Origin of the sequence: Aeromonas sp. SCS5, assembly GCF_001887375.1 — a bacterium.
GTDB lineage: Bacteria > Pseudomonadota > Gammaproteobacteria > Enterobacterales > Aeromonadaceae > Aeromonas > Aeromonas jandaei.
This window is the reverse complement of record NZ_LFCS01000017.1, coordinates 1-54,291: the sequence shown is the minus strand read 5'-3', so window position 1 is coordinate 54,291 and position 54,291 is coordinate 1. Positions and strand designations below refer to the sequence as shown.

61 protein-coding genes (1 of these 61 only partly in view) are annotated in these 54,291 nt (G+C 59.6%); 21 read left to right on the top strand and 40 right to left on the bottom strand.

Annotated features, from left to right (window positions below):
- The 9 genes in view from BS300_RS19155 to BS300_RS19115 are tightly spaced (at most 5 nt apart) and all read right to left on the bottom strand, a layout consistent with a single transcriptional unit that may run on beyond the window.
- A protein-coding gene (locus BS300_RS19155; protein ID WP_071914670.1) for an aromatic amino acid ammonia-lyase crosses the window boundary here: on the bottom strand, positions 1 to 868 show its 5' portion. Its footprint begins 704 nt before the window's first position; only the first 868 of its 1,572 coding nucleotides appear in the window; the start codon lies at positions 866 to 868; its stop codon lies off the left edge, out of view.
- Positions 855 to 2,531 carry a glycosyltransferase family 2 protein gene (locus tag BS300_RS19150; protein ID WP_071914668.1) on the bottom strand — a complete coding sequence of 559 codons (1,677 nt, stop codon included), beginning with the start codon at positions 2,529 to 2,531 and terminating at the stop codon, positions 855 to 857. The genes BS300_RS19155 and BS300_RS19150 overlap by 14 nt, the downstream gene beginning before the upstream one ends.
- A complete protein-coding gene (locus BS300_RS19145; RefSeq protein ID WP_071914666.1) occupies positions 2,528 to 2,893 on the bottom strand; it encodes a hypothetical protein in 366 nt (121 codons plus the stop codon). The genes BS300_RS19150 and BS300_RS19145 overlap by 4 nt, the downstream gene beginning before the upstream one ends.
- Positions 2,893 to 4,284 carry an AMP-binding protein gene (locus BS300_RS19140; protein ID WP_071914664.1) on the bottom strand — a complete coding sequence of 464 codons (1,392 nt, stop codon included), beginning with the start codon at positions 4,282 to 4,284 and terminating at the stop codon, positions 2,893 to 2,895. The genes BS300_RS19145 and BS300_RS19140 overlap by 1 nt, the downstream gene beginning before the upstream one ends.
- Positions 4,281 to 4,844, bottom strand: coding sequence for a hypothetical protein (locus tag BS300_RS19135; RefSeq protein ID WP_071914662.1), 564 nt, complete (start codon positions 4,842 to 4,844; stop codon positions 4,281 to 4,283). Before BS300_RS19135 ends, BS300_RS19140 begins: the two co-directional genes overlap by 4 nt.
- Positions 4,844 to 5,089 (bottom strand): acyl carrier protein, encoded by a 246-nt coding sequence (locus tag BS300_RS19130; RefSeq protein WP_071914660.1) that lies wholly within the window; start codon positions 5,087 to 5,089, stop codon positions 4,844 to 4,846. Before BS300_RS19130 ends, BS300_RS19135 begins: the two co-directional genes overlap by 1 nt.
- Positions 5,090 to 5,094: 5 nt before the next feature.
- On the bottom strand, positions 5,095 to 5,355 hold the full coding sequence (locus BS300_RS19125; RefSeq protein ID WP_033114590.1) for a phosphopantetheine-binding protein: 261 nt from the start codon (positions 5,353 to 5,355) through the stop codon (positions 5,095 to 5,097).
- Positions 5,336 to 6,130, bottom strand: coding sequence for a lysophospholipid acyltransferase family protein (locus BS300_RS19120; protein WP_071914658.1), 795 nt, complete (start codon positions 6,128 to 6,130; stop codon positions 5,336 to 5,338). The genes BS300_RS19125 and BS300_RS19120 overlap by 20 nt, the downstream gene beginning before the upstream one ends.
- Entirely contained in the window at positions 6,115 to 6,828 is a 714-nt protein-coding gene (locus BS300_RS19115; protein WP_071914656.1) for a beta-ketoacyl synthase chain length factor, read from the bottom strand. The genes BS300_RS19120 and BS300_RS19115 overlap by 16 nt, the downstream gene beginning before the upstream one ends.
- Before the next feature lie 252 nt (positions 6,829 to 7,080).
- Between BS300_RS19115 and BS300_RS19110 the strand changes: the two genes are divergently transcribed.
- The 3 genes from BS300_RS19110 to BS300_RS19100 are packed head-to-tail and all read left to right on the top strand — an operon-like array spanning position 7,081 to position 8,782.
- Positions 7,081 to 7,476: a hypothetical protein gene (locus tag BS300_RS19110; protein WP_041210563.1), complete on the top strand. Its 396-nt coding sequence runs from the start codon at positions 7,081 to 7,083 to the stop codon at positions 7,474 to 7,476.
- A 12-nt stretch (positions 7,477 to 7,488) separates the two neighbouring features.
- A complete protein-coding gene (locus tag BS300_RS19105; protein WP_043850317.1) occupies positions 7,489 to 8,550 on the top strand; it encodes a methyltransferase in 1,062 nt (353 codons plus the stop codon).
- A gap of 19 nt (positions 8,551 to 8,569) precedes the next feature.
- On the top strand, positions 8,570 to 8,782 hold the full coding sequence (locus BS300_RS19100) for a hypothetical protein (RefSeq protein WP_143241854.1): 213 nt from the start codon (positions 8,570 to 8,572) through the stop codon (positions 8,780 to 8,782).
- Positions 8,783 to 8,823: 41 nt separating this feature from the next.
- Here the strand turns inward: BS300_RS19100 and BS300_RS19095 are convergent, their stop codons facing one another.
- On the bottom strand, positions 8,824 to 9,732 hold the full coding sequence (locus BS300_RS19095) for a pseudouridine-5'-phosphate glycosidase (protein WP_005335313.1): 909 nt from the start codon (positions 9,730 to 9,732) through the stop codon (positions 8,824 to 8,826).
- Positions 9,726 to 10,817, bottom strand: coding sequence for a PfkB family carbohydrate kinase (locus tag BS300_RS19090; RefSeq protein ID WP_043850319.1), 1,092 nt, complete (start codon positions 10,815 to 10,817; stop codon positions 9,726 to 9,728). The genes BS300_RS19095 and BS300_RS19090 overlap by 7 nt, the downstream gene beginning before the upstream one ends.
- Positions 10,818 to 11,021: 204 nt before the next feature.
- Here BS300_RS19090 and BS300_RS19085 point away from each other — a divergent pair, with 204 nt between their 5' ends.
- Positions 11,022 to 11,474, top strand: a complete 453-nt coding sequence (locus BS300_RS19085; RefSeq protein WP_071914654.1) for an RNA methyltransferase — start codon at positions 11,022 to 11,024, stop codon at positions 11,472 to 11,474.
- Positions 11,475 to 11,491: 17 nt separating this feature from the next.
- Here the strand turns inward: BS300_RS19085 and BS300_RS19080 are convergent, their stop codons facing one another.
- Positions 11,492 to 11,827, bottom strand: coding sequence for a FlxA-like family protein (locus tag BS300_RS19080; RefSeq protein ID WP_275655001.1), 336 nt, complete (start codon positions 11,825 to 11,827; stop codon positions 11,492 to 11,494).
- A 115-nt stretch (positions 11,828 to 11,942) separates the two neighbouring features.
- Entirely contained in the window at positions 11,943 to 12,683 is a 741-nt protein-coding gene (locus tag BS300_RS19075) for a hypothetical protein (RefSeq protein WP_071914696.1), read from the bottom strand.
- A gap of 194 nt (positions 12,684 to 12,877) precedes the next feature.
- Between BS300_RS19075 and BS300_RS19070 the strand changes: the two genes are divergently transcribed.
- Entirely contained in the window at positions 12,878 to 13,309 is a 432-nt protein-coding gene (locus tag BS300_RS19070) for a universal stress protein (protein WP_033114597.1), read from the top strand.
- Between the two features lie 67 nt (positions 13,310 to 13,376).
- Here BS300_RS19070 and BS300_RS19065 read toward each other — a convergent pair whose 3' ends face one another.
- The 4 genes from BS300_RS19065 to crp form a co-directional block, all read right to left on the bottom strand.
- Entirely contained in the window at positions 13,377 to 14,012 is a 636-nt protein-coding gene (locus tag BS300_RS19065; protein ID WP_033114598.1) for a murein L,D-transpeptidase catalytic domain family protein, read from the bottom strand.
- 176 nt (positions 14,013 to 14,188) lie between these two features.
- Positions 14,189 to 15,301 (bottom strand): porin, encoded by a 1,113-nt coding sequence (locus BS300_RS19060; RefSeq protein WP_041210524.1) that lies wholly within the window; start codon positions 15,299 to 15,301, stop codon positions 14,189 to 14,191.
- A 327-nt stretch (positions 15,302 to 15,628) separates the two neighbouring features.
- Positions 15,629 to 16,429, bottom strand: coding sequence for a putative RNA methyltransferase (locus BS300_RS19055; protein WP_071914650.1), 801 nt, complete (start codon positions 16,427 to 16,429; stop codon positions 15,629 to 15,631).
- Between the two features lie 108 nt (positions 16,430 to 16,537).
- Positions 16,538 to 17,176: a cAMP-activated global transcriptional regulator CRP gene (gene crp / locus BS300_RS19050; protein WP_005335304.1), complete on the bottom strand. Its 639-nt coding sequence runs from the start codon at positions 17,174 to 17,176 to the stop codon at positions 16,538 to 16,540.
- Between the two features lie 333 nt (positions 17,177 to 17,509).
- On the opposite strand from crp, the gene BS300_RS19045 reads away from it, so the two are divergent.
- Together BS300_RS19045 and BS300_RS19040 are read left to right on the top strand one after the other, a co-directional pair.
- A complete protein-coding gene (locus tag BS300_RS19045) occupies positions 17,510 to 17,914 on the top strand; it encodes an OsmC family protein (protein WP_033114601.1) in 405 nt (134 codons plus the stop codon).
- Between the two features lie 49 nt (positions 17,915 to 17,963).
- Positions 17,964 to 18,260 (top strand): MliC family protein, encoded by a 297-nt coding sequence (locus BS300_RS19040; RefSeq protein ID WP_033114602.1) that lies wholly within the window; start codon positions 17,964 to 17,966, stop codon positions 18,258 to 18,260.
- A gap of 88 nt (positions 18,261 to 18,348) precedes the next feature.
- Here the strand turns inward: BS300_RS19040 and BS300_RS19035 are convergent, their stop codons facing one another.
- From BS300_RS19035 to BS300_RS19025, 3 genes are read right to left on the bottom strand one after another with little or no spacing between them, the layout of a single operon-like run.
- Positions 18,349 to 18,882: a DUF4136 domain-containing protein gene (locus BS300_RS19035; protein ID WP_071914647.1), complete on the bottom strand. Its 534-nt coding sequence runs from the start codon at positions 18,880 to 18,882 to the stop codon at positions 18,349 to 18,351.
- Positions 18,883 to 18,898: 16 nt separating this feature from the next.
- Positions 18,899 to 19,768: a phosphoribulokinase gene (locus BS300_RS19030; protein ID WP_041210528.1), complete on the bottom strand. Its 870-nt coding sequence runs from the start codon at positions 19,766 to 19,768 to the stop codon at positions 18,899 to 18,901.
- Positions 19,769 to 19,820: 52 nt separating this feature from the next.
- Entirely contained in the window at positions 19,821 to 20,045 is a 225-nt protein-coding gene (locus tag BS300_RS19025; protein WP_041210529.1) for a YheU family protein, read from the bottom strand.
- A 97-nt stretch (positions 20,046 to 20,142) separates the two neighbouring features.
- Here BS300_RS19025 and BS300_RS19020 point away from each other — a divergent pair, with 97 nt between their 5' ends.
- On the top strand, positions 20,143 to 21,294 hold the full coding sequence (locus BS300_RS19020; RefSeq protein WP_071914645.1) for a GGDEF domain-containing protein: 1,152 nt from the start codon (positions 20,143 to 20,145) through the stop codon (positions 21,292 to 21,294).
- On the opposite strand, the gene BS300_RS19015 is transcribed toward BS300_RS19020, so the two are convergent.
- The 3 genes from BS300_RS19015 to BS300_RS19005 form a co-directional block, all read right to left on the bottom strand.
- Positions 21,273 to 22,259, bottom strand: a complete 987-nt coding sequence (locus tag BS300_RS19015) for a hydrolase (RefSeq protein ID WP_071914643.1) — start codon at positions 22,257 to 22,259, stop codon at positions 21,273 to 21,275. The two genes, BS300_RS19020 and BS300_RS19015, sit on opposite strands and share 22 nt — an antisense overlap.
- A gap of 67 nt (positions 22,260 to 22,326) precedes the next feature.
- A complete protein-coding gene (locus BS300_RS19010) occupies positions 22,327 to 23,226 on the bottom strand; it encodes a chemotaxis protein (RefSeq protein WP_041210532.1) in 900 nt (299 codons plus the stop codon).
- Positions 23,227 to 23,384: 158 nt separating this feature from the next.
- The gene (locus BS300_RS19005; protein WP_071914641.1) at positions 23,385 to 24,035 is read right to left on the bottom strand and encodes a hypothetical protein; all 651 of its coding nucleotides are present in this window, start codon (positions 24,033 to 24,035) and stop codon (positions 23,385 to 23,387) included.
- A 39-nt stretch (positions 24,036 to 24,074) separates the two neighbouring features.
- Between BS300_RS19005 and BS300_RS19000 the strand changes: the two genes are divergently transcribed.
- Positions 24,075 to 24,278, top strand: coding sequence for a YheV family putative zinc ribbon protein (locus tag BS300_RS19000; protein ID WP_033114610.1), 204 nt, complete (start codon positions 24,075 to 24,077; stop codon positions 24,276 to 24,278).
- 143 nt (positions 24,279 to 24,421) lie between these two features.
- Complete coding sequence (gene slyD, locus BS300_RS18995) at positions 24,422 to 25,093, top strand: peptidylprolyl isomerase (protein WP_019446474.1); 672 nt, start codon at positions 24,422 to 24,424, stop codon at positions 25,091 to 25,093.
- 82 nt (positions 25,094 to 25,175) lie between these two features.
- Here slyD and BS300_RS18990 read toward each other — a convergent pair whose 3' ends face one another.
- The gene (locus tag BS300_RS18990; protein WP_071914639.1) at positions 25,176 to 25,391 is read right to left on the bottom strand and encodes a SlyX family protein; all 216 of its coding nucleotides are present in this window, start codon (positions 25,389 to 25,391) and stop codon (positions 25,176 to 25,178) included.
- 14 nt (positions 25,392 to 25,405) lie between these two features.
- Entirely contained in the window at positions 25,406 to 26,374 is a 969-nt protein-coding gene (locus BS300_RS18985) for a vegetatible incompatibility protein HET-E-1 (RefSeq protein WP_042030822.1), read from the bottom strand.
- A 118-nt stretch (positions 26,375 to 26,492) separates the two neighbouring features.
- Between BS300_RS18985 and fkpA the strand changes: the two genes are divergently transcribed.
- Both fkpA and BS300_RS18975 read left to right on the top strand, forming a co-directional pair.
- Entirely contained in the window at positions 26,493 to 27,287 is a 795-nt protein-coding gene (gene fkpA / locus BS300_RS18980; protein WP_033114614.1) for an FKBP-type peptidyl-prolyl cis-trans isomerase, read from the top strand.
- Between the two features lie 150 nt (positions 27,288 to 27,437).
- Entirely contained in the window at positions 27,438 to 28,844 is a 1,407-nt protein-coding gene (locus tag BS300_RS18975) for a sigma-54 dependent transcriptional regulator (protein WP_071914637.1), read from the top strand.
- Positions 28,845 to 28,900: 56 nt separating this feature from the next.
- On the opposite strand, the gene BS300_RS18970 is transcribed toward BS300_RS18975, so the two are convergent.
- From BS300_RS18970 to BS300_RS18960, 3 genes are all read right to left on the bottom strand, one after another.
- A complete protein-coding gene (locus BS300_RS18970) occupies positions 28,901 to 29,770 on the bottom strand; it encodes a tetratricopeptide repeat protein (protein WP_071914635.1) in 870 nt (289 codons plus the stop codon).
- Between the two features lie 113 nt (positions 29,771 to 29,883).
- On the bottom strand, positions 29,884 to 30,219 hold the full coding sequence (locus BS300_RS18965) for a hypothetical protein (protein WP_042030818.1): 336 nt from the start codon (positions 30,217 to 30,219) through the stop codon (positions 29,884 to 29,886).
- Positions 30,220 to 30,374: 155 nt separating this feature from the next.
- Positions 30,375 to 30,719 (bottom strand): DUF2956 domain-containing protein, encoded by a 345-nt coding sequence (locus tag BS300_RS18960; RefSeq protein ID WP_071914633.1) that lies wholly within the window; start codon positions 30,717 to 30,719, stop codon positions 30,375 to 30,377.
- Positions 30,720 to 30,978: 259 nt separating this feature from the next.
- Here BS300_RS18960 and ushA point away from each other — a divergent pair, with 259 nt between their 5' ends.
- Positions 30,979 to 32,703 (top strand): bifunctional UDP-sugar hydrolase/5'-nucleotidase UshA, encoded by a 1,725-nt coding sequence (gene ushA / locus BS300_RS18955; RefSeq protein ID WP_071914631.1) that lies wholly within the window; start codon positions 30,979 to 30,981, stop codon positions 32,701 to 32,703.
- Positions 32,704 to 33,172: 469 nt separating this feature from the next.
- On the opposite strand, the gene BS300_RS18950 is transcribed toward ushA, so the two are convergent.
- The gene (locus tag BS300_RS18950; protein ID WP_041210542.1) at positions 33,173 to 34,033 is read right to left on the bottom strand and encodes a Tim44-like domain-containing protein; all 861 of its coding nucleotides are present in this window, start codon (positions 34,031 to 34,033) and stop codon (positions 33,173 to 33,175) included.
- A 135-nt stretch (positions 34,034 to 34,168) separates the two neighbouring features.
- On the opposite strand from BS300_RS18950, the gene BS300_RS21305 reads away from it, so the two are divergent.
- The 4 genes from BS300_RS21305 (at position 34,169) to BS300_RS18935 (ending at position 37,474) form a co-directional block, all read left to right on the top strand.
- On the top strand, positions 34,169 to 34,318 hold the full coding sequence (locus tag BS300_RS21305) for a hypothetical protein (protein ID WP_158025286.1): 150 nt from the start codon (positions 34,169 to 34,171) through the stop codon (positions 34,316 to 34,318).
- Positions 34,319 to 34,395: 77 nt separating this feature from the next.
- A complete protein-coding gene (dnaB, locus tag BS300_RS18945) occupies positions 34,396 to 35,790 on the top strand; it encodes a replicative DNA helicase (RefSeq protein WP_041210543.1) in 1,395 nt (464 codons plus the stop codon).
- Between the two features lie 191 nt (positions 35,791 to 35,981).
- The gene (gene alr / locus BS300_RS18940) at positions 35,982 to 37,055 is read left to right on the top strand and encodes an alanine racemase (RefSeq protein WP_043850337.1); all 1,074 of its coding nucleotides are present in this window, start codon (positions 35,982 to 35,984) and stop codon (positions 37,053 to 37,055) included.
- Positions 37,055 to 37,474 carry a secondary thiamine-phosphate synthase enzyme YjbQ gene (locus tag BS300_RS18935; RefSeq protein ID WP_058058222.1) on the top strand — a complete coding sequence of 140 codons (420 nt, stop codon included), beginning with the start codon at positions 37,055 to 37,057 and terminating at the stop codon, positions 37,472 to 37,474. Before alr ends, BS300_RS18935 begins: the two co-directional genes overlap by 1 nt.
- A 120-nt stretch (positions 37,475 to 37,594) precedes the next feature.
- Here the strand turns inward: BS300_RS18935 and pepE are convergent, their stop codons facing one another.
- From pepE to BS300_RS18895, 8 genes are all read right to left on the bottom strand, one after another.
- Positions 37,595 to 38,332, bottom strand: a complete 738-nt coding sequence (gene pepE, locus BS300_RS18930) for a dipeptidase PepE (protein ID WP_071914629.1) — start codon at positions 38,330 to 38,332, stop codon at positions 37,595 to 37,597.
- Positions 38,333 to 38,545: 213 nt separating this feature from the next.
- Positions 38,546 to 40,354, bottom strand: a complete 1,809-nt coding sequence (locus BS300_RS18925) for a carbon starvation protein A (RefSeq protein ID WP_071914626.1) — start codon at positions 40,352 to 40,354, stop codon at positions 38,546 to 38,548.
- Positions 40,355 to 40,567: 213 nt separating this feature from the next.
- Positions 40,568 to 41,305 (bottom strand): two-component system response regulator BtsR, encoded by a 738-nt coding sequence (gene btsR, locus BS300_RS18920; RefSeq protein ID WP_071914624.1) that lies wholly within the window; start codon positions 41,303 to 41,305, stop codon positions 40,568 to 40,570.
- Positions 41,299 to 42,993: a sensor histidine kinase gene (locus BS300_RS18915; RefSeq protein WP_071914622.1), complete on the bottom strand. Its 1,695-nt coding sequence runs from the start codon at positions 42,991 to 42,993 to the stop codon at positions 41,299 to 41,301. Before BS300_RS18915 ends, btsR begins: the two co-directional genes overlap by 7 nt.
- A gap of 246 nt (positions 42,994 to 43,239) precedes the next feature.
- Complete coding sequence (locus BS300_RS18910) at positions 43,240 to 44,619, bottom strand: endonuclease/exonuclease/phosphatase family protein (RefSeq protein ID WP_071914620.1); 1,380 nt, start codon at positions 44,617 to 44,619, stop codon at positions 43,240 to 43,242.
- A 214-nt stretch (positions 44,620 to 44,833) separates the two neighbouring features.
- On the bottom strand, positions 44,834 to 45,634 hold the full coding sequence (locus tag BS300_RS18905; protein ID WP_071914619.1) for a heme ABC transporter ATP-binding protein: 801 nt from the start codon (positions 45,632 to 45,634) through the stop codon (positions 44,834 to 44,836).
- An 11-nt stretch (positions 45,635 to 45,645) separates the two neighbouring features.
- Positions 45,646 to 46,677, bottom strand: coding sequence for an iron ABC transporter permease (locus BS300_RS18900; RefSeq protein ID WP_071914618.1), 1,032 nt, complete (start codon positions 46,675 to 46,677; stop codon positions 45,646 to 45,648).
- Complete coding sequence (locus BS300_RS18895; RefSeq protein ID WP_071914617.1) at positions 46,674 to 47,525, bottom strand: helical backbone metal receptor; 852 nt, start codon at positions 47,523 to 47,525, stop codon at positions 46,674 to 46,676. Before BS300_RS18895 ends, BS300_RS18900 begins: the two co-directional genes overlap by 4 nt.
- A 167-nt stretch (positions 47,526 to 47,692) precedes the next feature.
- On the opposite strand from BS300_RS18895, the gene hutX reads away from it, so the two are divergent.
- Both hutX and hutZ read left to right on the top strand, forming a co-directional pair.
- The gene (gene hutX, locus BS300_RS18890) at positions 47,693 to 48,205 is read left to right on the top strand and encodes a heme utilization cystosolic carrier protein HutX (RefSeq protein WP_071914616.1); all 513 of its coding nucleotides are present in this window, start codon (positions 47,693 to 47,695) and stop codon (positions 48,203 to 48,205) included.
- Positions 48,202 to 48,759, top strand: a complete 558-nt coding sequence (gene hutZ / locus BS300_RS18885) for a heme utilization protein HutZ (protein WP_041210555.1) — start codon at positions 48,202 to 48,204, stop codon at positions 48,757 to 48,759. The genes hutX and hutZ overlap by 4 nt, the downstream gene beginning before the upstream one ends.
- A gap of 77 nt (positions 48,760 to 48,836) precedes the next feature.
- Here hutZ and BS300_RS18880 read toward each other — a convergent pair whose 3' ends face one another.
- The 3 genes from BS300_RS18880 to BS300_RS18870 are packed head-to-tail and all read right to left on the bottom strand — an operon-like array spanning position 48,837 to position 50,807.
- Positions 48,837 to 49,220: a hypothetical protein gene (locus BS300_RS18880; RefSeq protein ID WP_071914615.1), complete on the bottom strand. Its 384-nt coding sequence runs from the start codon at positions 49,218 to 49,220 to the stop codon at positions 48,837 to 48,839.
- A gap of 38 nt (positions 49,221 to 49,258) precedes the next feature.
- Complete coding sequence (locus BS300_RS18875; protein WP_071914614.1) at positions 49,259 to 49,813, bottom strand: cysteine hydrolase family protein; 555 nt, start codon at positions 49,811 to 49,813, stop codon at positions 49,259 to 49,261.
- 25 nt (positions 49,814 to 49,838) lie between these two features.
- Positions 49,839 to 50,807 (bottom strand): ChaN family lipoprotein, encoded by a 969-nt coding sequence (locus BS300_RS18870; RefSeq protein WP_071914694.1) that lies wholly within the window; start codon positions 50,805 to 50,807, stop codon positions 49,839 to 49,841.
- 181 nt (positions 50,808 to 50,988) lie between these two features.
- On the opposite strand from BS300_RS18870, the gene BS300_RS18865 reads away from it, so the two are divergent.
- Together BS300_RS18865 and BS300_RS18860 are read left to right on the top strand one after the other, a co-directional pair.
- Positions 50,989 to 53,094, top strand: coding sequence for a TonB-dependent hemoglobin/transferrin/lactoferrin family receptor (locus BS300_RS18865; RefSeq protein WP_071914613.1), 2,106 nt, complete (start codon positions 50,989 to 50,991; stop codon positions 53,092 to 53,094).
- 116 nt (positions 53,095 to 53,210) lie between these two features.
- Complete coding sequence (locus tag BS300_RS18860; protein ID WP_083593539.1) at positions 53,211 to 54,107, top strand: LuxR family transcriptional regulator; 897 nt, start codon at positions 53,211 to 53,213, stop codon at positions 54,105 to 54,107.
- The last annotated feature ends 184 nt before the right edge of the window (positions 54,108 to 54,291 follow it).

Below are 54,291 nucleotides of genomic sequence, written 5' to 3'. Positions count from 1 at the left end.
AGCGCAGGGAGTAGCGATCCTGCAGCCGGTTGCTGTGGTGCGGCAGCTCGCCGCTCTGCAGATCGGCGCGCAGCCAGGCGGCGATCTGCTGCTGGCCCGGGTGGGGCTTGGCGGCAAACAGGCGCTCGTCAAAGTGGAAGGCGTTGCCCTCCATCGCCACGCTCACCAGCGCGGTGATTCGGGTGCAGAGCCGCATCAGGTATTCACAGCGGGCATAGGCGAGGCAGGCGAGCGCCGTCATCACCGAGGTGCCGTTCATCAGTGCCAGTCCCTCTTTCGGACGCAGCTGGAGCGGTGTGATGCCGAGCTCGCGATAGAGCTCGGCCGCGCTGGTCAGCTCCCCGTTGCGGTAGAGTTCTCGCTCGCCGATCAGCGCTGCCGCCACGTAGGAGAGCGGAGTGAGATCGCCGCTGGCACCGACCGAACCCTCTTCGGGAATGCGCGGCAACAGGTCTTGCTCCAGTAGCCAGGTAAGCCGCTCGAGCAGGGGCAGGCTGACGCCGGAGACCCCCTGTGCCAGCGAGTTGAGGCGGGTAGCCAGCACGGCGCGGGTCGCGGCCAGACTCAGGTTCTCGCCCATACCGCAGCCGTGAAAGCGGGTCAGATGCAGGGGCAGGGTATCGACCAGATCGAGCGGCACTGCCCGGGTGACCGAGTCGCCATAGCCCGTGGTGACCCCGTAGATCACCCCTTCCTCGGCGAGCAGCCGGTCAAGATAGTCGGCGCCGCGTTGGATACGGGCCCGGAACTCGGGGGCCGGGTTGAGGTGTGGCGTGGCGCGACGCTCGGCCAGCGCGACGACCTCTTCGATGGTGAGGGGGCGGGCCCCGAAATGGATCTCGTGCATGCCTTGATCAGTCCTGCTCATCGGTCAGATGCCAAAAGTCGAAAAAGTTGAACCACTCCAGCGGCGCACGCAGGCAGTGGTGTTCCAGCCGGTTGGCGTAGTGCTGTACCCGGGCCTCGAGTTGCTGCTGGCGCCCGGCCCGCGGCAGGGGCGAGCCGTCGGCGAACGGCTCGAAGTGCACCCGAAAGCGCCCCTGCTCCCGCAGCCCGAACATCAGGTAGGTGGGGCAGCCGAGGATGGCCGACAGCGCAAACGGGCCGAGCGGGAAGGGGGCCTTGGCACCGAGAAAATCGGCCCAGACTACCCGTTTCTCTTTGGTGACAGAGGTGCGATCGCCGACGATCACCACCCACTCCCCTTCCTCGATGCGCGATTTGAGCATGATGGCGGTATCGGCCCCCAGCTCCTGCACCTGCACCAGATTGAGGCCGGAGTCGGGGTTCACCTCCTGCAACAGGGCGTTGAAGCGGGCTGCGTGGCGGGTAAAGACCAGCGCCGTGATGCGAACCCCTTGCGCCTTGCTGCCAAGGGCGCGGCACAGCTCCAGATTGCCCAGATGGGAGCCGATGATGAGGGCTCCCTTGCCGCGAGCCGCCTCGTAATGGTGCGGGTTCACCAGCTCGATGTCGTCGAGGCCTATGTCGCCGCGCCAGGCGGCCAGTTTGTCGAGCGCCGCCTCGCCAAAGCGCAGGAAGTGGCGCAGGCTGCCCACCGGTTCGGGCAACGGTTGGTTGAGCTCGGCGGCGCGGGCGGTGAGGCGGGTCAGATAGTCACGGGAGGCCTCGCGCTGGCTGCGACCGGTCAGCCAGAAGTAGCTGATGACCGGCAGCAGCAGGGCCTTGAAGCCGGGACGGCCAAGCAGCCGGTAGCTCCAGAGCATGGTGCGAATGCCGAGCAGGGTGCCGCGCTCCGGGGTGCGTGACCAGTGTTCCCGTCCGCGCTTCAACAGTTGGCCGGGGGCGCGCAACAGGCTGGCTGCACCATCGCGCAGCAGGGTCAGCACCAGACGGGTGTGCATCCAGGAGATGCGCAGGTTATCGTGCAGCGGGTTGAAATGGGAGAGGCCGTTCTCGGGGTAGTGCACCTTGACCGGAACAAAGTGCACCGCCACACCGCGCCAGTGCAGGCGCACCATGATCTCGATGTCGAAATCCATCCGTTCGCCGAGAGTGCACTGCTCAAGCAGCGCGCAGCTCGCCTCGACCGGATAGACGCGAAGGCCGCACATGCTGTCCTTGATCTCGAAGGAGAGTGTCTCGATCCAGACCCAGGCGTGAGTCAGGTAGCGGCCGTAGAGGCGCCCCTTGGGCACAGATTCATCGTATTCGGGGGCGCCGGAGATGAGCGCCTGCGGGAATCGCTCTGATTCGGCCAGCAGCTCTGGCAGGCGGGAGAGATCGTGCTGGCCATCCGCATCGACCTGCAGGGCGTGGCTGAAGCCGCGCGCTCTGGCTGCCAGCAGCGCCGTCTTGACTGCGCCACCCTTGCCCCGGTTGTGCGGATGGCGAAGCAACGTGACCCAGCCGGCGTGTTCGGCTGCCAGCTGATCGAGCAGGGTGGCCGCGGCCGGCTCGCTGCCATCATCGACCAGCAGGCAGGGGAGGTTGAGCTGCGCGAGTTCACGCAGCACCGCCGCGAGAGGGGCTGCGTGGTTATAGCAGGGGATGATGATGCAGGGCGTCACGATAGCTTGACCCGTCCGCTGCTGGCGAGCGGCAGTGTATCGACATCCTCTGCGCTGCCGAGACGATATTCAAAGCGCAGCTGGCCGTCGCCATGAGCGCGCAAGATCAGCCAGCAGTGATCATCCGGGCGCAGCGGGCGTTGGAACTTGAGTTGGTCCATCCCCTGAAACTCGCCGGTGAGCAGCTTCTCTGCGCGGGCGAAGTGAATGGCCAGTTGCAGCTGGGTGACCCCGGGCAGCAGGGGCGCCTCGGGAAAATGGCCTGCAAACCAGGGCAGGTCGGCACTCAGGTGCAGCAGCAGCTGCACGCTATCGGAGGTTGCCTGACGTGCCAGCAGGGCGGGCAGCAGTGAACTATCCATCAGGTGGGTACTCCGGGTTGTTGCAGTGGCGTCTGGTCAAACGCCTGACGCAGCGCCACACCGTCGCGTTTGCCCGCGCCGGTCAGGGGCAGCGCCGGAAAAAGTCTGATGCTGCGCGGCAGCGCCACCGGCTCGAGCCAGGGGCGCAGCTGGCGGCGCAACTGTTGCAAGAAGGCGCCGTGGCCAAGGCGGGTGAAGCTCTGCATCCCCTGCTGGCTGAGCACCAGTGCGACGCCAAGCACCTGACGTCCGCCCTGCTCAAGGGGCAAGACTGCGGCATCGAGTATCCCCTCCAGCCCCTTGATGCGCAGCTCGACATCGTCGAGCGAGATGCGTTTCTCCTCGATCTTGACGATGCGATCGCGCCTGCCAAGCAGGTGAAAGCGGCCTGCCGCGCCTTTGTCGCCATCATCACACAGAGTGATGCGATCGCTGCCGACCCAGGGCTCAGGCTCATCCATAAAGGGTGAGCGCAACAGCAGAGTCTGCTCTTCGTCACAGCTGACAGTGACACCGGCAAAAGGGGTCCAGGGGATATCGGGCGCAGCGCTCTGGCGCCAGCCGATGCCGCCGGTCTCGCTGCTGCCGTAGATCTCCACCGGCAAGGTGCCGAGCAGCGCCGCGCATTGGCGTGCATCTTCATAGGCGAGCGGGCCGCCGGAGGAGAAGATCTGCCGGCAGCCGCTCCCCGCAAGGGCGGGATCGAGCCGCGACAGGAAGGCGGGCGAGCTGACCAGTACCCATGGCTCTTTCTGGCTGGCCAATTGCTCCGGATAGTCGGTCTGGCTGCGGGCAAACGGAATGCCGAGCGCCAGCGGCAGCAGGATGCGAAAGAGCAGGCCGTAGATGTGCTGATGGCTGACGCTGGAGAAGAGCCTCGCTCCCCCAAGGTGCTGATGCCACAGGGCGATCTGGGTACGTACCTCTGCTTCAAGCAGCGCCCAGGGTTTGGTGATCCCCTTGGGCTGGCCGGTTGAACCCGAGGTGTAGAGGGTGATCTCGGGGGCCAGCGTCGCTATTGCTTCCGTGGCTGGCAATGGCTCGCAGGCTGTAACGGCATCGATGCGCAGCACGGCGCAGGGGAGCGGCAGCGGTTCATCGCAAAGCAGTCCATCGAAGGCATCTTGATCCAGCAGCTCCTGCAAGCCGGCGAGGCGCTGGTGGCCGGGCAGCACCACGGCTCGCCCAGCCATGGCGCAGGCGAGCAGCGCCTGACAAAAGTGGTAGCTGTCACCGGTGCAAATAGCCCAGCGCTGCACCGGCAGTGCGGTGAGCTGGCGGGCGAGCAGCCCGGCGCTCTGGCGCAGCTGTGTCAGCGTCCACGCTCGCTGGCCATCGAAGCTGACGACGCGGTTGCCATCTGCCTGCAGCAGTTCATCGAGCAGGGTCATGCGCTATCCCGTTTCATCACGCGCTGGCGCACCAGCCATTCACCGCCCATCAGCACGCCCATCAGCAGATAGCTGACAAGGCCGTTGTAGAGACTCCAGAGCGTCAGATCGCCGTGCCAGACAGTCCAGCCAGAAAAGAGGCCGTTACCGATAAAAAAGAGGCACCACACCCGGGTCACCTTGCGGGTGTAGCGGACTCCCCGCTCCGGCAGATCCGGCGTGGTGAGGCGGGCCAGCCGCTCAACCAGCGTCATAGGTTGAGTGAGGCTCCAGCCAAACACTCCCAGCAGGGTCGCGTTGACGGCAATGGGGTAGTAAAGCAGCCAGTCGTGCTCGCGAAACCAGAGGTTGAGGCCGATCAGCAACAGGCCGACGGCCCCGAGCCAGCGGGTCGCCCAGCGCCAAGCTCCCGGCAGGGCTGCGCCGGCAAACAGGCGAATGGCAAACAGCGGCAACAGCAGCAGAGCCAGCAGGCCTCTCTCCCCATGCGACAGGCCAAGATAGACCAGCAGGGGATAGAGCAGTAGCAAGGCGCCCGCCAGCAGGTTGATGCGACGCATTACTCGGCGAGCAGGCGTTCGACGGCGTCGACCACGTCGGCGACGGTGCGCACCGACTTGAACTCTTCCGGCTTGATCTTCTTGCCGGTCAGTTTTTGCAGGTGCACCACCAGATCGATGGCATCGATGCTGTCGAGTTCAAGCTGTTGATAGAGCTTGGCATCCATGGTGACGTCTTCGGGGTCGATGTCGAACAGCTCGACCAGGGCGCGGCGAATTTCGTTGAAGATCTCATCTCTGGTCATGGCGATTATCCCCGCTGCTGGTTGACGAGAGCAGCCAGGGCTGCAACAGAGGCAAAGTGACGACGGGTATTCTCGTCATCAGCCGAGAGCACGATGCCGTAGCGTCCCTTGATCGCCAGTCCCAGCTCCAGCGCATCGATGGAGTCGAGGCCGAGACCGTCATTGAAGAGCGGGGCGTCGGTGTCGATATCGGCAGTCGTCATGCCTTCGAGGTTGAGGCTGTCGATGATCAGTTGTTTGATTTCTTCAGTTAGTGTTTGTTGCATCTTGAGTCCATACAGAGGCGGATTGGGCCGGGCTCAATACCCGTTTGAAATAGTGAGTGAGATGCCGCGCGGCCAGCGAAGGTGCCTCTTCGTGCGGCATCAGATCCCGAGCCTGACACTGGGGCAGAAACTCTACCGTAAAGAGTGGCTTGTGCGCGGGCACATGGAACCATTTGTGCTGTTTGGTCAGAAACGGGGCCGAGCAGTGAATGCGAACCGGTTGTAGCCTGGCCTGACAACGGACGGCCAGATGGGCTGCGCCGCGTTGCAGTTGCAGCGGCTCGCCAGGGGTCGTGCGGGTGCCTTCCGGAAAGACCAACAGTACCGCACCTTGTTGCAGGCGTTCACAACATACCGGTAATAATGTTTCGGCCGCGGCATTGGGAATATAACCGGCGGCCCGCACGATGCCGGCGACAAACGGATTATGCCAGAGCGCCTCTTTGACAATACAGTCGCACTCCGGCATGTAAGCTGCCAGCAATACATAATCGAGCAGGCTGGGGTGGTTGGCCAATACCAATACGCCGCTCAATTGCTGGGGCATATTGTCAAAGCGATAATCCAGTACCCTTAATTGCCTGAGCACATTGAGGAAAAAACGAAAACTTATTCTGATGGTGCTTTGGGCAAGGTGGCGACGCGTTTCCCCGCGTACAAATAACCAGAGCAGTGGAAACCAGACCAGCGTCAGCAGCAGGCAGCCAATGCCGAACAGGGTAAATCCCAGCATGGTACCAATCAGGCGCCAGAGCCGGTTCAATTGCGCTGCCATAGCCACTCCCTGCGCCCGTCGGTGATGCTAAATTGTGGCATGCCGTCCAGCAAGGCGCGCCAGCACGCGAGTGCATCGCCCTTGCCGGTTGCGCCAGTGTCCGTCGCCAGCGCACTCCCCTGCCACTCATCGCCCCGGCTCAGCAACAGCGCCACCGCATGGGGTGGCGGTTCATCACCGAGCCAGGGTTGGCTAAATGCCGGCAGCGTCCCCTCAAAGGCCACCACCAGTACCCGTTCCATACCGTCGGCGAGCATGCCGATGGCTTCCTGCAGGGCCGCGGCAAAGGTACCGCTCCCCGCGGCCAGCGAGCTCATGGGGATGGGCTGCTTGCCCTGAATGGAGGTCAACCCGGCTGCGGTGTTGTGCACTGACTGGGAGAAATCGGTGGGGGAGAGGCTGCGCGCCTGTGCCAGTGCCGTCAGCAGGCCAATGGAGCGATCCAGCTCCCCGTGGCGGCTGGCAAACACGGCCCCCTCCATGGCATGGCGCGACATCATATCGAGGGCCACTTCTACCGCAAGGCGGCTACCCTGGCTCATGCGGCGTGCCACCATCATGGGGATGTGAGGCGTTGCCAGAGGCGATTGCGTTGGCCAGATCCCCTCTTTCGCCCAGCCTTGCCACTGCTCCCGGGTGGTGAGCCCCGGCGCCAGCGCGCAACTTTCAACGATGGAAAAAGAGGAATTCTTGTACACGAAACGACCTTGACAGGATGATGCTAACAGGGAGACTCGACCACGGGCTCCACCAGTGGTTCAGCTCCAGTTAAGGATTTGAATAGGACGTGCATATTACCACCATTTCAAATCAAGAACAGGGGCAAGCAGTGACGCAAGTTACAAGTATGAAGAAAGTATTCACCCTCACCTTTATTTATTGAAAGGACACACATTTTATTGTCTCATTGGGTCGGCTTTGACAGGTTCCAATTACAAAGGGTTACAAAAATGAAAATGCTCAAAATTATTATCAGCGCATTAACACTGCTGTGGGTTGCCGGTTGCTCCACTTCCCAGCCGGTCATGAATATGACCAATAGTCTGGTTCCGGCCAATCTGAGTGAAAAGGATGTTTCTCGCGCCATTATTAATGCCGGTGTTAGTAAAAAGTGGGTAATGCGTGAAGAGCAGCCAGGGATAATTACTGGCCATATCCAGGTTCGCCAACATCAGGCCAATATCAGCATTCCTTATAACACCGTTAATTACTCTATTAATTATGTGAGCAGCGTCAATTTGGATGACAAGGGTAAAGGAAAAATCCACCGCAATTACAACCGCTGGATTGCCGGGCTGAACGAAGCAATTCAAATCGAATTGAATCGCGCCAGCAGCAACAAGTAAGGTCGGTGTCTCTTGAATCACTATCAGGCGGATCGTCATAACGCACTGGATGCCATCAGTCAGGCCCAGCGGATCGCTTTTGCTCCCATGCTGTTTCAGGCAGCCTGGAGCTTGCGTGAGTTCGGCATTCTGGCGTTTCTTGCCAAAGAGCGGCAAGGGGCTACCGCTGCGCAGATAGCCGAGGCGACCGGCTTGACCGAGTATGCAGTCAGCGTACTGCTCGACATGGGGCTGGGGGGCGGTATCTGCCACCTCAACGGGGAGTGCTACCTGTTGGACAAGGTGGGTCACTATCTGTTGAGCGACCCCATGACCCGGGTCAACATGGATTTTGTCCAGCATGTCTGTTACAAGCCCCTTGCCCACCTGCAGCAGGCCATCGAAAGCGGTACGCCTGCCGGGCTCAAGGAGTTTGGCGACTGGTCAAATCTCTATGCCCATCTCAAGGATCTGCCTGAGCCTGCGCGCAGCAGCTGGTTTCGTTTCGATCACTTCTATTCGGACTGGGCGTTCAAGCAGGCGCAGGATCTGGTACTCGGCTACGAGCCGCGCCACCTCTACGATCTGGGGGGCAATACCGGCAAGTGGGCCATCTCGTGTGCCCGGCGCAGTCCCGAACTGCAGGTGACCATTCTCGATCTGCCCGAGCAGATTGCCATGGCCAGCGAGCAGATCCGGGCCGCGGGGCTTGCCGAGCGGGTGCAGGGGTATCCGGTCAATCTGCTCTCGGAGCAAACGCTGCCCGGTGAGGCGGACATCTGGTGGATGAGCCAGTTTCTCGACTGCTTCAGCCATGACGAGATTGTGGCCATGCTGCGGCGGATCAGAAGCAGCATGAAGGAGGGGGCCAGGTTGTGCATTCTGGAGCTGTTCTGGGATCGGCAGCCGTTTGAGGCGGCGAGTTTCAGCCTCAACGCCACCTCTCTTTACTTTACCTGTCTGGCCAATGGCAACAGTCGCTTCTACCACTCCAAGGAGTTGTACCAGTGTCTGCGCGAGGCCGAGTTCCATGTCGAGGAGGATCACGACATTCCGGGGCCAGGCCATACCCTGCTGGTTGCCAAGCCACTGTGAGCACGCCGGGAGACGCGACATGAGCATAGTACAGATGAAATGCGTTCTGCTGATTGCGGGTGTGCTGCTGACGGGGTGTGCCGAGATGAAGGGGGTTGGTCGAACGATTGGCCATACCTCTCGTGATGTCACCCGGGAGATTGGTCATACGACCCGTGATGTGACCAAGGAGATAGGTCACGGTACGCGCGATACCGTCAAGGGCATCGGCAACGAGATTAAAAACATGTGATAGCAGGAGGGCCAACAGGCCCTCCTTTCATTTGCGCTTGATTACAGTGCGGCGGCGATGCGGGCACCGAGCGCCGCGTTGTTCAGTACCAGCTGGATGTTGGCCGCCAGCGAGTTGCCGCCAGTCAGCTCGCAGACACGTGCCAGCAGGAAGGGGGTTGACGCCTTGCCCTTGATCCCCTGCTCGTCCGCTTCATGGAGCGCCCGGGCAATGGCTGCGTCGATGTCGGCTTTCGGCATGGCGTGTGCGGTCGGGATGGGATTGGCCACCACGGCGCCGCCCGCCAGTCCCAGCTCCCACTTGAGGCGCAACGCCTCGGCGATGGCAGCCGGACTCTCCAGCCGATAATCAACCTTGAAGCCGCTCTCGCGGGTGTAGAAGGCGGGCAACTCTTCGGTTTGATAGCCGATCACCGGCACCCCTTGTGTTTCCAGATACTCCAGTGTCAGCCCGATATCGAGGATCGACTTGGCGCCGGCACAGACTACGGCCACCGGCGTTTGCGCCAGCTCCTGCAGATCGGCCGAGATATCGAAGGTCTCCTGCGCGCCGCGATGTACCCCACCAATGCCACCGGTGGCAAAGACCCGGATCCCCGCCATGGCAGCGATGATCATGGTGGAGGCGACCGTGGTGGCTCCCATTCCCTTGCGCGCCAGTACGAACGGAATGTCGCGGCGGCTGCACTTGGTCACGCTGTGGCCAGCCCGGCCCAGCGCTTCCAGCGCACCGGCATCCAGACCTACCTTGAGGCGGCCGTCGAGGATGGCGATGGTGGCCGGGATGGCACCGTTGTCGCGCACCACCTGTTCAACCTGACGGGCCGTCTCCACATTCTGCGGATAGGGCATGCCGTGGGAGATGATGGTGGATTCGAGGGCGACCACCGGTTTGCCGGCGGCCAGTGCGGCAGCAACTTCCGGTTGGATATCGAGGTAAGCGTTCAGCATGAGTACTCCTCCAGTATGCGGTCAACGGCGGTCTTGCTCAGACCGGAAAAAACGGTATCGGAACAATTGACGGTGAGGGCGGCGCAGCCCAGGGCAAAGCGGGTGGTCTGGGCAATGTCGAGCTCTTGCAGCCAGGCGTGGGCGAGGCCAGCCATAAAGGCATCCCCGCCGCCGGTGACGTTGAGTACCGGACTACCCAGCACCGGCAGGTGGCCCTGCTGCTCGCCATCGCTGTAGAAGATTCCCTGTTCACCCAGACTGAGGAATAGTCGCTTGACCCCGGCGCGGTGGAACCAGGCGGCCACCATGGGCCAGGTTTCGGGCCCGGCGATGGTCATGCCGCACAGCTGCTCGGCTTCGCTGCGATTGGGTTTGAGGGTGTGGATCTTGCCGAGCCAGGGGCGGATCTTCTCCACCTTGGCCACCGAAACAGTATCGACAAAGATGGCGTGCTCACCTTGCCGCTCGAACAGCCAGTCGAGGGTGTGGATGGCCAGATTGGTGTCGAGCACCCAGAGCCGGGCACCGCCGAGAAAGCCACCGAGTGGGGTCAGGCGGGCAGGAGTGAGCTGCTCGATAATGGCCATGTCATTGATGGCACAGCTCATTTCGCCGCTACCATCATGCAGGCTGAGATAACAGGAGGTGGTGTGGCCATCGAGCACCAGAGTCTGGCGCACATCGACGCCGGCCCGCTGGCTCACTTCCAATAGATGGTGACCATACTGGTCGTTGCCGACTGCGGTCAGCAGTCGGGTATCGCTGCCGAGCCGTGCCAGATTCTCTGCGATATTGCGGCCAACACCACCGGCCGAGGTGCGCACCTTGCCCGGATTGGAGTCGCCGAGCAGCAGGTTGTCGTGGCTGGTGCCGCAAATATCCATATTGGCACCGCCGATCACCACCACGTAGGGGCCTTCTCGCAGTACATAACCTCTGCCTTGCACATACCCCTGCCGGATCAGGCTGGAGATGTGGCTGGCCAGCGCAGAGCGGCTGATACCGAGGCGATCGGCCAGCTCCTGCTGGGCAATCATGGGATCCTGACGCAGCAGGGCGAGGATCTCTTGTTCACGCTCAGTCATAGACAAACATCCATTTGCAAACGTTTGTTCATTATTGCTGAGAAACGTTTGCCGGCTATCGACTTGTACAAAATTTGTCGGCTTGCGCACAAAAAATCGACATTCAAAGCTGGGTTGGCAAGCGGTTTATCTTGGGAGGGGACTTTTAACGGGTCGGTGGCCCTGCAACGGCTTATAATGGCCGCCGCAAGATGAGGAGAGATGATGGAAAAGAGAGCATTCTGCTGCATAGGGCTGGTCAATCCCAAATCCCCGGAAAATGTCGGTGCCGTGATGCGAGCTGCGGGTTGCTACGGGGTGGATGAGGTCTACTACACCGGCAACCGCTTCGAACTGGCGCGCCGCTTTGCCACCGATACCAAGCAGATGGTGGAGAAGATCCCGTTGCTCGGGGTTGATGACCTGCTGCAATTCATGCCGGAAGGGAGTGTTCCCGTGGTGGTCGATCTGATCGATGGCGCTACACCGCTCCCCGACTATATCCATCCGGAGCGCGCTTTTTATATCTTCGGACCGGAGGATGGCACGCTCGATCCTGCCCTCTACGGGGCGGTGAAAGATGTGGTTTATGTACCGACCCAAGGCTGCATGAATCTGGCCGCATCGGTCAACGTGATCCTCTATGACCGACTGGCCAAGGGGTATGGCAAGCCCTGAGACTGGGCTGTAGCTGGCTAAACCTTGATGGTAAAGGTGCTGTTCAGTGGCAGAGTGGTGCGATCGGTTGCCGCAGGTGTCCCTTGCTCTTGGGGGGCAGGCTCGTCTCCTTTGGCTTTATCAGCCTGCAGGCGAGCAATTTCAACCATGATCATTGCCAGTTGTTGCTGCAGAACCTTTATCTGGTCTTGCCGCAATTTGGCGGACTCTTTGTCATTCGGGGCATTTTCATCAGGCTTGAGAAGCGAATTGATCTGTTTTTGAATCTTGGCGGCCTTTGCTTGCAGCTGTGCGATTTTTCCTTGAGGTTCACCTGATTTATCGCTGCCAGCAGCCGGATCTGCACGGCCTATGGAGGCATGTATATCTGCATGTTTTTACTCTTTTTTATAGATAAGCACCTCCCTCTATCGGCCAACATGCTGAAGACTTGACCATGACGTTTATATAGTTATATCTGTCATTACCTTATTTCCCTGCCTTCGCTTCCTGCTCCTTGATAAAGCCCTGGTAATAGTCGTAAAGCTGATGGCGCCGATAGATATTGGCCAGCTTGCCGCTGCGGATCAGATTGACCATCTCCCTATCCCAAAGCTGCTGCAGTGCTTCCCCTCGCTCGCTGTCGCTAAAAACAGGATAGGTGGGGATCCAGCGTAAAAAGATGCGGCTCATGCTGGTGGGGGGCGGATTGGCGACGTGCAGCACACCGACGGTCATGTAATAGCGATAGCGCTCCTTCTCGAGCAGCAGGAGGGCTATCTCGTAGCTGTCCACTTCATGCCAGTTCATGGGTACTGATATGTATTTGTCCAGTGCCCATCCCCGCTGCCATAACACCTGCTGGCCAGCCAGACTCTGCTCCCCCTGCCATTTGGGCTGCCACTGCTTGAGCATGATGACAGAGAGATCGTCAGCTGAATCTGGGTATTCCGGCATACGCACATCGCCCAGTTCATGTTGATAGACCCCCAGTGCCATGTCCCCCTTGTTGCGGGTCACCATGGCGAGGGCCCGCTTGTAGGGAACAATATGGGGGACGATGGTGTAACCATGGGGTTGATAGATGCTGTTGACCAAATCGAGGTAGAACCCTTGTCCATCGGTTTGACAGAAACCGGGCCAGTTGTCGCAATAGACGTGGAGTGATTCTGCGCGGCAGAAGAGAGATGCGCAGAGATAACAGACCAACAGACAACCGATACGCAGTATGGTCACAATCGGCCTCTCGAGGGCAGCTAAAAAGGGGAAGTTAATACCTTATTTTACACCATGCTCTCTCCGGGAGGCGCGGTAACCATCCCTTTGAATGCTCGTTTTGCGACAGGGTCGAGAGTTATTTACAGTCGGGTTGATATGATCTCGTTGAGATTCAATAGCACCCCAATCAGTAGAGGAGACTGCTTATGCCATCGATCAAGACACTGCTTTGTCCCGTCGACTTTTCTCAAATGTCCAAAGCGGTTCTCGACTATGCAGTATTCATGGCGCAAAGCCATGACGCCCGGTTAAAGCTGGTTCACGTCGTCGATCAACTGCATGGTTTTGACAGCTACAAGATCCTGCACATGACTGCTGTCGAGATTACTCACGAGATGGAGCGTCAGGCCAGAACCCAGCTTAAGGAGCTGGTGGCTACCTTGCCGATTCCCGCCACGTTTGACATCCGTTTTGGCCGCGCGGCCGATGAGATTGTCATTCAGGCCAATGATGATGAGGCGGATCTCATCGTGATGGGGAGCCATGGTCGCTCCGGCATCAGCCACCTGCTGGTGGGCAGTGTTGCCGAATCTGTGGTACGTCATGCCCCTTGCCCGGTGCTGGTCGTTCGCCAATAAAACGAGCTGTACGGTTATTTAAAAACAAGTGTTCAAGGAAAGGGTCAGCGATTGCTGGCCCTCTTCTTTATCCGTGAGCGTAGATCACGCTCCCCCCCTTGATGGTATCTATGATGGCTCTGGCCTGCTCCTGGGGAAGGGCAGGGCAACCCCAGCTTCTGCCCAGCTTGTCATATTTGAGCAGATGGCGCGGGCTGGCATAGTCTGCTCCGTGCACCACGATGGCTCGCTTGCGGGCATTGCTGTTCAGACCCGGAGTCAGACCATCCAGCCGCAGCGAGTAGCCATGCTTGCCAAGATAGGTTTCGGCGGTGCGATAGACACCGAGAGAGCTTTTCATCGAGTTGGGTTGGTTGGAGAACTGATGGGCGGCCAGTTCGCCAGAGTTGCGACCGTGGCTGACCCAGGTGTAGTAGAGCAGTTTGTAGCGTTTCATATCGATGACCAGCAGCCGGCGCAGAGTAGATGGTTTGCTGTAATCGATGATGGTCAGAATGGATTTGTTTTTATGGCGCACGCTCTGGTAGCTATTGAGCGCTTTGCGAAAGGTTTGCTGATCGAGTTTGCCGGCGAGGCCGAGCTGACGGTAGAGGCTCTTGTCCCAGCTTGCCTGCGCGGGGGCGGTAAAACCGAGACTTCCCAACAGCAGCGACAGTATCAACCACATCTGCCACCAGATCTTGTTCCAGAACAGTCGTTTCATCCGTGAATGTCCTTCTGTGCACCTTTTTTGTATGCAGATAGCGGCACTTGGCAACTCTCCGCTCGATAGTTATATGCAAGGTGCTGAAAAGGCGCAATAAAAAACCGGCCGCAAGCGGCCGGAAGAAATTCAAACAGTGGACATTGATTTCACAGGTATAACTGACTTCTAAAAACTTAGAAGTTGTACTGCAGGGCTACAGCAACAACGTCATCGGTGTTCTGACCCAGGGAGTTGACGGACTTGCCATCTACGGAATCCAGCAGGTTCAGTTTGTAGTCGATGTAAGCGTTGAAGTTGTCGGTGAAGTTGTACCAGGCACCGATAGATACGTACTCGGTGTAGGTATCATCGATACCGTGAGCGCCATCTTTCACGTCAGTGCGCAGGTAGGCCAGAGAAGGCTTGAACTTGCCGATGGTGTACTGGGCAACGGCTTCGTAACCATCCATCTTCTCGGCGTAGCCGTTCTTGACGAACAGGTGATCTTCACCGTGGGAGTAGGTAGCGGCCAGGTAGAGGTTATCAGCAGCGTACTTGGCACCAAAGCCCATCAGCTTGGCATCTTTCTCGCCACCGAAGGCAGCGTATTTAGCCTGCTCGTCGGTCTTGCCTGCCTGGTTGTATACGGCACCCAGGCTCAGACCCATGTTGAAGTCATAGTTGGCGGAGAAGGCAAAGCCCTCTTTGGAACCGGTGCTATTCCAGTTGGTGCCAGCAACATACGGGTTGTTACCGTTGAAGGATTGGTTGATTTCGCTGCGGCCGGAGTTCTGCGGATCGTTGTTACCGGTGAACTGGGCGCCCAGGGTCAGACCCTGATAGGTGTAGATGTACTGGGCCAGGCCATTGGTACGACCGGTACCGAATACTTCGGTATTTTTACCCAGGCCGTCACCGCCCCACTCGGGCAGTACGTCGGTGTAGTTGTTAACGGCTTTGGTGAACAGGCCATCCTGACGACCGTAGCTGAAGGCACCGAAGCGGTCGTGCTTGATACCGGCGTAGGCATAACGCAGTTCATCGTTGTCAGAACCGGAAGTCGGCAGGTTGTATTCGGCAAAACCGAACGCTTTCATTTCCGGAGCAATTTTGGTTTCGCCTGCAACGTGCAGACGGAAATAGCTCTGGTCACCTTCGGCGCTGTTGTTGTCAGTGCCATAGTAAGCACCTTGAGCGCGGCCGCCGATGTCCAGCTTGGTGTCGTTCTGGTTGTACACAGTAGCAGCATGGGCACCGCTCGCCAGCAGCAGGCTGGAGATGGCCATAGTCAGTGCAGACTTCTTCATATGCTTATTCCTCTGATGTAAACACTTCCGAACCTGTATTCGGTTCTGTTAAATCGGAAATGGTCCGATAGCCACACGGTAGGCGCCCTAACCTTGACTGGCGCTGAATCTATCTGTGTTTAATTGGCGCCATAAGGAGATGAATATGTTGAGCGTGTCAGGTTTGTACAGTTTAAAAGTCTAGTTAATTCAGATTGTTAGTTTTTTAATCTGACTTTGGCTGGGGGGAGGGCAAAGGGGAGAGCAATGATTGAGCGTGTGAACCAAATCACGTTTTGATGTTCAAAGGGGGTCGGCGAGAGCAGGGAGCCTGCTCTCGCACTGTGATCAGAGCGGTTTTTGCCACAGGGTCAGCAGCAGATCCTGTTCCAGTTCGTCTGGGCCCTGATGGGTGAACGCGTGGCGCTGCTCACCCGTGGCCCGCCAGCCGAGGCGGCTGGTTTCCAGAATAAAGCTGCGCAGTCCCTGATCGAGAGTCTGGGAGAATTGAGCGCGTTGCTGCGCAATCTTGGTCAGGCCTGCGAGGGCCGGCCAGCTGAGCGGGTGTTCCATGCTGATCGGGTTGAGGCTGACTCTGAGTTGCCACTGATGGCGGGGGCCCGGCTGCAGATAGAGCAGATAGCCGCCCGGTGCCAGCCAGTTGACCAGCTGCTCTGTTTTGATCTTGAGGTCGTTGACCAGCAGCAAGTCAGCGGAGTTTGGCATAAGCGGGGCTTTGGCTGGATCGGCAATGACGAAACTGCCGTCAGGCTGCGCCTTGGTGGCGGCAAAGATGGCATTCTTGGCGATATCGACGCCGGCAAACTGCCAGCCCGGCAGGCGTTCGGCCAGCGCGCGGCAGTAGTAGCCCTCGCCACAGCCCAGATGGATCAGTTCGCGCGGCTCGAGGGGGGTGAGCAGGCTGGCCATTGCTTCGACGAGCGGCATTTGGTGGCCCTGTTCGAGAAAGTGACGCTTGGCGCGCATCAACGCCCGGCTGTCGCTGTCCTTGGGGTTTTTCTTGCCGGGGATGAGATCCAGATAGCCTTCCGGGGCGGGATCAAAGTGGTGCTTGTTGTCGCAGTAGCGACCTTTGGAGGCTTCATGCAGATGAAGCTGGCTGCGGCAACGGGGACAGTGAAGGTGCATAGCGATTCTCTTGGCGAAAGCTGGAACGGGCGTTCGGGATTATAGGGGAGGTGATCAAAAAAGGCTGCCGTAGCAGCCTTTTGGAGCCAGTGGTCCGGGACCAGTGGATCAGCGGGTACCGAATACCACAATGGTTTTACCGTGGGCAGAGATGAGCTCCTGCTCTTCCAGCATTTTGAGGATGCGGCCAACGGTTTCACGGGAGCAGCCGACGATCTGGCCGATCTCCTGACGGGTGATCTTGATCTGCATGCCATCCGGGTGGGTCATGGCATCCGGTTGTTTGGCCAGGTTCAGCAGGGTCTGGGCAATCCGGCCGGTTACATCCAGGAAGGCGAGGTTACCCACTTTCTGGCTGGTGTGCTGCAGGCGCTTGGCCATCTGGCCGGAGAGGCGCATCAGGATATCCGGGTTGACCTGGATCAGCTGACGGAACTTCTTGTAGGAGATCTCGGCAACTTCGCAGGAGCCCTTGGCGCGTACCCAGGCAGAGCGCTCGGGATTTTCGTTCTCTTCGAACATACCCATCTCGCCGAGGAAATCCCCCTGGTTGAGATAGGAGAGGATCATCTCTTTGCCCTCGTCGTCCTTGATCAGCACGGCAACCGTGCCCTTGACGATGTAGTAGAGGGTTTCCGCTTTTTCACCCGCGTGGATCAGGGTGCTCTTGGCGGGGTACTTATGAATGTGGCAGTGCGACAAGAACCATTCCAGGGTGGGATCGCTTTGCGGTTTGCCAATAACCATGAGAATTCCTCTGTAGTGTCTTTTTATGGACTCGAGCGTCCAGGCAAGCAGCCAACTCTTGCCATTCCTTGTATTAGTCGCAGTAGGATAAGAGCCTTTGTCTGTGCTGACAAGGCTTTGCGCCCTTTTGAATAGAGCCCTTTGAGTAATGCCTGCTGCGCCGCTTCAGCCATTCTAGGGAAGATAGGGGGGGGAGATGTTGATTTTGATCTATTAACCTCCCAATCATCTTGCCCCTGTGGTTACCCGGTCGGGTGAAGAGATGCCGAAGCCGTGATGGCTGGGGTATGCTAGGAGCATCATAAGCACAGGCTTAACCAAAGAGGATGCGAGATGAAAGCCAAGGTCAGCTGGGTTGAAGGGATGAAGTTTGTCGGGGAGAGCGAATCAGGGCACAAGGTGATCCTGGATGGCGCCAACCCGGGCGAGGGGGCCAGCCCGCTGGAGATGGTGTTGCTGGCCGTGGGTGGTTGCAGCTCCATCGACGTGGTATCCATTCTGGAGAAGGCGCGTCAGGTCGTGACGGCTTGCCATGTTGAACTCGACGGTGAGCGGGTTGACAGCGTGCCCCGGGTCTTTGAAAAGATTAATCTCCATTTTGTGGTGACCGGCAAGGGGCTGGCAGAAAAGCAGGTCGCCAGAGCGGTCGAGTTGTCGATGGAGAAATATTGTTCTGTTTCCCTGATGTTGGAAAAAGCGGTACAAATTACCCATAGTTATCAAATCCTTGAGGCTTGATAACCGAAGCGTTGTTCCATCGATAACGCCATGACATAAGGAAAGTGCAATGAAAAAAATGATCGCTCTGCTTCCCCTGTTGGGTCTGGCTGCGTGCACCAGCCCGCAACCCACCAAGTATCAGTACAGTCAGTACCAGTGCGGGGAAGAGCTGTTGGCCATTACCTATGATGCTCAGGCTGACATGGTGCAGTTCCCCTATGCCGGGGTCTATCACAAGCTGGGCCGTGTCGAATCGGATAACGGTGCCAAATATTCCGACGGCGTGACCACCTTCTGGAATCAGGACAAACAGGCACTGCTGACTCAGAAAGGGGTGACCCTGCTCACCTGCAAGCTGAAGTAATCCCGGCGCGTGCCAACAAAAAGAGCGGCTTGTCATCTGACAAGCCGCTCTTTTTATTCAAATCATCAGCAAGAAACTGATGAGGACGTCAGTGGGTGGGGACTGGCGCCAGCAGTTTGGCCGCGAGCTGCTGGCTGAGAGCCTGGCGCTGGTTATCGGCAATGGCTGCATCGCTGGCCAGCGAGATGACGCTGCTCCAGACGGCTTTCTGGGTTTTGCGGTCGAGCAACACAATGGCCAGGGTGCCCTTGCGCTGATCCGGTGCAGCCTGCACCCCAGGGGTCATACCCAGGCGGGCAAAAATCTGGCCATCGCTGATATCCTTGTCACCCGCCACACCGATAGCGACCCAGAGATCCGCTTCATCAAGAGGAACGCTCTGCCACCCCTTGCCATTTAGTTCTTTACTGACCGCATTCTGGATGGGTTCGAGCCACCCTTCGGCCTGATCGCCGGCAAACTGATACTGTTCCGCCAGGGCGTAGCGCGGAGTGGCGCCGAAGGTCCAGTCACCGAGCGAGCGAGCCACCATGGTTCCGGGTTCAAACGTTGGTGCTGACGGCCCGCTGCTGCAGCCACCCAGCAGGGCGAACAGCACCACAGAGAGAGAGGCAAAGCGCATCATAAGCTCCTTTGTATCAGGTGATTTTGCCCGTTTCGAGCAGTTGCTGGATCAGCGGCTTGAGGATCAGCTCCATCGCAAAGCCCATTTTGCCACCCGGAACCACGATTGTGTTCATCCGCGACATGAATGAGCCGTCGATCATCGAAAGCAGGTAGGGGAAATCTACCTGTTTGATGCCGCGAAACCGGATCACCAGCATACTCTCGTCCAGGCTCGGGATCACCTTGGCGCTGAAAGGGTTGGAGGTATCCACCGTCGGAACCCGCTGGAAGTTGATGTGGGTGCGGGAAAACTGCGGGGTGATGAAGTTGATGTAGTCATCCATCGAACGAACGATGGAGTCGGTTACCGCCTCACGGGAGTGGCCCCGCTCCGAGGTGTCGCGAATGAGCTTCTGGATCCACTCCAGGTTGACGATGGGCACCACGCCGATGAGAAAGTCCACGTGGCGAGCCACATTGTGATCTTCGGTGACCACACCGCCGTGCAACCCCTCATAGAAGAGCAGATCGGTATCGTTCGGCAGATGCTGCCAGGGGGTGAAGGTGCCGGGCATCTGGTTGAAAGGCACCGCTTCATCAAAGCTGTGCAGATAGCGACGGTACTGGCCGGTGCCATCCTGGCCATAGCCCTGAAAGAAACTCTCCAGTAGCCCGAAATCATTGGCCTCGGGGCCGAAATAGCTGATGTGGCGCCCCTGTTCACGGGCCTTGCGGATCGCCACGTCCATCTCGGGGCGGGTGTAGCGGTGAAAACTGTCGCCCTCGACCACTGCCGCCTGGTAACCAAGCTGATGAAACATGGAGCGAAAGGCGATGGTGGAGGTGGAGGTGCCGGCACCGGATGAACCGGTGACGGCAATAATGGGGTGCTTGGCCGACATAGAATTCTCTCTTCCTTGGAAATTCCGTTATAAAGGCTGGCTTCGGGTTCGGTCAAGCTGACTCGTCAAAGCGATCTTTGGGCACAATATTGACCGACTCGTGCAGCTCGCTGTAGACGATCACCGCCTTGCCTTGCTGTAATTGGCTGCGCACTTCCTCAACCTTGGTACCCAGTGATACATCCTGTTCGCCATACTCGGTTCCTTCCTGCAGTACGAAATGTTCGATCAGGTTGGTCAGGGTGTCGGCATCCAACTCTTGCCAGGGAATTATCATGAAGGGATCTCGATGCAAAAAGATATAACCACCGAGCTATTGTTGTGTTGAATTGCGCGAGTGCAACCAATTTCTACTTTTTTCGCCGGAGTCCGAGATGTTGTCTGAAGAGCAGCGCAGTGCGCCGTTAACCCTGGCGGATCATCTGAATCAGGCGCGCCGGCAGGCCATTGGTCGCGGCATGGTGTGGTTCTGGCTGCTGAACTGGCTGGTGGTGCTGTTTCTGGCGATTCGCTATGAGGTTTACAGTCAGGCAGGCCTTGCCAGTGATCACATGCTGCCATGGAGTTTTCAGAGTGAGTTGGCCCTGGTGATGGTGGCATTGTTGTTGCTGCCTGTTATCAGCCTGTTTTGTGACCATCTGCAGGATCGTACCTGGTTACGGATAGCTGCGCTGGTGATGGTGGTCTGGGGGGGGATCTGGACCCTGTATATCTACACCCTTGGCCAGGTTGAGCTGCGTGGCGGCCTCAGTTATGCCCATGGGATCATGCGGCTCAACCTGCTGGCGGCACTCATCGCGTTTTATCCCGATCGCAAGGTGTTTTACGGCTATCTCTTGGGGCCGCTGACTGCTGGCGTGGGAATCGAGCTTTTTTTAAAGGTCGATTTTCCCCAGATCTATCTGCTTGGCGTGCTGTTCGGCATTATTGCACTGGAGGTGGGACGACGAATGCTCAACCGCTGGTTCGAGCTGGCGATTGTGCGTGAGCACGAGAATCTGGCCCTGTTGCGCCGTCTGGACCGATTGGCCAAACAGGATCCCCTGACCGGCGTTGCCAACCGGCGTCACTTCAATGTTGAGCTGGAGCGGGGGCTCACTCATAGCGGAGAGAGCGGCATGCCTCTCTCGCTCATTCTTATCGACGTGGACTACTTCAAGCGTTTCAACGACCGCTATGGTCATCAGGCCGGGGATATATGTCTCAAGGAGGTGGCAACTGCGCTCACCCATTCGGTTCGTAATCCGTCAGATTTGGTTGCCCGTTATGGCGGTGAGGAGTTTGTCCTGTTGCTGCCGGATGTGGATCAGCAGGGGGCTCGTGAGGTGGCGCGGCGGCTGCAGGAGGGGATGGCCAGCCTGCAGCTGGAGCATCAGGCTTCTGATGTCGCCTCCTGGGTGACGGTGAGTCAGGGGATTGCCACACTGCTGCCCGGTGAAAGTGCAAGCCAGCTGCTGGAGCGGGCTGATCAGGCGCTCTATCGGGCCAAGGAGTCGGGGCGCAATCAGTTCTGTGTCGCGGCCTGACACTGTTCGGCGATCCAGCAGCTGATCCGCTCGTCCAGCCAGAAGCGGGGATGCCACGGAGTGCCGTGCAGGAAGCCGACATGACCGCCACGGCGGCTCAATTCATAGTGCACATGGGGAGAGAGCTGCTCGGGGCGCGGGATGACGGCATCGGACATAAAGGGATCGTCGGCTGAGTGCAGGATCAGGGTAGGGATGGGGATCTGGCCCAGCAGCGGCAACCCCGAGCAGCTCTGGTAGTAGTGGCTGGCGCTGTGAAAACCGTGCAGCGGCGCGGTTACCAGCTCGTCAAAGTCACGCAGAGTGGCTATTTCTTGCACTTGCTTCGGTTGCCAGCGCTCGCTGGCTTTTTGCTGCTGGCGGATCTTGCTGAGCAAATTGCGGCGCATGGTGCGCAGCAGGTAGTTCTGGTAGACCTTGGAAAATCCCTGATTGACCCGCTCGGCACAGCTGGCCAGTTGCAGCGGGGCCGAGACCACCACTGCCGCCTTCACCGCCGCAGGGCAGGCGCGCGCCAGCAGATTGACCAGCATATTGCCCCCCAGAGAAAAGCCGATGGCGATCAATGGCTTGTCCGGAAAACGCCGATTCAGCTCGGCAATGACCTCCTGGGCATCGTCGATGGCGCCGGAGTGATAGGCCTGCAGATGGCGGTTTGGTTCGCCACTGCAGCCACGAAAGTGCATCAGCACAGCCGCCATCCCCTGTTGTTGCAGATGGCCAAACAGCCCCTTGGCGTAGTGGGAGTGGATGCTTCCCTCCAGGCCATGAAATACCACCACCAGCGGCCGCGCATCAGCCGTGATTTCTCCGCTCCATGCGAGATCGACAAAATCCCCGTCAGCCAGTTCGAAGCGCTCGGCCACAAATCGGGCCGGATTCCGGCGCAGCCATTTGGGCAGAATGGTTTGCAGATGGGGATTGCGAGCCCACCAGGGGGCGTGGAAGTGGCTTTCTGTGAGCATGGCGATGATCCGCGACGGCGATAATAAGATGACAAACCGGCGAGCAGGGCTGCCCGCCGGATGGGGATCAGACCAGCAGTTTGTCGTGGTGCTCGGCACCGCGCAGCATGGCCTGGATCAGCTCGTTGGCCTCAAACTTGGTCAGCGCCTCGTGGGCGCCCACCTGATGGGCACGTTCGACGCTGATTTCGCTCGAGAGGGAGGTGTGCAGAATGATGTAGGCGCCGGCCAGCTTGCTGTCGCTTTGCACCTCGAAGGCGAGTTCGTAGCCATCGAGCCCCGGCATCTCGATATCGCTCACCAGAATGTCGATCGGTGTTTTCTGGCTTGCCCGCTCCTGCATCAGGGCCAGCGCGTCCTTGCCGTTGGTGCTCACCTCATAGGGGATATTGATGTAGTCGAGCGCCGCCATCAGCTGACGACGGGCGACGGAGGAGTCATCCACCAGCAGGATCCGCATCGGCTTGATCCGCTCGCGCTGCACATCTGTCAGCACCGGATAGAGGTGGCTCGGGTCATCGGGGTAGACCCGCGACAGGATGAGTTCGACGTCCAGCAGCTGGATCAGCTGATCGTTGACCCGGGTTACCCCGGTCACAAAGACGTTGTGACCCAGCGACGCGGGAGGCGGCTCGATATCGCGCCAGTTGCACTCGGTGATCTTGTCGATACCGCGCACCAGAAAACCGACCAGAGTGCGGCGGCAATCGGTGATGATGATAAAGCAGTGCGGCATCTCCTCCTTGCTGATGGGGCGATAGCCCACCGCCATCGCCATGTCGATCACCGGAATGGTGGAACCGCGCATGTTGGCCGCCCCCAGCACGGTGGGGTGAGAGTGGGGCATGGCCGTCAGCTGGGTATAGGGCACGATCTCCTTCACCTTGAGAGTGCCGATGGCAAAAGATTGCTTGGCAGAGAGATGAAACAGCAACATGCCCTGTGATTGGTTGGCTTTGCTCGTCATGGCAGGTGTCCTGTTGGTCGAAACTGTGGCTGTCATTTCTGGCCTCTAGCATAAAGGATTGCGGGGGCGATGGCCCCTTTGTTAACGGTCATCTGGCAAAAAGCTGGACTCAATCAGCCAAGATTTTAGCTCATTGGCTCCGGACGGCCCTATTCCCCCTAATCTTGTACCACTCCCCAGCGCTGGCAGGCAGCTTGAAGTGTGGCCTCATCGCCATAACCCAGTTTGCTGGCGACCTGAGCGGCTTTGCAGCCCCCCTTGAGCAGTCTGAGTGCCTGCAGCAGTTGCCACTGTTGTTGCAGCTCTTCCCCTGCCAGCGGTGCATCGCCACGTTGCTGCCACTCTGCCAGGGCTTGTGCGTCGCCGCGGGCCAAAGCCTGCCAGCATTGCTGCAGCGCTTCATTATCCTGTGGCTGGATGGTGCACTGCTGCAACTCATCGAGGATCACCTGCAGGCGGTGGCCATAGGCCCCTTGCCACTCTTGCGGCTGTTGCCACAGGGCAAGGGAGTCGAGCAGGGCATCGAGCAGGGGCGTGGCTTGCAGCCAGCCTGCCTGCTGCGGCTGGGTTACGCGCAAAGAGACGTTCAGCTGATCGTAATCACAACCGCTGAGCGGGCTGAAGGCGGCCAGTGCATCGGCACAGAGCCAGAAGCAACTGCCAGCCGGCAGCAGGAGTTCATGCTGACCAAGTCTCAGCAATGCCGCGCCCCGGGTGATCCGCAGCAGTTGTCCGACCGGCGTGCGTTTGCGGTTGCCAGCCTGCAGGCCGTGACAGGAAAAATGGTGATACTCGATGGCGTGATGCATGTAAAAACCCTGATATGATGCTGCCTGGAGGTAACAAATATGGAAACCAGACGTAAAAAACGCTTCATTGCCGGTGCGGTTTGCCCAGCGTGCGGCAAGTTGGACAACATGATGCTGTATATGGAGCATGGAGTCGAGAAGGTGACCTGCGTCGCGTGCGGTGATACCCAGGTGCAGACGCCGGAAGAGGTGGAGCGGGTAACCCGTGAAGCCGAAGAGGTGATCGGCGTATTCCGTCCCTGATAGCCCTGAAGAGAGCAGGGAGTTGTTGCCCAAACTGGTGGCATCGCCGATTTTTTCATCGCCCGCTGACGGGGCATGGCATATGCGCGGCCCGCTTTTTAGGTTATTCTGGGCCCGTTTTTTTCTATCCGCAGGATCCTGACATGAAAGTAGCTCCTCTGAGCGTGGTTACGCTGGAATACACAGTCACCGACGAGCACGGTGAAGTCATCGACAGCACTGTCGGCAAAGAGCCGCTGGTCTATCTGCACGGCACCCGTTATCTGGTTTCCGGCCTCGAAGCCGAGCTGGAAGGTCGTGCGGTAGGTGAAGCCTTCGAAGTGACCCTGACCCCGAGCCAGGCCTACGGCGAATACGACGAGTCTCTGGTGCAGGAAGTGCCGGGCGAGCTGTTCGACGGCATGGAAGTCTCCGAAGGGGATACTTTCGTGGCTGAAACCGACGATGGCCATCGTCCGGTGACTGTAGTTGAAGTGTCCGAAGAGTTCGTCAAGGTAGATGGCAACCATCCGCTGGCTGGCGTGACCCTGGGCTTCAAGGTCGAGATCAAGGACGTGCGCGCTGCCACTGCCGAAGAGCTGGCTCACGGCCACGTTCACGGTGCCGGCGGTTGCGGTCACGACCATGGTCATGACCACGATCACGGCCATGGCGGTTGCTGCGGTGGCCACGGTCACGACCACGACGAAGAGCACGCTCACGGCGGTTGCTGTGGTGGTGCCGGTCACAGCCACGAGCATGACCACGGCGACGACCATGGTCATGGCGGCTGCTGCGGTGGTGGCGGTTGTGGTGGCAAGGGCCATCACCACTGATCACGGCCACGCCGATGATAAAAAACCCGCGATTTATCGCGGGTTTTTTATTGGACAACATTTGCCGGGCAGACGGCGCTCATCAGTAGTGAGGAGGCGGGGTCTCTTCGGCCATGCTGGCGATCTGGCTCGGTTGCACGCTCTTGAGCTTGTCGACCAGCAGCTGGATCTGGTGCTTGAGCCGGTCGAGCTCACGCCCCTGGGTGGTGACCTCGTCGTTGAGCAGCTCTATGGTGTACTCCGCATAGGCGAGACGGGTTTCCAGGGTTTCGATGCGTTCGTTTAAATGCTGACTCATGGGCCTGCGGGTCCTTACTTGATGGTCCAGATTTCGGCCAGGCCACTGGAGCTGGCGCTGACAAGGTGGCTATTGTCGCGCAAAGCCACGCCATAGACCACTGCACTGGGCGGTTTTACCTTGGGATGGGGCGAAACCAGCCAGCTCTGCAACAGGGCGCCATCGCTCACCTGCCATAGCGAGAGCTGACGGGAGGGGGCGCCGGTGATGAGCCATTTGCCGTCATTGGCGAAGCGGGCGCTGGTGTAGACCTCGAACCTGTGTCCGAATTGCAGCTGGCTCACCTCTTTGCCGGTTTTCAGATCCCAGATGCTGCCCCTGCTGCTGTCGGCGGTGAAGGCGTAGCGACCGCTTGGCTCCAGCCGTGCCATTACCACCCGGCCGCCATGGTTGAAGCGCCAGACCACCTGACCGCTGCGGGTATCCCACAGATAGGCGCTGTAGTCGTTGCCGCCGGTCAGGGCGTAGCGGCCGTTGGCGGAGAGATCCACCGTATTGATCTGCTCGGTGTGACCGAGAAACTGCAAGCGCCGTCCGGTCTGGGTGTCGACCCACTCCGCTTTGCCATCTTCACGTCCGATCAGCACATTGCGTCCATCTGCCGAGAGGGCAATGTCCCTCAGCCTGGATTCAGGAAGCGAGTAGTAGCCTTGCGCTTGGCCGTTCTGGAGCTGCCAGATGGCAAAGGTGGTGGCTGTGGCGGTCACGGCGTGACTATCCCCTTGCGCAAAACGGACGATGGAGACCAGATCATCGGGTGAGTCGGATTGTTTCCAGCGCCAGCGCTGGCGGTTCTGCTCCAGATCCCAGACCACGACCCCCTGGCCGAGGCTGGAGACGATGGCCTGCTTGCCGTCACTGGCCAGATCGGCGGCCAGCAGACCCGAGCTGGCGAGGGAAAGTTGCCGGTCTGGTCGGGCACTCTGCTCGCAGCCGGTGAGCATGAGGCAGAGCCCTAGCAGATAAATGGCACTTTTTATCATTTTTGATGTCTCACGCTTTTGTTACCTGCAATCACGGCGTTAGTATAAGGCGCTTATCACGATAAACCTCTCATTTCACGATGGAACCGAGAGCGGTATTTGGAGTTTGGAGAAACTGATGAACAAATTTCTGAAGGTGTCCCTGTTGGCTGCGGCGGTTGCCGTAGGTCTGACTGCTTGCCAAAAAGACGAGAAGCCGGCTGCCAATAGCGCCGAGGTGAAGGCAGAGGCCAGCAAACCGGCAGCGTCTACCAAGGCGCAGAGCTTTGAAGAGCAATCCGGTTACGCCATCGGCCTCTCCATGGGTCGCTACATTGCCAACACCCTGGAGCGCCAGCAGGAGCTGGGTATCAAGCTGGACAACGCCGTCATCCTGAAAGGGGTCACCGATGGTCTGGGCAAAGAAGCCAAGATGACCGACGAAGAGATCCAGAAAGTACTGCAGCAGTACGACGCCAAGATCAACGAGCTGACCAAGGCCAAAGCCGAGAAAGATGCCGTTGAGAATCTGAAGAAAGGTGAAGAGTTCCTGGCTGCCAACGCCAAGAAAGAGGGCGTGAAGAGCACCGAATCCGGCCTGCAGTATCAGGTCGAGAAGATGGGCACTGGCGCCAAGCCGAAAGCGACCGACATCGTCAAGGTTCACTACACCGGTACTCTGACCGATGGCACCAAGTTCGACAGCTCCGTTGACCGTGGCGAGCCGGCAACCTTCCCGCTCAACCAGGTTATCCCGGGCTGGACCGAAGGCGTGCAGCTGATGCCGGTTGGCTCCAAGTTCAAGTTCTTCCTGCCGTCCAAGCTGGCCTACGGCGAGCACGGTGCTGGCTCCATCCCGGCTAACGCCGTGCTGGTGTTTGACGTCGAACTGCTGGCTATCGAGAAGCCGGCTGCAGAAGACGCCAAGAAGTAATTTCTTTGTATCGATGAAAACGGCTCCTTAAGGAGCCGTTTTTACTTGTGCATCCTCTCGTTTCGCGGGATAAACTGAGAGCATTGCGCATGGGATATCAGCGGTAGCGCTAAAAATAAAGAACAAAATCAATTAACAAGGATCAATCCTGTGGCTGAGAACGCACCCCGTGTCCTGTTGGTGGAAGATACCCGGAGTCTGGCTGTAGTTTATGAGCAGTACCTGCGCCAGGATGGCTATGAGGTGGTGCTGGCCGATTGCGGACAGCAGGCGCTGGAGGTATTGCTGACGAGCCCCCCTCCGGTGGTGCTGCTTGACCTTGAGTTGCCCGACATGTCGGGCATGGAGATCCTGCAACAGATCACCGAACAGCAGCTCCCCTGCGCCGTGGTGGTGATCACCGCCCACGGCTCGGTGGATGTGGCGGTGGAGGCGATGCGTCTCGGTGCCTTCGATTTTCTGACCAAGCCGTTTGACAGTAAGCGGCTCTGCGCCACAGCCCGCAATGCCTTGAAACACCAGCAGTTGAGCTCGCTGGTTGCCCACTATCGCGAGAACTTCGAGCGGCAATCCTTCTTCGGTTTTATCGGTGCCTCCATGGCGATGCAGGCGGTTTATCGCATCATCGAGAGCGCGGCGCCGAGCAAGGCGACCGTCTTTATCACCGGCGAGAGCGGTACCGGCAAGGAGGTGTGTGCCGAGGCGATCCACCAGTGCAGCCCGCGCCGCGAGCAGCCCTTTATCGCCCTCAACTGCGCCGCCATTCCCCACGATCTGATGGAGAGCGAGATCTTCGGCCATGTGAAGGGCTCCTTCACCGGAGCCCAGGGCGATCGCAAAGGGGCAGCCAGTCTGGCGGATGGTGGCACCCTGTTTCTCGACGAGATCTGCGAGATGGATCTCGACCTGCAGAGCAAGCTGCTGCGTTTTATTCAGACCGGTACCCTGCAGCGGGTCGGCAGCGGCAAACTGGAGACCGTGGATGTGCGTTTTATCTGCGCCACCAACCGAGATCCACTGCTGGAAGTGAAGGCGGGCCGTTTTCGCGAGGATCTCTACTACCGGCTCCACGTCATCCCCCTCTATCTGCCGCCGCTCAGGGAGCGGGGCGAAGATATTCTGCTGCTGGCCCGCAGCCTGCTGCAGAATTATGCGAAAGAGGAGAACAGGCGCTTTCGCGACTTCGATGCCGCCGCGGCGCGGGTGCTGCTCGACTACCCTTGGCCCGGCAACGTGCGCGAACTGCAAAACGTGGTGCGCAATATCGTCGTGCTCAATGACAAGGAGCTGGTCAGCCCGGATATCCTGCCGCCGCCCCTCAACGGCGTGCGGGCTCTGGCTGTTGCAACGACAGCTGCCCAGCAACCCGCAGCGACAGCCACCACTCCCGCAGTTGGCGGGCCGATCAGGCCGCTCTGGCTGGTGGAAAAAGAGGTGATAGAGCAGGCCATTGCCAGCTGTGACGGCAATATTCCCAAGGCGGCGGCGCTGCTGGAGATCAGCCCCTCCACCATCTATCGCAAGAAGCAGGGGTGGGAAGAGGCCAATCTGGCCTGAACCAGCTTGCCAAAAGAGAAGGGCGGCCAGAGAGCCGCCCATATCTTTTGAGTCGTTCAGAGTTTGGCTAGGCGTTTGAGCCGGGTCAGCCGTTCCGCTTCATGGCTCTTGCTCCAGCTATCGCGCGAGAGCAGAAACCAGGCGCGGGCAAAGTATTCGGCCGCCGCCGGATCATCCAGCGCCAGCGCATTCTCCCCCAGCTCCTCGAACAGATCTCCATCTTCCGCAGCGCCGGCGTCGCTCATATCTGCTTTAAGCTGGGTCAGTTCTGCCATCGCTTGTTGATGCAGACCCATGGCCCGGCTCAGGCGGGCCAGACTCCAGCGGGCGATAAAAGCCTTGCCCTGCTCCTGATGCGCTTCATGCCAGCTCAGACACTTCTGTTGCAGCGCTTTTGCCTCGTCAAATCGCCCCAGCTCGAACAGGGTCCAGCCCAGATTATGGTAAATGGCAGGTAGCCAGCTGCGCACCCGCTCATCCGGGCTGCGCTCGGCCAGCTCCATCCCCAACTGATGCCAGCGGCTCTGCTCTGGCGGCGGCACCGTCATGGCCACCATCTGGGCGGCATCGATGGCGAGATAGAGCTCCTTGCTCTTGAGTCCCTGTTGCCAGGCCTGCTCAAACTGCGCTTTGGCCTGACTCTGATCGCCAGCGGCATGGAACAGGCGGCCCCGCTCGATATGCAACCTGACTCGGGCTCTGGGGGTAGCCCCGGTGAGGCGCTTCTCTACGTCATCAAGGGTCTGTCTGGCTTGCTCTGGCTGGTGTTGCAGGGCGTGGGTGCGGGCAATCTGAGTCAGCAGCTCCAGCTCGAGCTGCAAATCTTGGTCGGCGCGCGCTGTGGGCAACAGGGCATCGAAGCGCTGGGCAGTGGCGACGGGATCCTGATAGTCCCATAGCGCCATGAAATCGGGCGGATTCTCCATCTGGCCTCCTGGCTGGCGATCCTTGCACCAAGATGCCTGCAGGTTATTGATTGCACAAGGGGCGCTCGTCACAGAGCGCCCCTTGAGTCATGTCAGCGTCATCGGCCAGCCGGTCAGTAGACCATGGCCAGGCTCATCAGCATCAGACCGAGGGCGGCAAAGGCTCCCTCCTTGATGGCCAGACGTGGCACCAGTGCCTTGGGCAGGCCCGGAAACAGGCTCAGGGCAAAGCCAAGGCCCGGCATCAGCCAGTGGAAGGCGGGATTGCGCAGGGCGGGGTCGGCGGCGCCATTGATGATGATCAGCAGAATAAAGAGGGTAAAGGCGGGCAGAATAAACCAGCGCACTGTGCCGGCGGCAACGGCCCGCAGCGGCGAGATGCGATAGAGCAGCATGGTCACCAGAAAGAGCACAAAGGGGGCCAGCAGGTAGAGCGGAGCGGGGTTCATAACGAATTTCCTGAAAACAGATGACCAGACAGTCTGGGTTGGCAACAGCGTAGGTAGGGGCAAACAGAGGCGGGATTTAATCAGCCTTCAATTAGCCTGACCAGCCTGATGGCCCTGCTCTGTGAAGCGGATCCCGGACAAAGGTTTGCCAGCTTTTAGCGCAGCCACAACCAGACGGCGACAAAGCCGAGCCAGCTGGCGGCCAGCAGGGCCCATGGCAGCGGATGGTGGCGAGTGACCTCGATGACCTCAAGGGCTTCATCCTGTTCGTCGTCTTGCTGCGCTTGCTGGCTCTGTTTCGCTTTGGTCTGCAGCTTCTTCTGGCGACTGGCTTCGCGAGCCCGCACCTTCATCTGCTTTTTATACTCGTCGATCCCTTTCTGGATCCCCTGAGCGATAAGTTGGGTCTGCTCCTTGGTCTGCCCCGGCTTCTGGTTGGCGCGGGCAATTTTCATCGCCTCCTGCTGGGTCTCGGGGGAAATCTTGTCGTACTTGGCCATCAACACACTCCTCGGACATGGGGGAGGGAGTATGCCACAAAACAGCGTTTCGTGGCGCTTGGCACGGCATGGCCGCAAATGAGAAACGTCTCAATAAAAACATTTAAAAATCAGTCGAGAAGCGGATGTTGGGCCAGTGATCACAATTAACAGAATTTGTGAGTCATCGATGAAAAATGGCCACTGGTTGTTTGTTATATTTGCGCCCGACCTGCTGGATAGGGTCGCTAAATAACAAAACAATCAAGGTGATATGGAAATGAATAATAAATTTATCAAAGGCGGCGTGGCCCTGGCCGTGTTTGCTGCACTGACTGGCTGTAATACCTCAAAAAACGACAGCGTGGCACCCTGCACCGAAAATGTCTGCAAACTGACCATTCTGCACACCAACGATACCCACGGCCGTTTCTGGAACAACGCGGAAAACGAATATGGCATGGCGGCCCAGAAGACGCTGGTCGAGCGGCTGCGTAGCGAGGCCAAGGCGGCTGGCAGCGATGTGCTGGTGCTCTCCGGCGGTGACGTGAATACCGGGGTACCCGAGTCGGATCTGCAGGATGCCGAACCCGATTTCATGGCGATGAACAGCATCCGCTACGACGCCATGGCGGTGGGCAACCACGAATTTGACAACCCCCTCAGCGTGATCGAGAAGCAGCGTCAGTGGGCCAAGTTCCCCATGCTCTCCGCCAACATCTATGACAAGGCGAGTGGCAAGCACTACTTCGACCCCTACAAGGTGTTCAAGCTGGAGAGCGGTCTCAAGGTCGCCGTACTGGGCCTTACCACCGAGGATACCGCCCAACTGGTGGATCCCAACAACGTGAAAACTCTGGAGTTTCGCGATCCGACCACGGAAGCTGCCGCACTGGGCAAGCAGATCCGTGACAAGAAGGAGGCCAATCTGGTCTTCGCCATCACCCACATGGGCCACTATGCCGATGGCCAGCACGGCAGCAACGCGCCGGGCGATGTGGAGATGGCTCGCAAGCTGCCGGTTGGCACCCTGGATGCCATTATTGGCGGCCACTCCCAGAATCCGGTCTGTATGGAGCCGGGTACCGCCAACAAGTACGCCAACTTCAAGCCGGGTGATACCTGTCTGCCGGATCAGCAGAATGGCACCTGGATCATGCAGGCCCATGAGTGGGGCAAATATGTGGGTCGTGCCCAGTTTGACTACCAGAATGGCAAGCTGACCCTGACCAGCTATGAGCTGATCCCGGTCAACCTCATCAAGCGCAACGCCAAGGGCGAGGCGATCGATGCCAACGGTGCTGTGACCAAAGACACCAGCAAGATGCAGTTCGTGCAGGACGAGATCGTGAAGGATCCCGAGCTCTACAATACCCTGCTCGCCTATCAGGAGAAGGGCCAGCAGGAGCTCAGCGTGGTGATCGGTTCCACCGATGGGCTGCTGGTTGGCGATCGCAACTCGGTGCGCAACAAGCAGACCAACCTTGGTCGCCTGATCACGACGGCGACCACCGGCAAGCTGGGCGTTGACTTCGGTATCGTCAACTCGGGTGGTGTGCGTGACAGCATCCCGGCTGGCGACATTACCTATCGCAGCGTGCTGCTGGTGCACCCCTTTGGCAACACGGTCAACAAGGCGGTGATGAAGGGAAGCGAGCTGGCGACCTATCTGGGTCAGGTTGCTACCAAAACCCGCAACACCGGTGGTTACGCCCAGTTTGGCGGCATCAATATGGCGGTGGATTGCCAGGCCAAGAGCGTGAATATCACCAGCATCGGTGGCAAGGCGTTTGACCCGGCCGCCACTTACAGCTTCGCCATCCCGAGCTTCAGTGCCTCCGGTGGCGATGGTTATCCGAAGATCGATACCATCAACGCCGGCCTGGTCGATGCTGCCGTGCTGAAGGAGTACATCGAGGTCAAGAAGACCATCAACGTTGCTGACTATCAGCCGGCCAACGAGGTGAGCTATCTGAACTCTACTTCTGCAGAAGGGTGTAACTAAGCAACCTTGCATAGCCATCACAGGAGCCGTACTTGGCGGCGCCATTCAAACAGATCCCCGGGCCTTGCCCGGGGATTTTTTTATCTTGTGACGATGACTGGTGCCGCTTGTGCTGTTGCTGTCCGGCGCTTGGTATTCCGGCGATAAGCCGCTTTGCCATTGATCTTCAAACTCATGTTCGATGCTTTCCCTTCAGAAACCTCTTGGCGAGATCGGCCATGTTCTTTTGAAGGGCCGCTGGCAGCGCTAAAGGCACAAGGGGATGCACATCCTGCCACTGTAAATTCAATTTATAGGTTTTGCTGAAATGGCATCATTTTGACTTATACCAAACCGGTGGCAGAAGAGAGGCTCTGCCAGATCCGTTTATTGGCCCTGACAAGCCCTCCGCCGATTTTTGTGGCGATAGCGTGAGCAAAAAAAGAGGCAGCCGGATGGCTGCCTCTGCGGTTTTTCATGAACGCTGCGATTACAGCTGCTCGATACCAACGATATGCCAGGGGGCATTGTTCTTGGCCAGATCGCGTTCGAGGTGCCACACCTCTTTGATGTCTTCCTCGACCTGCTCCTGGCGGTCCATGTAGCGGCCGCTGAAGCGCACGCTCACCTGGGCCCAGTCGCTGCCGTAGTCGGCGCGCACCAGCTGGGTGTCGACATACATCACTTCGGTATGCTGGTCGCCAGTCAGTTCGGCGCGCTCGGCTTTGAGCTGCTCGAACAGCTCGGGGCTGACGTACTCGCGCACTTTTTCCAGATCGTTCTTGTTCCACGCCTCTTGCAGGGTGCGGTAGTGGTCGCGGGCACCGGCCAGGAAGCCGTTCATGTCAAAGCCCGGCGGCAGGCGGAACGGCACATCGCTGTCGGCAAAGCCGGTCGCTTGCGGGGCGCTGTGGCTCTGCTCGAACTGCTGCGGGGCCGCGCTCTGGGGCGGCTGATAGCCGGCATAGGCCGTCTGTTGCGGTTGTGGCGCTCCCATCTTGCCCCGGCGCATGGCCCGGAACAGGAATACGGCACCCAGTGCCAGCAGGGCGATCAGCAGGAAGTCCATCCCTTGCAGACCTTCAAAGGCGCCGCTGCCCAGCAGGTAGGCAAACAGGCCACCGGCCAGCAGACCGCCCAGCAGACCACCCATCATGCCGCTCTTTTTCGGCGGGGTCTGGGCACCCAGGGTCGGGTTCTTGTTGTCGACCGGTTTGGCCGCAGGCTGTGCCGGCGCTGTCTTGTAACTTTTGCCAAAGGATTTGCCGCCACCAAACTTCTTGGCCTCGGCGTGCGGTGCCCCCAGGCCGATGGCCAGGATCATGGCAAACAGGGTCAGCATCTTTTTCATTTTGACTCTTTCACTCTCGTCTGTAGTTGGGGCATGCTCTGCTTAGGCAAGCTCAGCAAGGCGCATGGCAGGCTGCCTGTCCCTAAATGTGTCGCAGCTTGTATTCATCAATATCACCTCTGGCATGAATTATTCATGAACGAGATTGCCGCGATGCGGCGTCAAACAAGAGGAGTAAACCAGATGAAAAGCAGAAGATTGAGTCGCAAGGAGCGCAAAATGCGAAGCAAAATCAAAATGGTCAAGGCTGAGCAGACCCTGGTCTGGCCCTTTATGATGGTATGAGCCGCCAGATAGGGCTCGCCGTAGTTGGCTTTCTTTTGTAAAATTCCCGTCCCCTTCCCGCTGCGGTTTTTATGTGTATGGCAGAGCAAGTGACGGCGAAAAAAGACGCCAAGACACAACAGCTGAAAGTTCCCCCCCACTCTTTTGAGGCCGAACAGTCCGTACTGGGCGGCCTGATGCTGGATAACGACGCCTGGGATCGGGTCGCCGAGCGGGTGATCGACAAGGATTTCTACAGCCGTCCGCACCGGTTGATCTTCCAGGCCATGACCCGCCTCTCCAACGCGGGCAACCCCATCGACCTCATCACCCTGCAGGAGGAGCTGGAGCGTTCCGAACAGCTGGAGGAGGCAGGTGGCTTCGCCTATCTGGTGGAGATCGCCAAGAACACCCCGAGTGCCGCCAACATCAACGCCTACGCCGAAATCGTGCGCGAGCGGGCGGTGGTGCGGGAGATGATCTCTGTCGCCAACGAGATCGTCGAAGCGGGCTACGAGCCGCAGGGCCGAACCTCCAACGATCTGCTCGATCTGGCCGAGAGCAAGGTATTCCAGATCGCCGAGCAGCGCACCAGCGCCAACGAAGGCCCCCAGCCGCTCAAGCTGATCCTCGAGCAGACTGTCGACAAGATTGAAGAGCTGTTCAAGACCCCGCACAACGGGGTGACCGGTGTATCCTCGGGCTACAACGATCTGGACAAGATGACCGCCGGTTTGCAGCGCTCGGATCTGGTCATCGTCGCCGCCCGTCCCTCCATGGGCAAGACCACCTTTGCCATGAACCTCTGTGAGCATGCGGCCCTCACCGCCGACAAGCCGGTGCTTATCTTCTCGCTGGAGATGCCCTCCGAGCAGATCATCATGCGTATGCTCGCCTCGGTGGGTCGTATCGACCAGACCAAGGTGCGTACCGGTCAGCTCGACGACGAGGATTGGGCCCGTCTCTCCTCCACCATGGGGTTGCTGCTGGAGAAGGGCAAGATGTATATCGATGACTCCTCCGGCCTGACCCCGACCGAAGTGCGCTCGCGCGCCCGTCGGGTGGCACGGGACAACGGCGGCATCAGCATGATCATGGTGGACTACCTGCAGCTGATGCGGGTACCCAGCCTCTCCGACAACCGGACTCTGGAGATCGGTGAAATCTCCCGCTCCCTCAAGGCGCTGGCCAAAGAGCTGCAGTGCCCGGTGGTGGCGCTCTCCCAGCTCAACCGAAGTCTGGAACAGCGGGCCGACAAGCGTCCGGTCAACTCGGATCTTCGTGAATCGGGCTCCATCGAGCAGGATGCGGACTTGATCATGTTTATCTATCGTGATGAGGTTTATCACGATGACAGCCCTGACAAGGGGATTGCCGAGATCATCATCGGCAAGCAGCGTAACGGCCCCATCGGCCGGGTGCGTCTCACCTTCCAGGGGCAGTTCTCCCGGTTCGACAACTACGCCGGCCCGGCGTTTGACGACGATTATTGATGTAAACCCAAGGTGATGGCGATTTCGTCATTACCACGACTGCCCTGATCGATAGCCAGTCATTGGCTGCCGCTCAGGGCCTGTTTTCCCGGTTCGACAATTATGCCGGTCCGGCCTTCGACGACGATAAGTGAGTGGCGGTCTTCTGCCCGATGAGGGGGAGACCATTTGTGCCCTCGTAAGGGAAAACCATGAAAGCGGCTACTGCCCAAATCAACACTGCGGCCTTGCGCCACAACCTAGCCGTGGTCAAGCGCCACGCTCCCGCTTGCAAGATCATCGCTGTGGTCAAGGCCAACGCCTATGGCCACGGACTGCTGCCGGTCGCCCGCACCCTGGTGGATGCGGATGCCTACGCGGTGGCCCGTATCGAAGAGGCGCTGATGCTGCGCTCCTGCGCCGTGGTCAAACCCATCGTGCTGCTGGAGGGCTTCTTCTCCGCCGACGATCTGCCGGTGCTGGCGGCCAACAACCTGCAGACGGCGGTTCACACCTGGGAACAGCTCGAAGCGCTGGAGCAGGCCGAGCTGCCAGCCCCTGTGGTGGCCTGGCTCAAGCTCGACACCGGTATGCATCGGCTCGGGGTACGGGCCGACGAAATGCCTGCCTTTATCGAGCGCCTTGCTAAGTGCAAGAACGTGGTGCAGCCGTTCAACATCATGACCCACTTCAGCCGCTCCGATGAGCTGGAGCAGCCCACCACCCGCGAGCAGATCGACTTGTTCAGCAAGTTGACCGCGCCGCTCCTGGGCGAGCGGGCCATGGCCAACTCGGCGGGCATTCTGGCCTGGCCGGACTCCCACTGCGACTGGGTGCGCCCCGGTGTCATCCTCTATGGCGTGTCGCCATTCCCCAACACGGTGGCAGCCGATTACGATTTGCAGCCGGTGATGACCTTGAAGACCCAGCTGATTGCGGTGCGGGATCACAAGGCGGGCGAGCCGGTGGGCTACGGTGCCAACTGGGTGGCGGATCGCGATACTCGCCTCGGCGTGATCGCCATCGGCTACGGTGACGGCTATCCGCGCATGGCGCCCAACGGCACATCCGTGCTGGTCAACGGCCGCATCGTGCCGCTGGTGGGGCGTGTCTCCATGGATATGAGCACTGTCGATCTGGGCCCGGGCGCGACCGACAAGCCCGGCGACGAGGCGGTACTGTGGGGCGAGGGGTTGCCGGTGGAGCGGGTGGCCGATGAGATTGGCACCATCCCCTACGAGCTCATCACCAAGCTCACCTCCCGCGTCTTTATGGAGTACGTCTGATGTGGCAGCAGTGCCTGCTGACTCTGAAGCCCCGTTCGCGGGGCTTTCATCTGGTGACCGACGAGCTGGTGGCCAAGCTGCCGATGCTGGCGGATTACCGGATTGGCATGGCGCACCTGCTGCTGCAACACACCTCCGCCTCGCTCACCCTCAACGAGAATTGCGACCCCAGCGTGCGCAGCGATATGGAGGCCCATCTGCACCGGCTGGCGCCGGAGGATGCCCCCTACTATCGCCACACCTATGAGGGGCCGGATGACATGCCCGCCCACATCAAATCCTCCCTGCTCGGGGTGAGCCTGCAGCTGCCGATCCGCGATGGTCAGCTGGCGCTCGGCACCTGGCAGGGGATCTGGCTTGGTGAGCATCGTGTCGATGGCGGCGCCCGTAAGGTGCTGGTGACCCTGCAGGGTGAGTAAGCAGGCTGCAACCAGCTGAAAGATGACGATAAAAAAGAGGGATGGCATTGAGCCATCCCTCTTTTGTTTTTACGGTTTCGCGAGCTATCCGCTTGTCAGTGGCACGGCGCTCTGCGTGGCTCAACCGACCTTGAAGGGGGTCAGTTCGGCCAGCGGGGTTGCGTCCATAAAGGCTTGCGGCTCCTGACCGTGTTTGAAGATCTTGAAGTCCTGCTCGCGTGCGCTCCAGTACTCCAGACGCTCGCTGCCGTTTTCTCCGGTGATTTGCAGCAGGCTCGCTTCACGCAGGGCCACCACGTGCTCGCTCGGGTTGATGGCGCAGAACTCGGCCAGACGCTCGTCGCGGGTCTCGCCCATGTGGCCGCTGATGCTGGCGTCCAGATAGTGCGGGTTGATCTGCAGCGGGAACAGGCCCAGCGCCGGCAGTACGGCGGCGCTGCAAACCGGCATGTCGTTGGTGGTACGGATGCTCGGGGTCGCCACGTTGCAACCGGCGCTCCAGCCCACATAGGGGACACCCCGCTCGCGCACGGCACGCTGGATCGGCACGATCAGGCCGTTTTCATGCAGCATCTGGTTGAGGCGCCAGGTGTTGCCGCCGCTGATAAAGATGGCGTCCGCCTGATTGATGGCATCAACCGGATCATCGAAGTGGTGGATGCTGATGGCATCGACTCCCAGACTCTCCTGCAGCTCGTTGGCACGGGCATCCCAGTCGCTGCGGATCACCGCGTAGGGGATGAGCAGGATGCGCTTGACCTGTTTGCGCGCGAGCAGGCTTTGAACCCGATCCCGGGCCCAGCCGAGCAGACCCGGAAATTCGTTGGCTTTACCGTTGCTAAGCAGAAGCAGTTCCATCAAATCGTTCCTCAAAAAGTGAAAGCGGAGGAGAGGCCACCCCGGTTTGCCGTCGGCCAGCAGGGTGACAGGAGCGGGCATACTACCACTTTCGGATAGACGGTTCTGTGATCGGGGGGCTCATTAATGAGTTGTTCCTCAATGAGTCCGCATGAAAATCACCACATAAACAGAGGCCCCGCTTGTGCGGGGCCTTGGTCATGGTCGGGATGATCAGGAGGCGGTTGCCTCGACCACCTTGTAGGAGGGCTGCTGGCGCAGCTTCCACAACTCGCTCCACTTGCGCAGGGCAGAGAGCAGGATCAGCATCCCCAGCACCAGCATGATGAGGGAGATGATGCCGTTCATCGGGTTGTAGCCCTTGGCGGCCGAGTTGAAGTAGACGTTGCTCATCATCCAGTAGGCGGCGTAGTTGACGGTGACGAACAGGTAGGCCAGCGGGATCAGGCAGGTCAGCATGTAGCGGCGCTTGCTGGCCAGTCGCAAGATGATGGTGGCACCGATGATGAGGCCCACCGAGGCCATCAGCTGGTTCGATACCCCGAACAGCGCCCACACAGATCCGATATCACCGGACATCAGCAGGTAACCCCACATCACGCAGGCGAGTACGCTGGCGCCGATGGCACCCGGCATCCAGTCGATGCGTTTGAGGGGCGGGTAGAACTCGCCGAAGAAGTCCTGAATGAGGTAGCGGGAGACCCGGGTACCGGAGTCAACGGCGGTCAGGATGAACACCGCTTCGAACATCACCACGAACTGGAAGAAGTAGGAGGCGAGGTTACTGAACCAGGGCACCTTGGTGAAGATGTAGGACATGCCCACCGCCAGGGTGACGGCGCCGCCGGTGCGGCCGTTCAGGTCCATGCCGATCTCCTGGGAGAGGAACGGCAGATCCACCACCTGCATCCCCAGTTTGGCGAAGGCTTCCGGGGTGGCGTTGATGGCGAAGTAGTCAGCCGGGTGCAGGGCTGTGGCAGCGATCAGCGCCATCACGCCCACCACGCACTCGGCCAGCATGGCACCGAAGGCGACCGGCAGGATGTCGTTCCACTTGTCCACCAGTTTCGGGGTGGTGCCGGAACCGATAAAGGCGTGGAAGCCGGAGATGGCGCCACAGGCGATGGTGATTGAGATAAATGGCCAGACCGGGCCGCCCAGTACCGGGCCGCCGCCGTGGACGAACTGGGTCATGGCGGGGAACTGGATCTCCGGGTTGATGCAGATGACACCGATCACCAGCGCGCCGAACACGCCGATCTTCATAAAGCTGGAGATGTAGCCGCGCGGGGTGAGCAGCAGCCAGACCGGCAACGCGGTGGCGAAGAAGGCGTAGATGGGCAGTGCCAGACTGATGGTCTCGGCACGCAGGGTCAGCCAGGCACCGAAGGCGCTCTCCTGCACGTAGGGGCCGAAGAAGACGCAGGCCAGCACGGCGATGAAGCCCACCCAGGAGGCGGCTTGCAGGTTACCGGTCAGCTTGTGCCAGATCCCCACCACCATGGAGATGGGGATGGTCATGAAGACGGCAAACACGCCCCAGGCGTTACGCTCCAGCGCGTGCACCACCACCATGGAGAGACCCGCCATGGTGATGGTGATGATGAAGAGCATCGCAAGGCCGGTACACCAGCCGGCGATGGGGCCAAGCTCGGCCTTGGCCACCTCGGAGAGGGACTTGCCCTGATGCTTCATGGAGGCGAACAGCACGACTGTGTCATGCACAGCACCGCCGATGACGCAGCCGATCAGCAGCCAGAGAAAGCTTGGCAGGTAACCGTACTGGGCGGCCAGTACCGGGCCGACCAGCGGGCCGGCGGCGGCGATGGCCGCGAAGTGCTGGCCGAAGTTGACCCACTTGTTGGTTGGCACATAGTTCTTGCCATCTTCCAGCTGGTGGGAGGGGGTGACTTGCTTGTCGTCAGCCTGCAGCACCTTGCGCACAAAGAACACGCCGTAGAGGCGATATGCAATGGCGAGGATACAGAGGGCCGCAATGACAAAAGTGATTGCGTGTTGCATGGGGGAGTTTCCTTTTCCTGTGGCCAATCTGGCCGGGCTCAGGCTGCACTTTACGCAGGCGACAGGGAAAGGGGAGTGCAGAAAAGGTCAGTGGCAGAGGGCTGCCCGCGAGCGGCAGAAAAGCGGCCCCGAGCGGTTTGAGGGATGAACCGGCGGGCGTGGCAAGCGGGTGAGTGGTAACGGGCAGGGGGGCGGGGTGAGTGGCCCGCCCCCTCAGGGGATCTCCAACAGCTCCTTGAGGGGCTTGAGGTAGCGGCGGCTCACCGGCACCTTGTGGCCGCCCTGAGTCACCACTTCCGCCAGCCCGCCCTCCAGCAGCAGGATTTCGCGGATCTGGCCCGGGTTGAGCAGGTACTGGCGGTGACAGCGCACGAAGCCGGTCTTCTCCTCCAGGGTGCGCAGGGTCAGCTCGGTGGTGCCCTGCTGCTGGCCGCTGATCACCCGGTTGCCGGTGAGATCGCTGTGGATGAACTCCACCTCGCCAAGAGGCAGCAGCAGAATCCGGTTGTGGCCGCTGCAGGGGATGCTGCGCAGGGGCTGGGCGATGCGGGTCGGATCCGGCAGCGGTTGACCAGCCAGTTCACCTTTTGGCGAAAGCAGCCGGTTGATGCGTTCCAGTGCCTTGTTCATCCGCTCTGCAGTGACCGGTTTGAGCAGGTAGTCGAGGGCGTTCTCCTCAAACGCGCGCAGAGCAAACTCGTCGTAGGCGGTGATGAAGACGATGTGGGGGCGCAAGTCCGGGTCCAGCATGCTCACCAGCTCCAGCCCGTTGATGCGCGGCATCTGGATGTCGAGAAACAGCAGGTCGGGTTTGAGGCGGTGGATGGCGGGCAGCGCCTCCATGGCGTGGGCGCACTCTCCCAGCAGGCGGATATTGCCCGCCTGCTCCAGCAACAGGCGCAGCTCCTCGCGGGCGAGGGGTTCATCGTCAACGATCAGGGCGGTCAGCATGGGCTCTCCTGCAGGGGAAGGGTGATCCTCACCCGGGTTGATTGATGGGGGACGCAGTCGATGGCGACCCCATACTCGGCGCCGTAACGGGCCTTGATGCGCCGATCCACTATGTTCATGCCAAGGCCGCTCCCCTCCTGTTTCGTCTGGTAGAGCCCGGCGTTGTCGCACACCTCCAGCAACACCCGCTGCGCCTCAATCCGGGCGGTCAGGGTCAGCAGGCCGGGTTCGAACATCTGGGAGATGCCGTGCTTGACCGCGTTCTCGACGATGGGTTGCAGGGAGAAGGTGGGCAGCCGGTACTCCAGCAGCGACTCGGGAATATGGATCTGCACGCTCAGGTGCTCGGCGAAGCGGGCCTGTTCGATGTGCAGATAGGCGTTCACATGCTCCAGCTCGTCGGCCAGGGTCACCTCGTCCCCCTGGCGTTTGAGGTTCTTGCGAAAGAAGGTGGAGAGATTGTGCACCAGGGTGCGGGCGCTTTCGGGATCGCGCCGGATCACCGCCGACAGGGTGTTGAGGGCGTTGAACAGGAAGTGCGGGTTGATCTGCGCCTGCAACAGCTTGATCTCCGACTGGGCCAGCAGTCGCTTCTGCTCGTTGTATTTGCCCGCTAGGATCTGGCCGGAGAGCAGCCGGGCAATCCCCTCTCCCAGGGTGCGGTTGATGGAGGAGAAGAACTTGCGCTTGGGCTCGTAGAGTTTGATGGTACCAACCACCGACCCTTCTTCCCCCCGCAGCGGAATGACCAGCGAGGAGCCGAGCCGACACTGGGGATGCAGGTTGCAGCTGTAGGGGATGAGGTTGCCGTCGGCATAGACCACCTCGTTGTGCTGGATCGCCTTGAAAGTGTGGGCCGAGTTGATGGCGGTGCCCGGCAGGTGGTGATCCTCGCCGATGCCGATAAAGGCGAGCAGCTTCTCCCGATCGGTGATGGCCACCGCGCCGACCCCGGTCTCCTCGTAGAGGATGCGCGCCATCTGTTGACACGCCTGCTGGGTGAAGCCCTTGTCCAGCACCCGCATCGCCCGCTCGGCGATCTTGAGGGCGCGGGCAGAGAAGGCGACCGAGTATTTCTCCAGCATGGCGCGGTGATCGAGGATCATCCGCATGAACATGGCGGCCCCCAGGGTATTGGCTACCAGCATGGGGGCTATGATGTTCTCGATAAGGTGGACGGCGTCGTCAAACGGGCGGGCCACTAGCAGAATGATCCCCATCTGCATCAGCTCGGCGATGAGGGCCACCGAGCCCACCACCCAGGGGCTGAACAGCAGATCGAGCCGGTGGCGGGCGACGAAGTGGCGGTGCACCAGTCCGCCGAGCAGCCCCTCGGCGATAGTGGAGAAGGTGCAGGCCAGCGCGGTGAAGCCCCCCAGCGAGTAGCGATGAATGCCGCCGGTGAGCCCTACCAGCAGCCCCACCACCGGGCCGCCGACTATGCCCCCCAGCACGGCGCCGATGGCGCGGGTATTGGCGATGGAGTCCTCGACCCTGAGGCCAAAGTAGGTACCCATGACGCAGAAGCCGGAGAAGATGAGGTAGCAGAGGATCTTGTGGGGCCAGCTCAGGGTCACCTGAGTGAGGGGCATGAACAGCGGCGTCTTGGAGAGCAGCCAGGCGATCACCAGATAGACGCAGAGCTGCTGGAACAGCGAGATCACCAGAGTGAATTGTTCAAACGCCACGGCTCATTGCCCCGGTAATGGTTGGTCATTTAATGGACGCGGAGTATTAGCAAACCCCATACCCCCTTGCAAGGCAGGGGTATCGGAATGGTGGCGTAGCGCACGATTTGCCGAATCGTCTGCCGTAGTGGCGGGCGGTAACTGTCTGGTTACTCAGCATGGAGTCTGAGCTGGCGGCAGACGAGGTGATATGGCGGGCACAAAAAGGGGGCCAGAAGGCCCCCGAATTGACGGTCAGTGGGTAGCTCAATCGAGTTTCAGATCGACCCAGACCATACGGTGATCCGAACTGACTCCCTTGGCGATGCCGAGTTTCGCATCATAGACCAGGTGGTAACCCGCCTCGAAGCTGGCCGGCCAGTAGACACCACTCTTCACTGCGTTGAGATTCGCTGAGGGGATGACGTGATCCAGCTGCAGCACGCTGGTGTTGGTGATCCGCTCCGGGTTGGGACGATTGAGGTTGCGTTTGCAGTCGGTCCCCTTGCTGACACACTCCGGGCCTCCTTCGCTGACCGGGATCAGGGTGCCATTGGTGATGGCCTGATTCATCAGCGGGTTGTTCAGCAGATCCTGAATGGCAGTCAGGTCACCGTCGCCAGTGAGCGGATCGGCATTGAGATCGCCGGCGATAACAAACTTGGCGTTTTTGGCCAGTCCACCCTTGGTGCCCTTGTCATCGGTCATGTAGTTGAGACCCTTGACGTAGTCGTTCCAGAAGGCGATCTCGGCGCGGTTGTGCTTGACGGTGTGACGCGCTGCGTTGGCAAAAATCGGCGGAGTCGGGTGGGAGATCAGGAAGTGGATCACCTCTTCCCCCTTCTCAGTTTTTATCCGCACCGGCACATCGGCGTGGTTCTTGGAAGATAGCGGGTACTTCTGCCACACCTCATCGGCATACCAGGCATCGCCGCATTCACGATATGGGTTTTTGACCCCGTTCTTGTCGAACAGCTTTTTGCAGTCATCGATGACGGGGTTCTTCTCGCCCGGCATATCCTTCCACTTGAAGTTCTGGAAGGTGCGGATCTGCTTGGTGTCGATGGGATATTTGGACATCACCGCAAAGGCGTACTGGCCGTGGTAGTTGCCAAAGCCCCAGGCATCATCGGGGCCGTTGTTGACCTTGCCGTCGAGGTTGAGGTCATAACCGCTCATCAGACCGGTATTGGTGGCGAAGTTTTGCAGCACCGGATAGCTGATGGCGGTTACTCCATCGCGCTGGGCATGGGCCAGATAGTTGTCATTGAAGGCTTTCAGGTCGGCGGTGTTTTCACCTTTGCCATCGTTGTCGAATTCGTTGAGCAGGAAGACATCCGGGCGGGTGCGCTGGATTATTTCCGCGACATTGCGGATCTGCTGTACGCGTTTGGCTTTGATTTCTGCAGCGCCACTCAGGCGACCTTCGGTAAGCTGGGTCAGCAGCTCATCCTGTGCGGAGCGGGTCAGTGCCAGCTCACCGGTCAGTTCGCCAGCGTTATCGCGGTCAAAGGAGAGGTTGAAGGTGGCAAAACGGACCATGGAGTTGGGAGCCTTTGCTTCGTTGTTGTCGGTATCACTGTTGCAGCCTGCCAGCATCCCGAGGGAAATGGCGGCGGCCAGTAGGGTCTTGTTGATATTTTTCATTGCAATTATTCCGTAGCATCAATGAGTTATGCCTTCTGTGAGGCTGCGCCATTATAGAGATCGCTCAAAACTACGGGATGTTTGTCTGGCCAAAGTGTGAGGCTATTCACAGCCAGTTTGGGTCGATGATGAATATTGGCTGGCCTGTATGACTCGGGGTAAATCAGGTCACTTCGGCCCGAGTTGCGGTAAGGGACGACAGTTTTCCAATCCCCTACACCACCATCGGCAGGCCGCTTTCTGGATGGTGGAGCACCTGAGCCGGATAGCCGTAGAGGCGGGAGATAAGCTCGGGGGTGAGCACTTCGCCCGGTGTGCCATCAGCCATCAGTTTACCCCGTTCCAGCATCACCAGCCGGTCGGCATAGCGGGCCGCCAGATTGAGATCGTGCAGCACCACCAGCACGGCGGTGTTGCTGCTGGCCAGCGCCCGGGCCATAGCCAGCAGCTGGTGCTGATATTTCAGATCGAGGGCCGAAGTGGGCTCATCGAGCAGCAGCAGCCGTGGTTGTTCCGATTGCTCGGGTGAATCAGGGGCTTGCCAGATCTGGGCCAGTACCCGGGCAAACTGCACTCGCTGCCGCTCGCCGCCGGAGAGCCCGGGATAGAGCCGTTTGGCCAGATGTTCGACCCCCGCATGGGCCATGGCGGCGGCCACTATCTCCTCCTTGCGGCGAGCGGGTTCGCTGTGGGGCAGGCGTCCCATGGCCACCACCTCTTCACAGAGAAAGGGGAAGTTGAGCGACGAGCTCTGCGGCAGCACCCCGAGCCGGTGGGCCAGCTGGCTGCTATCCCACAGCTGACGCTCCCGGCCAAACAGGGTGATGGTGCCTTCATGGGACAGCTCACCGGTCAGGCATTTTAGCAGGGTGCTCTTGCCCGCTCCGTTGGGGCCGAGCAGGGCGGTCAGGGTGCCGCTGTGCAGAGCGAGATCGAGCCCATCCAGGATCTGGCGCTGGCCACGGCGCAGGCTCAGCCGGGAGCAGGTCAGCAGGGGGGAGGCAAATCGTTCCATAGCAATCCGTGTTAAAGCGCGCGGCGGCTCTTGATTAGCAGCCAGATGAAAAAGGGGGTTCCGAGCAGGGCGGTAATGATGCCGACCGGCAGCTCAGCCGGGGCCAGCAGGGTGCGCGCCAGCATGTCGGCTCCCAGCAGCAGGGCTGCTCCCATCAGGGCGGAGAGGGGAAGCAGTCTGACATGGTTGGGGCCGGCCAGCAGGCGCACCAGATGGGGCACTACCAGCCCGACAAACCCAATCATGCCGGCGACGGCCACCGCCACGCCGACACCGGCGGCGGTGAGCAGAATCATGCGGCGCTTGAGCGCCTGCACATCGATCCCCAGATGACGGGCTTCCCCTTCGCCGAGCAGCAGGGCGTTGAGGGGATTGGCATCGCGCATAAAGAGCCACAGCAGGGCCGCCAGCATAAGCAGCGCCAGCACCATGTCGGCAGGTTTGCCGGCGGCCAGGGTGCCCATCTGCCAGAGGCTGAGATCCCGCAGCATCTGATCGTCGGCGAGATAGCTGAGCAGGCCGATCACCGCGCCCGAGAGCGCCGTGATGGCGACCCCGGCCAGCAGCATGACGGTCACCGAGGTGCCCCCCTCCCGGGTGCCGAGCAGATAGACCAGAGTGGTGGTCAGCGCTCCGCCGAGAAAGGCGAGCAGCGGCAATAGCCCGATGCCGAGCTGCTGTTGCGGCGATTCACCGAGGGGAGCCAGCAGCACGATGGCCAAGGCCGCTCCGAGCGCCGCGCCGCCGGAGACCCCTATGATGCCGGGGTCAGCAAGGGGGTTGCGAAACAGCCCCTGCATCACGGCGCCACAGAGCCCGAGGATCCCGCCGACCGCGATGCAGAGCAGGGTACGAGGGAGCCTAATCTCCTGCACGATCAAAAGCTTGTGGGCCGCAATTCCACTCCCCTGTCCGGCATAGAGCGCGCGCAGGCTCTCGCTCAGGGTGAGTGCCATCGGCCCGGTTGCCAGTGAACCGAGCAGCAGCAGGGCGAGCGCTGCCGTGGTGAGGGCCAGCAGCCAGGGGAGTGGCAAGCGCATCATGACCCCTGTTTGAGCCACTGGGCGATCTGGTTCGCCTGCTGCAGGGAGTTGAGGCTCAGGCCCCCTTGCAGGGCGTGACCGTCGATGGCGTGAATGGCGTTGCGCTTGCCGGCCGGGGTGGCGGCCAGTGCGGGGACTTCGGCCAGCACCTGGGCCGGGTCGGCATAGCGTTGCCAGTCGCGGCCGCTGACCAGCACCAGATCGGGCTGCATCTCGATAAGGGATTCGGCGGAGACGGGTTTGTAGTTGCGCAGCGTGGCTGCGGTATTGGTGCCGCCAGCCAGCGTAAGCAGGGCGCCGGCGGTGGTGTCGCCCCCGGCAATGCTCACCGGTTGCCCCTTGTGCAGCAGCAAAAAGGCAACCTTGAGCGGCTTGTTCAGTTTGGCTTGTGCCGCCAGCTGCTCGGTCTGGCTCTGGATCTGCTGTTTGAGCTGCTCGCCCGCGCCCTTGTCATCCAGCAGGCTGGCCAGGGTATCAATACGCTCATTGAGGTTGGCCAGAGTCGGTGCCGTTTCCAACACTTCTACCTTAACCCCGGCACGGCGCAGCTGATCGAGGGTTGGTGCAGGCCCAATCTCGTCGCTGCCGACCACCAGAGTTGGTGCCAGACTGAGGATCCCTTCGGCTGCCAGTGCGCGCTGATAGCCCACCTTGGGCAACCCTTTTGGCAAGGGGCTGCTGACATCGGTCGCAACGAGGCGATCGTCGCCACCGAGCGCCAGAATAAGTTCAGTGGTGGCCGGGCCAATACTGACGATGCGGGTATTGGGCGCTGCGGCAGCATGAGTGAACAGGGGGAGCAGAGAGCTGCTCAGCAGGGTGAGTGCGAGGGCAAGAGGACGGCCCATGCTAACCTCCGACAGTAGGGTGAAACGGGTGTGCCGCCGAGAATATCAAGGGTTTGAATAAAATGCACTGAGAATGATAGCAATTATCAATTGCATTGATTCTGGTGCTTTATTAGAGTAGCCGCCATGATAAACAGCGAGGCGGGTGCCTCGCCGAGGGAGAAACGATGAGCATTGCACAACGCATTCAGGAGATGCTGGAGCAGGATCCCAGCGCTCACCCTTCAACCATTGCGACCCAGCTGGCCGTCAGCGAGTGGGAGGTGGTTCGCCAGCTGCCCGCGGAGCTGGTGACCCTGTTGCCAGCCGATCGCGCACAAGCTCTGCTGGAAGATCTGGCCGACTGGGGCCCGGTAACCACCATCGTCGAGTCGGAAGGTTCCATCTTCGAAGTGAAGGCGCCGTTCCCGAAGGGGAAAGATGCGCGTGGCTACTACAACCTGATGGGGCGCGACGGTGAGCTGCACGGTCACCTCAAGCTCGACAACGTGGCGGGGATTGCGCTGGTCAGCAAGCTGTTCATGGGCAAGGAGGGACACTCCTTCCAGTTCTTCGGCCACTCCGGTCGTTGCATCTTCAAGGTTTATCTCGGCCGCGACGAGAAGCGTCAGTTGCTTGCCGATCAGGTCACCCGTTTTATGGCCCTGCGCCACCCGTCTCAAGAGGAAGTAAAAGCATGAGTGAACGTCAGGAGCGTCTGCAGAACCGCCTGCAACCGGAGATCCGCGAGTTTCGCGACAGCTGCCGTACCCTGCAGCTCGCCACCGTCGACAGCCAAGGCAATCCCAACGCCAGCTATGCACCGTTCGTGCTTCAGGAAGATGGTTACTATGTGCTGATCTCCGAGATCGCCCGCCATGCCCGCAATCTGCAACAGGTACCCCGGGTATCCCTGATGCTGATCGAGGATGAGAGTGGTGCCCGCGAGCTGTTTGCCCGCAAGCGTCTGACCTTTGATGCGGTGGCTGAAGTCGTTGCCCGTGACGACGCTCGCTGGAGCAAGGCTGTGGCGGCGCTGGAGGGGCGTTTTGGCGAGATCATCAAGGGGCTCTCCAACCTCAAGGATTTCAAACTGTTCCGCCTCAAGCCGGAGCAGGGGCTGTTCGTCAAGGGCTTCGGCCAGGCGTTTGCGGTCTCCGGTGACGAGCTGGTGGACTTCGTCCATCTGGTGGAAGGGCACAAGCGCATCGACAACGGTGCCGAGCTCACCAGCCCGGCCGATGCGCCGGTCTGACGGCACGACATCAATTACAACAAAACGGGCAGCCAATTGGCTGCCCGTTTTTTATTGCGTTATCTCGTCCGGATTGCTTAATCCTGCCAGGAGGCCTTGTTGGGGAAGGTGCTGCGATCGGCAGCGGTTGCCGTCTCGTTGCACTCACCCCGCACCTTCCAGGAGGTCTGGCTCAGCACTATGTACCCTTCCCGGCAGTACTTTTTGCTGGCGAGGGTCTGGGTCAGCAGGTTCTCCTGCAATGCTTCCCGCAGCTCCAGCAGGCGCTGGCTCTGGGCGGCAGAGAGGCCGCGCGGCAGGGTATCGTTGGGCGCGGCTTCAAAGGTGAAGCGCTTGCTCCCCTCCTCGTTGATATGGGTCAGGAAGAGGGGCTCGGGCCCGTCATACTTCTGGCCAGGCAAGCTGGAGCAGGCCGACAGCAGGGGAAAGAGCAGCAACAGGGTGGCGGGCAACAGGCGCACGGCAAGACTCCGGTGAGAAACTAAGCGAGGGCGCCAGATTAACATGGCTGCCCAACGGGTGTTACTGCCAGCAGCTCGTCGGTGGTGAGCAGGGTCACACTGCGCCCATTCGGCAGGTCGAGATTGCGCCATATCCAGTTGTGATGCTCGATGATCTGGGGGGCGCCAAGGTGAGGGCGATTGGCGGTGGAGTGAGCATCGCTCAATACGAACACCTCGAAGCCATGAGAGGCTGCGCTGCGCACCGTGGTATCGACGCAGAAATCGGTGTTGCTGCCGCAGAGGATAAGCCTGTCGACCGGCTGTTCTGCCAGCAGAAACGCGAGCTCGGTGTCGAGGAAGCTGTCACATGCGCTCTTGCGTACCCGGCTATCGCTCTTGGCTGGCTGCAGCATACTGTGCAACTGCCAACCCGGGGTGCCGGGCTCCAGTTCGCCACCCGGCAGATCATCATGCTGGATATAGATGACTCGCCCCTGTTGTTGCCTGACATGGGCCGCAGCCCGATTGATATTGGCCAGCACTTGCTGTTGTTGATGATGGGTCTCCTTCATGACCCCTTGCTGCACATCGATGATCAGTAACACATCCATATTGTACCCGCCGTTTCCTTGATGATTAGGGTTGCAGCCACTGGCTGCAGTCACGGCTGCGGGATTGATGCAGCGCGCCCATATCTTGCTTCATCTCGGCACTGTTTTGCCAGCGTTCGGGGAGCGGCATCATCTTTACGGTTACATCGGCGGCTCGGCCCGGGGCTGTCTCTTCCCCGGTTTGCGGGACTACCAATGCCACCTTGAGTGCCGGATTGCGGCTGGCGATGCGACTGGCGATCCCGAGCCCCCCCTCTACATGGAAATTACCGGCGATATGCATGATCTGCTGGCCCGGGTGCTTGGCGAGATAATCCACCATGCTCTCGGCCATGGTGTCGTCCCAGCTGGTCTGGGCGGCGAAACGGCGGGCGTTGCTGTCGGCATCGCCGTGGTGCATGGAGGCCATGAACTTCTGGCGATAGGGGTCATCACCCAGTGTCAGTTGGCGGGCCAGCTGGCTGCGACGTGAGGTGGGCAACTTGTCTAACCAGGCGACTCCTTCCTGACCGACACAGCTCACCAGCGGTTTGGGGGCGTTGGCGGCGATCACCGACATGCGGTGCGTCTTGGCGAACTCCACCAGCGGGCGATAGTCGCTCGGGTAGTTGGGCCAGGCATGCCCTGCGCGGATCAGCGCAGCTTCACCGATCTTGCCTGCCAGATAGGCATCAAGGGTCGCTTGATCGGCCCGGCTGAACTGCTCCATGGAGAGGGTTAGCCCCCGTCCGTGTTGCTCTGCTTGCTGATACAGGGCGCTCAGCAGCTGTGACTGCAACAGGTGAATGGCTGGGTGGGTGTGCAGTTCGCCCACCAGAATGATGTCGGCCTCCGTGAGACGGGCAGTGGCCTGATCCAGAGTCAGGGTTTCCTGCTGCGAATTACTCAACTGATAGTCATAGAGGGTCGCCAGTGGGGGGGATACTGGTGGCTGGCTGGTAGCACAGGCAGCCAGCAGCAGGGGCAGAGCAAGCAGTGGGAGTCGTTTCATCAGTAATCTCGCGGTATAGAGAGGCCCGAACAGGGGTTGTGTCACAGGCATAAAACAGGAAATGGCTGGCAGTGTAAAACTAACAATTCTCTTTTTAAATGATAATGATTCTTTTTTATTGATCTTTGAGTCGGGGTGGGTAAGATGCGGCCTGTTTGATAATAGTTCTCAATAAGGATTCGCTGTGACCCATCAAAACGCACTCTCTCTGGTCGCGCTCGCCGTAGCGGCCGGTCTCTCCTCCCAGGTCTTTGCTGCCACTCAAAAGGCGGATGAAGTCGTGGTCGTCAGCGGCTCACGGATGGAGCAGAAGCTGGAAGATGTCTCCGGCCCCATTTCGGTGATTACCGCCAAACAGATCGAAGAGCAGGTGGTGACTGATGCCGCTGACCTGTTCCGCTATGAACCCAGTGTCGCCGTGCTGGGCGGGCAGGGAGATGCCCAGACCTTCATCATCCGCGGCATGGGTGAGAACCGGGTCAAGGTGGTGCGTGACGGGGTGCGCCAGAACGATGCCTACAGCAAGGGTGGAGTGGGTCAGAGCTACTTCGATACCGACATGATCAAGCAGGTGGAAGTAGCCAAGGGGCCTGCATCCGCGGCTTATGGCTCCGATGCGCTGGGTGGCGTTATTGCCATCACCACCAAGGATGCCAGCGACTTCCTCAAGGGCAAGGATAGCTATCTGGATGTGACCAGCGGTTACGCCTCCAGCAGTCACCAGAAGATGGCTGGTTTTACCGGCGCCCTGCGTACCGGTGACGTGGAGAACCTGCTGCGTTACACCTGGCGCGATGGTGGTGTCACCCAGAACTACGATTCAACCAAGACCGATTTCGATATCGGCACTCACGCCCTGCTGCTCAAGAGCAAGTGGAATCTCTCTGATGAGCAGTTCCTCAAGCTGACCGTCGATTATCTGACCGATGGCGAGGAGCCTGACGCGGTCAAGCTCAACAAGGTCGGTACCGGCACTGCCCGCGTGTTCGAGCAGCCCATCACCGACAAGCAGACCGACAACCTGTCGCTGGTGCTGGATCACGGCATCGCGCTGAATCAGAATTGGGCCGACCGGATGGATACCAAGGTCTACTTCGGACGCACCAAGCAGACGCTGGATCAGTACGCCTCATCCAAATATCCGGTTAACCCGCGCAACCCCTATGTGTTCAAGAACTCTCTCGATCACAACGTGTTCGATCAGAAGAACCTCGGCGCCCAGCTGCAGTTCCACAAGGCGGTGGCCAACCATCGTCTGGCCTGGGGGGCCGAGTATGAGCACACCGACAACGAACGCTCCCGCTACAAGGGGCCGACCAAACCAAATGATTTTGTCGGCTACAACGAGCTGAGCTTCCCGGCTACCACCAGCGAACGTGGCGCCCTGTGGGCCTTCGACGAGATGAAGTTTGGCGAGCGCTGGGTGCTGACACCGGGCGCCCGCTATGACTACTACCGGATGACCCCGGACAATGATCCCGCCTACACCGGTGACCAGTTGCACAAGTTCTCCGAAGGGGAGATCTCGCCCAAGCTCGGACTGGTGTTCAAGGCGCACGAGGCGGCCAACCTGTTTGCCCAGTACAGCCACGGCTTCAAGGCCCCCATGTATGACAGCGCCTTCTCCACCCTGAACCATCAGGCTTACGGCTATCGCATCGAGCCGAACCCGAACCTCAATCCGGAGAGCAGCGACGGCATCGATCTCGGTGTGCGTGGCAGCCACAATGGCTTCAGCTACGAGGTGGCCAGTTTCTACAACAAGTTCGATGATTTCATCGAGATGGTGGAAGTGGGCAAAGAGGGGCGCACCTCTGTCTACCAGTATCAGAACCTGAGCAAGGCGACCACCAAGGGGGTCGAAGCGAAAGCGGATTACTGGCTGACCGATCTGGTCAACGTCTGGGGCAACCTCGCCTACATCGATGGCAAGGATGGTGATGGCAACTACATCAACAGCCTGAGCCCGCTCAACGGCTCGGTCGGCGTTCGTCTGGAGCAGGAGAAGTGGAACTTCAATACGGCGTTGCGCTTTGCCGACGACATGGACAAGGTGCGCAAGGATGCCAAGGGCAACGAGTATGCGAAGGCGGCCGGTTGGGGCGTGGTGGACATGTATGCCCAGTTCAACCCGATGCAGGATCTGCAGCTCAACGTCGGTCTCTTCAACCTGTTTGACAAGGAGTACACCAGCTACGAGCGCATCGCCGGCCGTGATGCGGGTTCTGATAACAGCCTGATGACCGAGCCGGGCCGTAACCTCAGCGCCCGAGTCAAGTACCTATTCTAAAAACGACAACACACGCAGTGAACCCGGACTTGAGTCCACTCCGAATCCCCGCCCTGACAGGCGGGGATTTTTTATGAGGCATCCAGATATTGTGATGCTAACCCGTCACTGAGGCTATGAAAGAAGCATTTTCTTTGCGTAAACAAGATATTGTGCTATTTGTTCCATGCTTAATAACATCTAGAACATTTTGGCAACGGGGAAATGCGCTTTTGACTTCTACATCCCCCCACACTTTCGAGACGACCAACGCACTTGAGCTGATCACCCGGTTCAATGACGCATCCAATGAACAGACAATACTTGCTCTGCTGCGCCAGATCTGCGAGCTGATGGGATTTGACTACTTTCGCTTGGGATTTATCTCGCCCAGCTCCATTCAGCGGCCGGATGTGCGAATCTTCAATGGCTGTCCAGCAGAATGGGTTCAGTACTACAACGAACAAGCCCTTTATACCGTTGATCCGGTTGTCAAAAAAGGTATGGCTCAGAGTACACCGTTACTTTGGGCCAACCTCATTACTGAGTGTTGTGACCTGCAAGACAGCGCCGGGCTGGAAGTGATGCTACTGGCTCAGGAGGCCGGCTTGCGCGATGGCATCACCATCCCCTGGCACGGTGCAAATGGTCATATTGGACTGTTCTCATTGATTACCAGTGAGCCCCGTACCGAACATCAATGGTTGACTGCCATTCCGTTTCTGAGCTGGCTTGCGACCCATATCTTTGAAGCCGTGGCCAGGGTCTGCATTGCAGCCATGCCTCCTCGGGAGATGTTGACTACTCGCGAACTGGAGGTGTGCCAATGGGCTGCAGAGGGCAAACAGGTCAGCGATATTGCCCAGATCCTCGATATCAAACCCAGAACCGTGACTTTCCATCTGGAGAGAATTGCGGAGAAGCTGGGGGCAAGCAGCAAAAATCAGGCGATTTCCTGGGCCCTCAAGCAGGGGGTGGTCAAGCTCAATATTGATGCCGCGCAGGTCGAGAATGTGCTCGATAACAGTGAGTAGTTCTGTTCTAGGCAATCAATTGCTCATCTGGCAGATGAAATGGCTGTCTGTGCGAACTGTGCCGGTCAAAATGTTTTTCTGCGCAATTTATTGCATGGTTGCGCTGTGGGGGTTCAGCCTGCAATGGTTAAGGTGTTGATTTTTAAAAGATAAAAAAATGGCATGGTCGCTGCTAATAGTCTGG

What these genes read in the sequence shown, in the direction of transcription:
- BS300_RS19145 (WP_071914666.1), bottom strand. Translation starts at nt 2,893, where the DNA reads ATGGATAGTTCACTGCTGCCCGCCCTGCTGGCACGTCAGGCAACCTCC.
- BS300_RS19140 (WP_071914664.1), bottom strand. Translation starts at nt 4,284, where the DNA reads ATGACCCTGCTCGATGAACTGCTGCAGGCAGATGGCAACCGCGTCGTC.
- BS300_RS19135 (WP_071914662.1), bottom strand. Translation starts at nt 4,844, where the DNA reads ATGCGTCGCATCAACCTGCTGGCGGGCGCCTTGCTACTGCTCTATCCC.
- BS300_RS19130 (WP_071914660.1), bottom strand. Translation starts at nt 5,089, where the DNA reads ATGACCAGAGATGAGATCTTCAACGAAATTCGCCGCGCCCTGGTCGAG.
- BS300_RS19125 (WP_033114590.1), bottom strand. Translation starts at nt 5,355, where the DNA reads ATGCAACAAACACTAACTGAAGAAATCAAACAACTGATCATCGACAGC.
- BS300_RS19120 (WP_071914658.1), bottom strand. Translation starts at nt 6,130, where the DNA reads ATGGCAGCGCAATTGAACCGGCTCTGGCGCCTGATTGGTACCATGCTG.
- BS300_RS19110 (WP_041210563.1), top strand. Translation starts at nt 7,081, where the DNA reads ATGAAAATGCTCAAAATTATTATCAGCGCATTAACACTGCTGTGGGTT.
- BS300_RS19100 (WP_143241854.1), top strand. Translation starts at nt 8,570, where the DNA reads ATGAGCATAGTACAGATGAAATGCGTTCTGCTGATTGCGGGTGTGCTG.
- BS300_RS19095 (WP_005335313.1), bottom strand. Translation starts at nt 9,732, where the DNA reads ATGCTGAACGCTTACCTCGATATCCAACCGGAAGTTGCTGCCGCACTG.
- BS300_RS19090 (WP_043850319.1), bottom strand. Translation starts at nt 10,817, where the DNA reads ATGACTGAGCGTGAACAAGAGATCCTCGCCCTGCTGCGTCAGGATCCC.
- BS300_RS19085 (WP_071914654.1), top strand. Translation starts at nt 11,022, where the DNA reads ATGGAAAAGAGAGCATTCTGCTGCATAGGGCTGGTCAATCCCAAATCC.
- BS300_RS19070 (WP_033114597.1), top strand. Translation starts at nt 12,878, where the DNA reads ATGCCATCGATCAAGACACTGCTTTGTCCCGTCGACTTTTCTCAAATG.
- BS300_RS19065 (WP_033114598.1), bottom strand. Translation starts at nt 14,012, where the DNA reads ATGAAACGACTGTTCTGGAACAAGATCTGGTGGCAGATGTGGTTGATA.
- BS300_RS19060 (WP_041210524.1), bottom strand. Translation starts at nt 15,301, where the DNA reads ATGAAGAAGTCTGCACTGACTATGGCCATCTCCAGCCTGCTGCTGGCG.
- BS300_RS19055 (WP_071914650.1), bottom strand. Translation starts at nt 16,429, where the DNA reads ATGCACCTTCACTGTCCCCGTTGCCGCAGCCAGCTTCATCTGCATGAA.
- crp (WP_005335304.1), bottom strand. Translation starts at nt 17,176, where the DNA reads ATGGTTATTGGCAAACCGCAAAGCGATCCCACCCTGGAATGGTTCTTG.
- BS300_RS19045 (WP_033114601.1), top strand. Translation starts at nt 17,510, where the DNA reads ATGAAAGCCAAGGTCAGCTGGGTTGAAGGGATGAAGTTTGTCGGGGAG.
- BS300_RS19040 (WP_033114602.1), top strand. Translation starts at nt 17,964, where the DNA reads ATGAAAAAAATGATCGCTCTGCTTCCCCTGTTGGGTCTGGCTGCGTGC.
- BS300_RS19035 (WP_071914647.1), bottom strand. Translation starts at nt 18,882, where the DNA reads ATGCGCTTTGCCTCTCTCTCTGTGGTGCTGTTCGCCCTGCTGGGTGGC.
- BS300_RS19030 (WP_041210528.1), bottom strand. Translation starts at nt 19,768, where the DNA reads ATGTCGGCCAAGCACCCCATTATTGCCGTCACCGGTTCATCCGGTGCC.
- BS300_RS19025 (WP_041210529.1), bottom strand. Translation starts at nt 20,045, where the DNA reads ATGATAATTCCCTGGCAAGAGTTGGATGCCGACACCCTGACCAACCTG.
- BS300_RS19020 (WP_071914645.1), top strand. Translation starts at nt 20,143, where the DNA reads ATGTTGTCTGAAGAGCAGCGCAGTGCGCCGTTAACCCTGGCGGATCAT.
- BS300_RS19015 (WP_071914643.1), bottom strand. Translation starts at nt 22,259, where the DNA reads ATGCTCACAGAAAGCCACTTCCACGCCCCCTGGTGGGCTCGCAATCCC.
- BS300_RS19010 (WP_041210532.1), bottom strand. Translation starts at nt 23,226, where the DNA reads ATGACGAGCAAAGCCAACCAATCACAGGGCATGTTGCTGTTTCATCTC.
- BS300_RS19005 (WP_071914641.1), bottom strand. Translation starts at nt 24,035, where the DNA reads ATGCATCACGCCATCGAGTATCACCATTTTTCCTGTCACGGCCTGCAG.
- BS300_RS19000 (WP_033114610.1), top strand. Translation starts at nt 24,075, where the DNA reads ATGGAAACCAGACGTAAAAAACGCTTCATTGCCGGTGCGGTTTGCCCA.
- slyD (WP_019446474.1), top strand. Translation starts at nt 24,422, where the DNA reads ATGAAAGTAGCTCCTCTGAGCGTGGTTACGCTGGAATACACAGTCACC.
- BS300_RS18990 (WP_071914639.1), bottom strand. Translation starts at nt 25,391, where the DNA reads ATGAGTCAGCATTTAAACGAACGCATCGAAACCCTGGAAACCCGTCTC.
- BS300_RS18985 (WP_042030822.1), bottom strand. Translation starts at nt 26,374, where the DNA reads ATGATAAAAAGTGCCATTTATCTGCTAGGGCTCTGCCTCATGCTCACC.
- fkpA (WP_033114614.1), top strand. Translation starts at nt 26,493, where the DNA reads ATGAACAAATTTCTGAAGGTGTCCCTGTTGGCTGCGGCGGTTGCCGTA.
- BS300_RS18970 (WP_071914635.1), bottom strand. Translation starts at nt 29,770, where the DNA reads ATGGAGAATCCGCCCGATTTCATGGCGCTATGGGACTATCAGGATCCC.
- BS300_RS18965 (WP_042030818.1), bottom strand. Translation starts at nt 30,219, where the DNA reads ATGAACCCCGCTCCGCTCTACCTGCTGGCCCCCTTTGTGCTCTTTCTG.
- BS300_RS18960 (WP_071914633.1), bottom strand. Translation starts at nt 30,719, where the DNA reads ATGGCCAAGTACGACAAGATTTCCCCCGAGACCCAGCAGGAGGCGATG.
- ushA (WP_071914631.1), top strand. Translation starts at nt 30,979, where the DNA reads ATGAATAATAAATTTATCAAAGGCGGCGTGGCCCTGGCCGTGTTTGCT.
- BS300_RS18950 (WP_041210542.1), bottom strand. Translation starts at nt 34,033, where the DNA reads ATGAAAAAGATGCTGACCCTGTTTGCCATGATCCTGGCCATCGGCCTG.
- BS300_RS21305 (WP_158025286.1), top strand. Translation starts at nt 34,169, where the DNA reads ATGAACGAGATTGCCGCGATGCGGCGTCAAACAAGAGGAGTAAACCAG.
- dnaB (WP_041210543.1), top strand. Translation starts at nt 34,396, where the DNA reads ATGGCAGAGCAAGTGACGGCGAAAAAAGACGCCAAGACACAACAGCTG.
- alr (WP_043850337.1), top strand. Translation starts at nt 35,982, where the DNA reads ATGAAAGCGGCTACTGCCCAAATCAACACTGCGGCCTTGCGCCACAAC.
- BS300_RS18935 (WP_058058222.1), top strand. Translation starts at nt 37,055, where the DNA reads ATGTGGCAGCAGTGCCTGCTGACTCTGAAGCCCCGTTCGCGGGGCTTT.
- pepE (WP_071914629.1), bottom strand. Translation starts at nt 38,332, where the DNA reads ATGGAACTGCTTCTGCTTAGCAACGGTAAAGCCAACGAATTTCCGGGT.
- BS300_RS18925 (WP_071914626.1), bottom strand. Translation starts at nt 40,354, where the DNA reads ATGCAACACGCAATCACTTTTGTCATTGCGGCCCTCTGTATCCTCGCC.
- btsR (WP_071914624.1), bottom strand. Translation starts at nt 41,305, where the DNA reads ATGCTGACCGCCCTGATCGTTGACGATGAACCCCTCGCCCGCGAGGAG.
- BS300_RS18910 (WP_071914620.1), bottom strand. Translation starts at nt 44,619, where the DNA reads ATGAAAAATATCAACAAGACCCTACTGGCCGCCGCCATTTCCCTCGGG.
- BS300_RS18905 (WP_071914619.1), bottom strand. Translation starts at nt 45,634, where the DNA reads ATGGAACGATTTGCCTCCCCCCTGCTGACCTGCTCCCGGCTGAGCCTG.
- BS300_RS18900 (WP_071914618.1), bottom strand. Translation starts at nt 46,677, where the DNA reads ATGATGCGCTTGCCACTCCCCTGGCTGCTGGCCCTCACCACGGCAGCG.
- BS300_RS18895 (WP_071914617.1), bottom strand. Translation starts at nt 47,525, where the DNA reads ATGGGCCGTCCTCTTGCCCTCGCACTCACCCTGCTGAGCAGCTCTCTG.
- hutX (WP_071914616.1), top strand. Translation starts at nt 47,693, where the DNA reads ATGAGCATTGCACAACGCATTCAGGAGATGCTGGAGCAGGATCCCAGC.
- hutZ (WP_041210555.1), top strand. Translation starts at nt 48,202, where the DNA reads ATGAGTGAACGTCAGGAGCGTCTGCAGAACCGCCTGCAACCGGAGATC.
- BS300_RS18875 (WP_071914614.1), bottom strand. Translation starts at nt 49,813, where the DNA reads ATGGATGTGTTACTGATCATCGATGTGCAGCAAGGGGTCATGAAGGAG.
- BS300_RS18860 (WP_083593539.1), top strand. Translation starts at nt 53,211, where the DNA reads ATGAAAGAAGCATTTTCTTTGCGTAAACAAGATATTGTGCTATTTGTT.